Source organism: Pedobacter sp. AC464 (assembly GCF_979253075.1).
On sequence record NZ_CEEDBV010000001.1, the window covers coordinates 806,974 to 864,644 of the forward strand.

The following is a 57,671-nucleotide window of genomic DNA, read 5'->3' on the forward strand; positions in this document are numbered from 1 at the left end:
TTGTTACAAAACAAGTCCTGCTTTTTAAAATAATATATGTGATGTTATTTTATTGCTGAGGCAATTTCTTTTGCTTTTGCAGTGTGGCCTTCAATAACGCTCAGGGTTTTTGTTGCCCAGGCTTTTAAGTCAAGGTCTTTATTTTGTTTGCCCTGCTCAAAAAGTTTTACCGTTTTTTCATGGTCATCTACCATCATTGCAATGTAGTGTTTGTCAAAACTATCGCCTGTCATCTTTTTCATTTCATCCAGATGTATTTGCTCATCTGCAGGTAACGCATCAGGAGTAATTATTTTTGCTTTAGAAGCAAGCGCTTTCAGCTCCTGGTTTGCCTTACTGTGGTCTGTAATCATTTGCTGGGCGAAATTCTTAACCTCACCATTTTTTGCATTTTTGAGTGCTATTTTGGCTGCTTCGACTTCCATTATCCCACCTACAGCTGCTTTTTTTAGAAATGTCGCTCCATCATCATCCAATGTAGTTTCGGTACTTTCTGAGCCAGAAACATGCACGCCATTAACCATTGTAGTATCGCCACCTACGCTGTCTTTTGTAGTCGATGACTTTTTATCAGCAGTTTGGCAAGATTGTAAAATTACTAATGTAGAAAGGGCTAAACCTAAAAATATCTTTTTCATTGCTTTTTCTTTTGTTTGCTTAAAAAACAAGAAAGCGTTGAAAAGGTTTTTAATTAACGAAGCGTTTACTGCGGGTCGTAAACATTGTTAACTACGATTGCCATCTGACGCTCGGGATTTTTTATCTCCGAGAATCCAAATTGCCGGTATAACTCGTGTGCATCTAATGTGGTAAGTTGATAACGTCGCAAACCTTGTAAATCAGGATGGAAAATCATGAAAGACATTAATTTCTTAGAAAGGCCAAGTCCACGGTATTCAGGCTCAATGTAAACGTCGCACAGGTATGCAAAAGTTGCCTTATCCGTTACCCATCTCGAAAAACCTATTTGTAAATCACCCTTATAAATACCAAAACAAAGCGAATTTTCTAATGATTTTTTGACAGTAGCCTTAGGTATGTTTTTGGCCCAGTAAGATTCCTCGCTCAAATAACGGTGAATGGCATCGAGTTGTAAGAGGTCTTTATTATCAGAAAAGACAAAACCATGTTCACTAATTTCCATATGGGATGCTGCTTGTTTTTTATTTATACATGGACAGATTAGGGCGAAATAGTTCGCTAAAATTCGAACCCTTAGTTGCGCATATTAATATACTGTAGGGGCTGGCCAAAATCCTCGTTACGGCAAAGGTTAATTACCGCTTGCAAATCGTCGATTTTTTTTGCGGTAACCCTAACCTGGTCATCCATTATTGACGGTTGTACTTTCAGGCCGCTCGCTTTAATTTTAGCCACAACCTTCTTCGCAGCTTCTTTATCCAAACCCTCTTTAATGCTTATTTCTTTACGAATCATATTTCCTGATGCCTGTTGTTCATCTCCGAAGTCCAGACTTTTTGGATCGAGATTTTGTTTCATCATCCTGGAAATTATCGACCCTTCAATAGCTTTTAAACGCATATCATCTTCCGTAACAATGGTTACGATGTTGGTTTTCTTATCAAGGTCTATCGTACTCTTCGAGCCATTGAAATCGAAACGGTTCAAAATTTCTTTTTTAGCATTGTTGATTGCGTTGTCCAGTGTTTGCGCATCAACTTTACTTACAATATCAAAAGAAGGCATGGTTTTAGCTTTAAAGTAAAAAAATAAGTAGATTTAGTACATCATTACTGATGCTACAAAAAAACGAAAAATATTATGAAAACCACCAAAGCGAAGACGCTAAAAAAAACAACAAAAAAAGATGCGAAGAAACAATTGGAGCAATCTTTAACGGCTCAGTTTTTGGAAGTCGTTAAAAGTTTAGGTCACGACGCGTCGGAGATTAGTGCGGAGGTTGCAAAAGCAAGCAAAAGAGTGGCAAAGAAGCTTACAAAAAAGTTTACGGTTATAAAGGCGGATGTGGGACATAAAATAGATGACATACTCCATTCAGCAAAAGCGGTTAAAAAAGATATTAAAAAACCAGTAGAGAAAGCGGCAACTAAAGCTGAAAAGGTGGTTAAAAAAGCGGTTTCGAAAGCGAAACCAGTTGTGCAAAGTGTAAAAGTTGCTGCAATAGCGACAGAAGAAAAGGCTGAAACGGCGATTTCAAAGCCAATTGCTAAGGCTGTTTCGAGTGCTAAGGCGGTAGTTTCGGCAGGAGAAAAATCTGCCGGGAACGCAACGGAGGTAGTAAAAACTGCTGCAGATAAATCTGCCTCAAAAGGAGCTATCGACGCAAAACAGGCCGCTAAGAAAGTTGCGTCGAAAGCAATTGAAACTGTGCCGGCAACGACAGCTAAAAAGATTGCTTCTGAAGCAAAGCCAGTGGCAAAAAAGGTTGCTAAAACAACAACGACTAAATAGTTTGTTAACATTAATATGGTTACGAATTAACATCCACTTAACAAATTAATTTGCAGTTTTGAACGTCCCTGTTTTGGCAGGGATTTTTATTTTTTTAAATGAGCAAGAAGAAGATACCTTTTTTTAATCGCGAAATAAGTTGGTTGTATTTTAATGAACGCGTACTGCAAGAGGCGGCAGATGAAACAGTTCCATTGATTGAGCGCATCAAGTTTTTGTCAATCTTCTCTTCAAATCTCGAAGAATTTTATAGAGTTAGGGTTGCTACGATGACCCGTTTAACAAACTTAAACGAGAAAGCAAAAGCGCTGTTGGGTTTCAATCCCAAAAAAATTCTAAACGAAATTAAAAATATTGTTGTTAGGCAAGAGCGTAAATTCGACCAGCTTTTTCAGGCTACGCTTATAAATGAACTGGCCCAAAACAGAATCTTTATTTTAAACGATACGCAACTTAACGTTAGTCGCGGAGAGTTTGTGAAAAACCACTTCAGGGACAAAATCCTGTCTAATCTGGTGCCAATAATGCTGGATATGGATAAGCCTTTTCCGGAGTTAAAGGACAGGTTCTTATATTTCTTTGTAAAACTATCGAGGCAAGACACAAAACTGAGGGAAAAGTATGCACTGATTGAAATACCTCCAAATCTGCCTCGTTTTTTGGTGTTACCAGAAACTAATGATCTTAAATTTATTATCCTCGCGGAAGACATTATTCGTTATTGCCTCGATGATATTTTTTATGTTTTTACATACGATAATTTAGAAGCTTATTCGATTCAACTTACCAGAGATGCCGAACTGGATATAGATAAAAACATAAACGATAAGTTTATTGAAGATTTGAAGAGTAGTCTCGAAAAGCGTAAAAAAGGTAAACCAATGCGTTTGCTTTACGATTCTGCAATGCCATTGAACATGCTTACGGTTTTGGTAAATAAATTAAAACTGGAAGCAGAGAGCTTAATTCCCGGAAACAGGTACCATAAATTTGGTGATTTTATTGCCTTCCCGAATGTGGGGGGAAAAGATTTGGAATATCCGCCGAATGTGCCATTAAAAGTACACGGACTACATCGAACCGAAAGCGTTTTCGCGAAGATTGCCCAGAGAGATTACCTGGTAAATTTGCCTTATCAATCTTATGATTACATCATTCTATTTTTAAGGGAAGCAGCGATTGACCCAAAGGTTACAGATATACAAATCACCTTATACCGGTTGGCAGAGAATTCAAAGGTTATAAATGCTTTGATTAACGCGGCTAAAAATGGCAAGAATGTCTCTGTATTACTCGAGTTAAAGGCCAGGTTTGATGAACAGGCAAATATTTTCTGGACCAGCAGATTAATGGAGGAAGGCGTAAAAGTTAATTATGGCTTAACCGATTATAAGGTACATTCCAAAATATGCCTGGTTAAACGCATGGAAAAAGATAAAGCGGTTTACTATGCAAACCTTGCTACCGGAAATTTTAACGAAAAAACCGCCGGCCTTTACTGTGACCATAGCATTTTCACCGCGAAAAAGGAAATTACAAACGATTTGGTAAAACTTTTCGATGCGTTAACCAAACGTACAGTAACCAAAGGTTTCAAACATTTAATTGTATCACCTTTAGAAAGCCGCTCGAAACTTACAAACTTTATTAACCGGGAGATTAGAAATGCCAAGGCAGGAAAATTAGCCTATATTTTACTAAAGGTTAATAGTTTAGCCGATGAGGGCATTATTACCAAACTTTACGAAGCAAGCAATGCCGGCGTTAAAATCCAGTTGATAGTAAGGGGAATTTGCTGCCTCGTGCCAGGCGTTGTCGGTTTTAGCGAAAACATTTCGGCCATTAGCATTATAGATAAATTTCTGGAGCATGCCAGGGTTTATATTTTCAGCAATAACGGAAAAAACGATATGTACCTTTCTTCTGCAGATTTGATGAGCAGAAATTTCGAGCATAGGGTAGAAGTTGGCTTTCCTGTATTAGATGCTGATGTTAAGCAGGAAATTCAGGACATGATTGATTTGCAATTGCAGGACAATACCAAATCACGCCAGATAAATGCTCAAAACAACAACAAATACCACAAAAACAGGTTAAGTAAAAAAACAAGGGCGCAAGTGGATATTTATAACTATTTGAAAACCAAGCATCAATAATATGTTAAGATACGCAGCCATTGATATTGGCTCAAATGCAGTTCGTTTGCTCATCGCAGATATCAGTAAACAGGATGGCCTGTACAAATACAAAAAAAATACGCTAATTCGTGTGCCCTTAAGATTGGGAGACGACGCTTTTTTAGACCAGAATATATCTCCGAAAAAAGCGGGTGATTTGGTGAAAACGATGGCAGCCTTTAAAAATCTGATGGACGTTTATCACGTTACGGAGTATCTGGCATGCGCAACTTCTGCAATGCGTGAGGCTGCAAACGGACAGGAAATTGTGAAGCTTATTAAGGAAGAAACATCGCTTACACTCGAGATAATTGAAGGACAGCGGGAAGCAAACATTATTTATGCAAACCACATCGAAAAGGATTTAGACCAGAACAAAACTTATCTATACATTGATGTTGGAGGAGGCAGTACCGAATTGTCTGTTTTTGTTAACGGGGTTCCTGAGGCTTCAAAATCTTTTAACATTGGCACCATTAGAATGCTTGATAATCAGGATAAAGAAGAAACCTGGGAAGAAATGAAGACCTGGGTTAAGGATAATACCAAAGCTTATAAACACCTGGCCGGAATTGGCACCGGAGGAAATATTAACAAGATTTTTCGCATGGCTGAAGAAAAAGATGGGGCGCCAATGTCACTACAAAAACTAAATTCCTTGTATAACCGGTTAACCAGTTATTCTTTAAAGGAGCGGATTCATGTTTTAGGATTAAATCCCGATAGGGCCGACGTAATTATTCCTGCCTGCGAAATTTATTTAACGCTGATGAAGTGGACGGGAATAAAGCAAATTTATGTGCCTAAAGTTGGTATGGCCGACGGAATAATTAACCTGTTAATTGAAGAAAAACTTTATTAAGCCCGCTCCAAACCCAAAACTGCCATCTTCATATAAGCTTTAACCTCTTCGTTTAGATCATCTTTATGATAAATGCGAAGGTGATGATTAAACTGCCGGGTTCCCGGAACCTGGGCAATTTTACTAAAGCAAAGGTTATCTGTAAATGGTTGGCTAAAGTGGAAAACAATATGAATGTAGTTTTTTCCTAGATTGGTTATATGGGCATAATTATGATTTCCCTCAATAGCAATCATCGATTTTAGAGGTCTCACATTTACATCGCCCAGTTTGGAAAACTCGGCTATAAAAAAACGGAATAACGCTAAAGTGTATTCCGTTTTTCCGTTCAGGTAAGCCGATAAATTTTCCCCGTCAGACATGATATTAACTAATCTTCGAGCAGTTTAGTTGCGGCTTCATCTACAAACCACGTTAATTTTCCATCAATTGGATTTATCAATTGTGCCGGGTAAGTATCGAAATCTTTCTGTTCATCGCCGATAACATGTTTCAAGGCCTCAGCTTTGTTCTCTCCAAACGCTAAGAACGCCACATTCTCAGCTTTGTTAATTAGTGGAGCAGTAAAACTTATGCGGTAGGTGTTTAGCTTCTCTACAAACACAGATGCCACATTCACCTCTTCGTCCTTCACAAGGCTGGTGTGTGGAAAAATTGACGCAGTGTGCGCATCATCACCCATACCCAGCAAAATCAAGTCGAAAACAATATCACTTCCGCCAAAGTGGTTATCAATTGCCTTTTTGTATTCAATGGCAGCCTTTTCCGGAGCTAACGACGTGTTTACATAAAAAATATGGTCTTCAGCAACATTCAGGTTGTCGAAAAAAGTTTTTTTGGCCATTAAGCCGTTGTAATTTTCATCGTCCGCTGGCACATTACGTTCATCGCCAAAGAAAAAATAAACCTTTTCCCAATCAATACGGTCTTTGCAATCTGTTGATAAAAGTCTGTACAATTCTTTTGGAGAGTTGCCACCTGTTAAAACAAAATTGAAACGGTCGTTCTCCTCGATAGCCATTTCGGCAATTTTGATAACATAGTCCGCTAAATCCTGGTTTAATTCTTCGAGGGTTTTGTAAATAAGTAGGTTCATGATTTATGGGTAAAATAATTTCGGGGCACCAGGCAAACTTGATCGATTGCTCTTTCAGTATAAGATTGCTTAGCGCCCCGTAATCACAAATTAAATTTAGTCTTTATTTTTCAATGGCAAATTAAACCAGTGGAAGCCATCCCTGGCAATAAGCGCTTCAGCTTCTTCCGGCCCCCAGCTGTCTGCAGGGTAGTTAGGGAAATTGATTGATTTCTTACTTTCCCAGGTATTCAAAATCGGCATAACCAACTCCCAGGCAGCTTCAACCTGATCGCCACGCATAAATAAGGTTTGGTCGCCCATCATTGCATCAAGTAACAGCGTTTCGTAAGCCTCTGGCGTATCGCCTTCATAGGTTCCCTTATAATCGAAAACCATATCAACCGGATTTAAAACCATATCTAAACCTGGTCGTTTTGCCTGTACCTGCATACGAATACTCATTTCTGGCTGGATGCTGATCACCAATCGGTTTTGCTGCCAGTTTTCAGTTACATCTGAAGAAAATATCTGGTGTGGAACGTCTCTGAACTGTATCGTTATTAATGATGATGTCTGATTCAAACGTTTTCCGGTTCTTAAATAAAACGGAATGCCTTGCCATCTCCAGTTATCGATGTGGAATTTAACAGCAGCAAAAGTTTCAGTATTTGAGTGCGCATCTACACCTTTTTCCTGGCGATAGCCCGGTACTTCTTTACCTTCTACCCAACCTTTACTGTACTGACCGCGAACAGTGCCAAAGCGGATATCTTCAGAAGAAAATGGGCGCATAGCTTTTAATACTTCAACCTTTCTATTTCTGATTTCGTCGGCATCAAATGTAATAGGAGCTTCCATACCGATTAGGCAAAGTAGCTGAAGCAGGTGATTTTGAATCATATCACGCAAGGCTCCTGCGCCTTCATAGTAGCCACCACGGTCTTGAACGCCAAGCTGTTCGGTTACAGAAATTTGCACATGGTCGATATACGAACGGTTCCAAAGCGGCTCGAACAGCGCATTTGCAAATCGGAAAGCCATCATATTCTGAACGGTTTCCTTACCCAAATAATGATCTATACGATAGATTTGTTTTTCGGTAAAGATTGTACTCAACAACTTATTCAACTCTTTTGCCGATTCTAAATCGTGGCCAAATGGTTTTTCAATTACAATCCGGCTGTTATCTTCGTTCTGTGTAAGCTTGTATTTCTGCAAACATTCTGCAATAACCGGGAAGAAGTTAGGCGCCACAGCGAGGTAAAAAATTACCTGGGTGTTCGCACCGTATTCTTTCTGGTACTTTTCTACAGCGGCTTTTAAGTTTTCAAAAGTTTTTGGCTGAGCAAAATCGGTAGGACAGTAATGAATTGTATTCCCAAAAGTATTCCACTTTTCCTTTTCTACTTTCCCTGAGCGGGAAAACTCATTTACGGCTTCTTCTAAAGCGGCTTTGTAGCTATCGTCTGTAAATTCAGTTCTACCCGTGCCAATTACGGCAAACTTTTCGGGCATGTAACCCTCTATAAACAAGTTATATAAGGCAGGAGCAAGCTTACGCTTATTTAAATCGCCAGTTCCGCCAAATATTACAAATATTGTTGGACTTAACGCTGTATTTGATTTCATTTTGATGTTTTTAAAATCGAAAGTATTATGATAATTTATTCCAATCGGCATGGAAAACGCCTTCCTGATCGATACGCTCAAAAGTATGAGCGCCGAAGAAATCTCTTTGTGCCTGAATTAAATTTGAAGGCATACGTCCGGTTGTTATCGTATCGAAATAGGTTAGGGTAGAAGCAAAAGCAGGAATGCCCAAACCAGAATTTACACAAGATGAAACCGTTTTTCGAATTCCGCCCAGCGTGCCTTTGACTACGTTTTGAACGTTAGCATCGCCAAACAAATGTTCAAGGTTGTTGTCTTTTTCATAAGCCTGGTAAATATCTTCTAAAAATTTAGCCCTTATAATACAGCCGCCACGCCAGATTTTCGCAATTTCCTGAAGCTTTAACCCATACTGGTATTCTTTTGAAGCCTGTACCAGAAGATGCATCCCTTGTGCATATGCACTTATCATCGAGAAATAGAAGGCATTTTCAAGCTCATCAAGCGTTACATCAATCTTCATATCTTTTTTTCCAAAATCATTTTCCAATGATAAGCGTAGTTGTTTAAACTTAGATAAATCGCGGTTTGATACGGCTTCATTAATTGTTGGTATTGGCAACTGCAATTCCATTGAAACCTCCGAAGTCCATTTTCCAGTACCTTTTGAACGGGCTTCGTCTTTAATCTGATCTAATAAATCAACGTCGGTTTCACCATCCTTGAATACAAAAATCTCTGCGGTAATTTCGAGCAAAAATGATTGCAACCGGCCTTCATTCCACTTTTTAAAAACTTTGTAAATATCGTCGTTTGTGTAGCCTAAGCCATTTTTTAAAATGCCGTAAACTTCCGCAATAAGTTCCATGATTGCGTACTCAATACCATTGTGTACCATTTTGACAAAGTGGCCAGAAGCACCCGGACCAATGTAAGTTACACATGGCTCGTTATTTACTTTTGCGGCAATTGCGTCAAATACATCCTTAACTACATTGTAGGCCTGTTTGTCGCCACCTGGCATCATACTCGGGCCGAAACGGGCGCCTTCTTCTCCGCCCGAAATTCCCATTCCAAAAAAATGAAGACCGTCTTTTTCCAATTCATCAACGCGGCGATTGGTATCTGTAAAGTGCGAGTTTCCGCTATCGATAATGATATCGCCTTTGCTTAACAAAGGTTTTAATTCTGCAATAACACTGTCTACAATTGGCCCGGCCGGAACAAGAAGAATTAAAGTTCTCGGCGAAGCCAGGCTGGCAATAAAATTCTCGATATTATCAAAACCTTTAAGGTTGTGGCTTTTGCCTTCGTCTTCAAGCTTTGCAATCATCTTATGATCTTTATCGTAGCCTGTAACCGAAAAGCCTTTATCGGCCATATTTAGCAAAAGGTTGCGGCCCATTGTGCCTAAACCTATCATGCCCAATTTATATTGTGTGGATTCGTTAGTCGCCATTTTTTATATTTTAATATCTGCCCAAAATTAGGGTTTACAAATTAATATTCTCATTAGTGGTTTTAAAACATTCTACACAAACTCACTTATCGGGGGTCAAAGTTGTAATGTTATTTCCATCTGATAACTTCCAAAGCTTCGCGCCACCTTTAATACCATCCCTGTTCGAAACCACTTTGATGTTATCTTCCAGTTTAAAATCTATTTGTTTAGAATTTCCCCCACCTATATATAAGGTATCGTAATTAAAAACTGTTTTATAAATATCGATAACTTTTTTCAAACGCTTGTTCCATCGTTCGGTGCCGATTTTTTCGTAAGCCTTGTTACCAATATAATCGTCATAATCTTCCTCTTTATTAATTGGAAAATGTGCAAGCTCCAGGTGAGGAAGTAAGTTTCCATCAAACAATAAGGCAGTCCCGAAACCGGTTCCTACTGTAAAAACAATCTCAAAGCCTTTTCCTTCAACAACGCCGAGTCCTTGCTGGTCTGCATCATTAACAAGTCTTACTGATTTTTTTAGCGCATTGGCAATTCGCTGACCTAAATCTACATCTTCCCATTTATTTTTGGCAAGATTTGGCGCTGTTTTAACAATGCCGTTTTTTACATAGCCCGGAAAACCAACTGAAACTCTATCAAACGTATTGGGGAAAGGCTTAATTAATTCGATAATCCCTGAAATAATATCTTTCGGCGTGGCGCCATCAGGTGTTTTTAATTTCAGGTATTCGGATAACATGTTGCCATTTTCATCTAATAACACAGTTTTTATACTGGTTCCGCCGATATCTATAGATAAAACATTGGTATTTTCAGCTTGTTTTTTTGTTGCCATAATTATGCGTTTTGTGATATCGAAGTTCTACAAATAAATTAAAACAACAAACATAAATCCATAATGGAAGTAATTTATGTGTAATAAAATAAACTACTAAGTCTATAAGATTAATAGAATATTTTTAAGTTTGTGTCGTTATCACTAAAAAAGCTATGGCAGACATAAATTACCTTGCATTTGCAATTCCAGCATTTTTCTTATTTGTTTTTATTGAATATAAACTTGCCTGGCGAAGAAAGGGTGTCCCAGTGTTTAAATATCAGAGTACAATAGCTAATTTCAGTGTTGGTATTGCAGAGCGGTTGCTTAATTTATTTATTGCTGCAAGTTTCTATCAGCTTTACTACTGGATTTATGTTAACTATTCTTTATTCGATATTTCGGATAAGTGGTATGTCTGGATATTTTTATTGCTTGCAACAGATTTAGTTTGGTACTGGTACCATCGCTTGGGGCATGAAATTAATTTGCTTTGGGCTGCACATATTGTCCATCACCAGAGTGAAGAATTTAACTTATCTGCTGCAGCCAGAATTACCACAATACAAGCTATTTTCAGAAACGTGTTTTGGTGCATTTTGCCGCTCTTGGGTTTTCATCCAGATATGATCATTGTGGTTTTACTTGCTCATGGTGCTTATTCATTTTTTACGCACACCCAGCTAATTGGCAAAATTAGGTGGCTAGAATACGTTTTTATAACGCCATCACTGCACGGTGTTCATCATGCATCCGACGAAAAGTACCTGGATAAAAACTATGGCGATGTCTTCGTTTTTTGGGACAAGATTTTTGGAACATTTCAAACTGAAGAAGAATTGCCAAAATATGGATTGACCCATCCAATAAAAAGTTATAGCTTTTTGTGGCAACATTTTCACTACTACCTTGAAATTTTGGAAGCCTATAAACAAGCAAGTGGTTTCAAAGCTAAATGGATTACACTTTTTGGAAGCCCGGCGCTTATGGATCAGGAAATAAGACCAAAGCTCGAATCAAAATATTTTCAGCGGAAAAATGCTGCAAAAATTCGATTTAAGGGCTATGTAAATTTTCAAATGGTATTAGTGGTGGCGCTTTTAACTTTTACCACCTTATTTTTCGGGCAGATGAAATCTTTAGATGCATTTGCTGCATTAATATTTACCATCCTCACTCTTATAAATATCGGTGCACTTTTAGAGCAACGTAAGTGGATTTATTACCTGGAATGTTTCAGGCTGATTTTCGTTTTTGCGTACGCATTCTACACTTTTGGTATCTTCGGTTTCTTAATATTTCCAGTTGCCGCACTAATCGTACTCGAACGCACAATTGCGCTGCGTTCGCTCTATAATAAATATGTGTTAAAATATCCGGACACCAACTAAGAGCGATTTCTACTTCTTTCGAAATATAGCGATACGTAATTGTTACAATCGAGTTCTTTCGTATTGTTCGTTATGGAAATCATTGCAGTAACAATATTTTTACCCGAATAAAAGTTAGGATCTTGAATTGATATTCTTAAAAAATAGTGCTATAATAGTTTATAATTGCGGTCTATTGGTTTTTATGATGTTTATTATCACACGACTGGCATCAGCAATACAGCTCTTTTTAATTTGTTATTTCCCATTTCAATTATTTGTTTTTAGTTTCGATTTGTTTTATTAATTTTAATTAACGAAACATTAAATAATATAAAGCTAATAAAACGCAATATTTTGGCTATAGCTTTTATAATTTTAACAACTGCTTAATATTAATTTAATGTTGGTGAGGTTATTTTGCCGACGTCCGGATTTAAAATAATTTAATTAACTATTCCTATAATACTAACCGGATATTAACAATTATGAATGAAATTTCTACCCAACAGAAATGCAGATTTCAATGCGTGTGGCCAGTAACTGGAAGCAAGCCCGACAATCTCAAAAAACATCAGGTATTAACAAATTATCGACGCTGGCTTAAGTTGCTGAGCTTTTTGCTCTTCATTACATTCTTTTGCACAAACAGCGTTTTTGCACAGCAGTCGCAGCAAAATATTACAGTGAAAGGAACTGTGCTCGATGAGGATGATAACCAGCCATTAATCGGTGTTACCATTACCGATGGCAATAAGAAAACATTAGGCTCAACAAACAACGATGGTGCTTATTCGGTATCGGTACCAAAGGGCACAACAGTTGTTTTTAATATGTTGGGTTTTACAGCGGTAAGGCGGGTGTTTGAAAAAAACGAGACTAACATTACCATCCGTTTAAAATCGTCATCAAGTCAGTTAAATGATGTTGTTGTAACGGCTTTAGGTATAAAACGCGAAGAAAAATCGTTAGGTTATTCAACAACCAAAGTAGACAGTACGGCATTCACAAATGCCGTTGCCAGTAACTGGACAGATGCACTTTCGGGTAAAGTGGCAGGTTTAAATTTGGTTAGAAATAGTGGTCCGGCTGCCTCTAACAAAATAATTTTACGTGGCGAAAATAACCTTACAGGCGATAATGAAGCCTTGATTGTTATCGATGGTGTTGTGGCCAGCAGCTCTGCCCGTCGTACGGCGGCGTCATCGGGCGGCGTTTACGGAACTTCGGGCGACATTATGCCACCGGATTTTGGCTCGGCTTTAAACGATTTAAATCCGGATGATATTGAAAGCGTTACCGTTTTGAAGGGTCCTGGTGCTTCTGCACTCTATGGGCAGCGTGGCGCAAATGGCGCAATTATTATCACTACAAAATCTGGTGGTAAAAACAGCAAAAAGCTTAACATTACATTTACCTCAAACAGTACCTGGGAGCAGGTGAGTAAAAGTCCGGACATTCAAAATCAGTACGGCCAGGGTCAGTTTGGGGTCTCTTATTTTTCTTATGGAGCAACAGAAGATGGACCGAGTACAAATGGTACAAGCGCAAGCTGGGGCGCACCGTTCGCTAATGGGGGGATGTATTACCAATATGATCCAATTACAAAAACCCGTGGCTTAACCAGAACGCCATGGGTTGCTTATGATAATCCGGTTGATGCCTTTTTCCAAACCGGTTTTGAATCGTCAAACTCAGTAAGTTTAGATGGTACTTACAAAAAAGTGGGCATGCGTTTTTCTGCAAGTCATGGAGATAATGAATGGATAGTTCCAAATACCGGCTTAGAACGCACATCGGCCTCATTCTCTGCAAATGCAGATGTGACCAAAAAACTAAATATTAATTTCAAAGCTGCTTACAACAACAGACATAGCGACAACCTGCCGGCCACCGGATATGGAAACCAATCTTTAATGTATTGGTTTATGTTTGCACAGCCAAATGTGAATACAGATTGGTACCGCGACTACTTTGCGCCCGGAAAGGAAAATGTTCAGTTTGTAAACATTACAACAACTAATCCTGAAAGCCCGTATGCAATCTCTGAACAATACATCAACAAACAACGTAGAAATGGTATTTTGAGTAGCCTGCAGGCGAATTATAAATTTACCAACGAGTTAAGCTTATTAGTTCGTGGATCGATTGATTACAATCATGACATCCGCGAAACACAACGCCCCTGGGACGCTGCAGGAAATAAATTTGCACAAGGTTCTTATCGTTTGCAAGACATTGATTCTTATGAGATCAATGCAGATTTTCTCCTTAAGTATGATAAGAAAATCACGGAGGATTTACGTATGACTGCCAATCTGGGCGGAAGTCAGATGCGTAATCAATACAGTAAATCAGAGCTTCGTGCTGATGGCTTAGTTGTTCCGGGCCTTTACAGCTTAACGAACAATGCAAACCCATTAGTTTCAGTTCCTGATACCGCCCGTTATAGAATTAATAGTTTTTATGCGGCAATTTCTTTTAGCTATAAAAATTACCTTTATCTTGATTTGACAGGCCGTCAGGATTGGAGCAGTACACTAGCCACGCCATTCAGAACAGACAATGTTGGCTTTTTCTATCCATCCGCGAGTGCATCATTCATCCTTTCAGACTTTTGGAAGCTTCCAAGCCAGATTAGTTTCTTTAAACTTCGTGCTTCTATTTCTCAGGTTGGTAGCGGTGGTACAACACCATATCGTACTGCTTACAATTATAATCTTGCTTCAAACGGTATTTATCCGGATAGTGCGATGACTAATCCATCTATTTTGCCAAATCCGAACCTTAAGCCACTCAAAACCACAACTATAGAAGTAGGTACTGAATTACGCCTTTTTAAAAATCGCTTAAACTTTGATTTCGCAGCCTATCTGGGAAATACGAAAAACCAGATTTTAAGTCGCATTGTGGATAGAGCAACTGGTTACAATGTGGCAGTTTTCAATGTTGGAAAAGTAGAGAACAAGGGTATCGAAATAGCGGTAAATGGTACGCCGATACAAGCCGGTAAATTTAAGTGGGAACTGACCGGAACCTTTACAGCAAACCGCAATAAGATTGTAGAACTTGCAGATAGTTCGGTTGTATTAAGAACTGGCGCCCTGGGCGGTGGTCAGATTGTTGCAAACGTTGGCGGCAGCATGGGCGATTTATATGGAAATGGCTATTTGCGTTCGCCAGACGGACAGATTATTTATGACGCAAATACCGGTAATGCAAAAACATCAACTGGCTTAGTTTTTCTTGGCAATACGATGCCAAAATTCAGGTTCAGTTTTGGTACAACACTAACTTATGGACGTTTCAGCGTAAACGGTTTATTCGATGCTCAACTTGGTGCTGTCGCACACTCCCTTACATTTTCAAGAATGGCTGCTTTGGGTAAACTGAATTTAACGTTACCAGGTAGATATAATGGCGTTATTGGCAACGGAGTGGTGCAGAATGCGAACGGAACTTTCCGGCCAAATGATGTTGTTGCAACAAACCTGGAGAGCTTTTACACTTCACTTTACGGTTCAGACCAGGCAGAAGGAAGTGTTTTTCGCACAGATTATTTGAAGTTCAGGGAAGCGAATATCACATTTGCTTTTGGACAGGTTTTTCTGAAGAAAATCGGTTTCACTAAGCTAACCATCGGCGCTTATGGAAGAAACCTGTTTATCTGGTCGCCTTGGCCAGCCTTCGATCCTGAGTTTGGTACCTTGTCGGGAACCGATATTGTTCAAGGTTTTGAAACCGGACAGCTACCGGCAACCAGAACTTATGGTGTACGTTTAGTTGTGGGCTTATAAAGAAAATAGTATGAAAACGATAAATAGAATAACTAAATATATATTACTTGCAGCAGTCAGCGTAACTGCGCTTTCCTGCAAAAAAGATTTTAACGAAGTAAATACCGACCCGATTGGCAAATCATCAGTAACTGCCAGTCAGCTTTTGGCACCGGCGCTGGTAAATGTTTTATCGGCCAATATGGTGCGTAACCGAAACTTTAACAATGAGTTGATGCAGGTTACAGTAGACATTAGCGATTCAGAGGGAAAAGTTTTTAGGTACGATGTTAGGCGCACCTGGGCAGATTATACCTGGAATTCCTGGTATCTTGAATTGACAAACCTTCGTGATATTTACACCATCGCCAACAGGCCGGAATCCTTAAATGCATCTTACAAAGGGATTTCCCTAATAACACAAGCATGGGTATTTCAGTTGTTAACAGATGTTTATGGCGATGTACCTTACACGCAGGCAAATCAAGGAAAGGATGGAGTTTTTGAGCCGGTTTTCGATAAACAAAAAGATATTTACTTAGACCTGTTTAGCAAACTGGAGGAGGCGAATAAATTATTGTCTGAAGGGAAGGGAATTGCCGCAAGTAGTGATCCGGTTTACCAGGGCGATATAAGTAAGTGGCGCAGATTCGGAAACGCTCTTTACTTAAGGCTGTTACTTCGTATTTCCGGCAAAGCCGAGGTTAGCGCTCAGGCGATTGCGAAAATTAAAGAAATAGCTGAAACCAATAAATCAGCTTATCCAATAATGGAAAACAATACCCACACCGCGAAAATATTATGGAATGGAACCAATAGCAGTACATCTGTCTATTCGTCGCCTTTTATGATAAATGTACGGGCGGTGGATTTTAGAACACCAGCGATAACCAGCTTTTTTATTGGTAACCTCGCCAATTGGGCAGATCCACGTGTAAATACAACTTTCGGGGTAAATGGTGTAAGCAGATTTGGCATTTCGCCGGGGCCGGCTGGTTTAATTGGCGTACCGAGTGGTTATGACGCAGGTACATCTATACTAAAACAATCTTACTTCTATTCTGACGCACAAAATGCAGGTGTTACCTTACAAACCGATCCGTATACCGGCATCATCATGAATTGCGCTGAAGTCGATTTTATTCTGGCCGAGGCGGCAGCTAAAGGATGGATTACCGGAACCGGTGAAAGTTATTATTTAAAAGGCATTGCCGATGCAATTAATTATTGGTTGCCCACCCGCTTTACTACGGTTTCTGACCCAGCCTTTAGCAACTACGTTATTGCTGCAGATATAAACTGGAATAACAGTTTGCCTTTGGAAAATACGTCAGCTAACTCATCAAGTAAAATGCAACTGATTCATTTGCAAAAATATTACGCAATGTTTTTAGTCGATTTTCAGCAATGGATTGAGTACCGCAGAACCGGCCATCCGTTTCTTCAAAAAGGCACAGGACTTGCAAATGGTGGTAGAATGCCTGCCCGGTTAAATTATCCTTTAGTTACACAATCAACCAATCCAACAAGTTATAGAAATGCCGTGGCATCGCAGGGTGCTGATGACATTAATACACTTGTTTGGTGGCAAAAACCTTAATCATATCAAAAATTAATATGAAAAAGACAATATTTTATATCAGTGCGCTAATTTTATTTTGTGCCACTTGGATGGGCTGCAAGCGTGAAACCGATTACATTGGCGTTTCCGTTAGTCCTTATATTTCTAATTTTGATTTGCGGAAGCTTTTTAAAAATTCAGATATTACGTTAAACAATGAAAATCTTGGCGGCGCCGATTTTATAAAAGGTGTGGTAATCTCAAATCAAACGGGAAGCAATGCGCCAAGTGGCTTGCTGGTTTTACAAAATAGCCGCATTGCCGGCAGTGGCATTGATTCGTTACGCGGTATCGCAATCAATATTGGTGCCGACGCAGCAAAATACATTCCCGGCGACTCTGTGCATGTGCGCATAACAGGTGCTACACTTAAAAGGGTTAGCGGAATGTTGCAGTTGGCAGGCGTGCTGGCCTCGAACATCGAGAAAAAAGCATCGGGGAGAGCCATTATTACAAGAGCTGTAAATACTGCAGCGCTGGCAAGCAGACCTGGGTTTTACGAGAGTACATTAATTACGATAAGCAAAGGAAATGTAGACCCGGTACCAACTTCGACTACGAAAGTGGTGGGTGATAAGACCATCAATGATGGTTACGGAACGGCAGTTGTTCATACAGAAGCTACTTCTGCATTCGCCAATGAAACCATAACACCGTTTGCAGATTTTACGGGTATTGTTTTTAATACTGCTACAGGTCCGCAAGTTTGGCCACGTACTTTCGATGATATTTTCCCGCTTGCGGTAATTAAGCCGTCAGCCCTGGTAATTACGGGTTATTTAACAGATCCAAGTGGTTCTGACGCTAATTACGAGTACATACAATTTAAAGCAACCAGAGATATCGATTTCAGCGCAACACCATATTCAGTTGTGGTGTGCAATAATGCAGGCATTTTAGCTGCTCCGGCTACTGGATGGGCATTGGGTGATATCAGAACCTATAAAATAAACCTGAACACAGGCTCAGTTAAAAAAGGACAGTTTTGTTATGTAGGAGGTAATAAAAATATTTGGGGAGCCGGCACAACCAACATCGCATCTGGTGTTTGGATTAGTAGCACACAATATTCTACTGTGAACAGTGTTGATTTTGGAACTGCCACATCCAATTTGTTGGCGAACAGTGGCAATGTTGCCGGCATCGCGGTTTTCGAAGGGCTTGTGGTAACCGGAAACAGTATCCCGCTGGATGTAATTATGTATGGAGGTAACGGGGCGGTTTATGCCGCAGGGCCGCCAGAGGCTGGTTATCGAATCACAAATACAGATAAGTACAGTACCATTCAAAACAGAAAAGCAGTGGCATTTTATGGAGCCGGGACAAATACAAGTAAATTTGCATTTCCATCTACCGCAGGTTATTTCACAATGCTTGGAGGTGTTTACGATGCCAAAACAGGTTTGTGGAGTACGGGAAGGGCCGCACAGTTCATCCAGCTTACTCCAACTTCACCTTTAACAACAATTGAAACCCAGGCCGGCTTTACCACCATCGTTAACTAGCCAGCATAACAGTTATAATATTCTATTGGGCTTGTCGAAACAAAAGAAATGTTTTGGCAAGCCCGATAAAAATCATCTTATCCTAAAAAATGAATAGAAGATCCTTTATTCAAAAATCGGCAATATTAGGCACCACATTGTTTGTTAGCCTTAAATCATTTTCGTTTACAAGTTTATTAGAGCGTAAAATCTCGGGTAAAGTAATTAGCAAAGGCAAGGGTATAGCAAACGTGGTCGTGTCCGATGGATTTAACGTAGTACAAACTGATAAGTCGGGCAATTACACTATAGAGGTAAATCCTTTGGCGAAATTTATCTGGATAAGTACACCGTCCGGATACGAATTTAAAAGCGAAAGCCATATTGCTAAACACTACGAAAGCGCTCTGGGCACAACCAGCTTAAACTTCGAGCTTATCAAACTAAAGCAGGATGATAACCGCCACAATTTTATAATCTGGGCCGATCCTCAGGTAAAAAATAAGAAAGACGTTCAGCAAATGATGGAAACCTCTGTTCCGGATACCATCAAAACCATCAAAGCAATGGACCCAAAAATCCCTGTTCATGGGATTACCGTTGGCGACATTGTGTGGGATAACCATGAGCTATTCGCTGATTACAATAAAGCGGTAGCTGCGATGGGCATTCCGTTTTTTCAGGCGCTGGGTAATCATGATATGGACTACCGGATGGGTGGCGATGAAACCTCCGATAAGACTTTTCAGGAACATTACGGGCCAACTTATTATTCCTTTAACAGGGGCAAGGCACATTATGTAGTTCTTGATGATGTTAGATACCTGGGCGTAGAGCGAACTTATGATGGCTTTATTACGCAGGCACAGCTGGACTGGCTGGCTAAAGACCTCAAATTTGTATCGAAAGATGCGCTGATCATCATAAATCTTCATATTCCTGTGCATAATGCGGTTAAAAACAATGCCGATTTTTACGCAGTTTTAGCTGGCTTTAATAACGTTCACATAATGTCGGGGCACACGCATTACAACCGTAACGTTATAACCAACGGCATTTTTGAACACAACCATGGTGCGGTTTGTGGCGCATGGTGGACCGGCCCGATTTGCGAAGACGGAACACCTCGTGGTTATGGCGTTTACGAGGTTGACGGAACGGATTTAAAATGGTACTATCAGCCAACCGGTTCTACACAAAAGGAACAGGTTCATATTTATGTTGATGAACTTACCAACCAAAAGCGGCTTATCGCAAACGTATGGAATTGGGACCCAAAATGGAAAGTTGAATACTTTTTGGATGGAAAGGCGATGGGCGCTCTCGAGCAGCAGAAAGGTTACGATCCCTTATCGGTAAGTTTATATAAAGGTGCTACTTTGCCGGCAGGAAGAACTTTTCCCGAGCCGAGTAAAACTGATCATTTATTTGTAGCCCATTTCGAACCCTCCGTTAAACAGGTTAAGGTTGTGGCGACAGATAGATTTGGTGTAAAATATCAGGCTGATTTTACTGCTTAAAAAACTTAAATATGAAACTTTTGAAATTTCTATCGGTAATCCTTATAACTGGTATTTCGGTTAACGCAAGTGCCCAGATTGCACAATTTCCGGCTTTTAGTGCAGAGGCACACCGTGGTGGCCGGGGCTTGTGGCCAGAAAATACCATCATCGCCATGCAGAATGTGATGAAAATTGATGGCATTACTACGCTCGAAATGGATACACACATTACAAAGGACGGGAAAGTTGTGGTAACGCATGATGATTATCTTAGTCCTGGTTTTATGCTTACTGCAAGCGGAGAAGATATTCCGGCAACAGATGCTAAGAAATATCCAATTTTCCAGATGGATTATAAAGATTTAAAAGCGTTTGATTTGGGTACAAAACCTTTGGCTGGTTTCCCTCGTCAGCAAAAAATTAAAACCTACATTCCTTTGCTCGAAGAATTAATTGATGCCGTACAAAAAGACATCAAAGCGAGTAAAAGAAAACAGGTGTTTTATAATATTGAAACCAAATGTGATGTTGCCGGAGATGGCATTGCAAATCCTGAACCTGCCGTTTTCGTGAAAAAACTAATGGATGTAATCGAGAAGAAAAAGATAACGCCGTATGTTGTAATTCAGTCTTTCGATAAGCGAACCATTCAAATCCTTCACGAGAAATATCCAAATGTTAAAACTTCGTTTTTGGTTGCAAACAAAAAAACTTACGAAGAAAACATTACCGACTTAGGCTATAAACCTTTTATTTTAAGCCCGGTTTGGCAAATGGTAACCGACGAAATGATTAAAAAGGCACATGCCGACGGCGTAAAAGTAATCCCATGGACAGTAAACAAAGTTGAAGACATGAATGCACTGCGGGCTTTAGGCGTTGATGGAATTATTTCTGACTATCCGGATTTACTGGTTCAATCTAAATAATTATCTTTAAATAAAAATGATTTATGAAACTGCTTCCAAACAAATTATTTTTCGCTACCTGCTTTTTTCTTAGCGTTGGGTTAGGCGGTTTAAAGGCTCAAATTGTTAAATGGGACAGTACATATCGGCCGGGCAAATACGCAGAATTAGTACAGAAGTTTAAGGCAGAACCGAAAACGAAAAAGGAATTTATTTTTTTAGGAAACAGCATTACCGCAGGCACGGATTGGGCAACGCTCTTAAATTTACCGCAGGCTAAAAACAGGGGCATTTCTGGCGATATTACTTTCGGTATTTTAGAAAGACTTCAGGAGGTTATCGACAGAAAACCAGCTAAGCTATTCATCCTGATCGGGATAAACGACATTTCGAGAAATATACCGGATAGTGTTATTTTGCGAAACTATAAAACAATGATAAGTAGAGTTGAAAGCCAGTCGAAACGCACGCACATTTATTTTAATACACTTTTGCCTGTTAATGCATCATTCGAAAAGTTCAAGAATCATTATGGAAAGGATAACCACATTCTTTGGCTGAATGACGAGATAAGAAAATTTGCTTCGAAAAAAGTTACCGTTGTTGATTTATACCCGGTTTTTGTAACTGATGATAAAAAACTAAAACCGGAGCTTACCAAAGATGGTTTGCACCTGCTTCCGGAAGGGTATAAAGTTTGGGCCGACTACCTCAACGCAAACGATTATCTGAAATAGTTTCCATTTCAGCTTAGTACAAAACAGAAAAAGCGCTCGATATTCGGGCGCTTTTTCTGTTTAAAATTTATTTTTAGCCTTGAGCCGGCGGACTTGAAACAACTGGTGCTTTATCTCTTCCTCGTCCCATTCCTCTTCTCATTTTCCCGGCTTTTTCTTTAGCCTCTGCCCTGAAGGCATCCAATTTTGATTTTTGGTCGTTGGTTAAAATCTGATCTAAATCGGCTTTGCTTTTTTCTAAATCGGCTCTGCGTTCTTTCATTTTTCCTTTTATTGCTGCCTTATCTTCAGTTCTGAAAGCCTCCATTTTCTTTGCCCTGTCCAATTCAATCGCATATACTTTCTGCTTTTGATCGGTGGTCAGACTTAATCTTTTTTCCATCATGCTTGTGCTTTTTTCGGCACGTTGCTCGACAGTTAATTTAGCCATTGGTCTTTTTGCCCGTTTGGCAGAATCTTGTGCAAAAGTTGCCGTAAATCCCATTACCGCAATTGCCATTGTTAAAATTAGTTTTTTCATCTCTATGTGTTTTAAACTAATAGATATAAAAAACGCACAACGGTTTAATCTCAACCTGTTAAAAGATGTTAATTCTTGTTTAACTGAGAAATAGATTTTTGCATTTGAGACATCATCTGCGTTAATGTTTCGATGGTTGGATCCGGTGCTGGCTCGGGTAAAGAAGTTGATATGTATGCTTTAGCCCGCCAGATTTCTAAAATATCATCTGCCGCTATTGTGTAAGCATCGTATACTTTATTGTCAGAAATTAATTTCAGATCTTTATTTTCCCTAAAACGATTACCGGCTCTTTTATAAACAACACCTTCGTTTTTACTAATAATTATGTAAGTTTCGCCAGTTTTAACTTCATTCCAGTTATCCAAATACTCACCAATAATAACGCTCCCTGGTTGTACCGGTAACATACTATCGCCCATTATTTCAAAAGCACGAAAAGTTCCCTGGCGTAAAGCAGCAATCGGCAGCTGAAACTTTGGAAGGTCGCTTATATATTGAGGATCAGAAAAACCATTTAAATAACCTGCACTTGCTTTTACAGGCACAAGTTCGATATTTTCATTATCGTTCGCATCAACCGAAATACTGAGTACCCGCAAGTTAGAACCCGAACTTTTTGGTCTGGGTTTCCAGCTGTCTGATATCTTTTCGTTGATGAATTCATCTATCGTTAAATCAAAATATTCAGCTATTTTTTTTAGTAAATCATATTTTGGTTCAGCCCTGTCTTCTTCATACGCACCAATAAGCGATCGCTTTATCTCCATAATATCAGCGAATCCTTGCTGTGTATGGCCTTTTTTCTTCCTTAGGTACTTTAAGTTGTTTGAAATATTCGACATAAAAATAAATTTTAAAATAAATTTGGAAATACTAAAATAGTTAGTAATTTTATGCTCATAAAGTTAGTAATATTATTTTGATTTGCAAGAAGGTATACTAAATAGTTTAGTTTTAATTTTAAACACGTTATTATGAAAAAGTTTGTTTACATCGTTACCGACAGAAATCGTACAAGTATGCACGTAGGCATGAGTTCTGATTTGATCAAGACACTGGATTTCTACAAACAGATGCCAAACCTGTTTTTTGATAATGGAAAGCAACTAACCCGTTTAGTATATTTTGAAGAGTTTAAAACGGAAGCGCAAGCTTTAAGCCGCTTTAAATTGGTTAGCAGATTTACCCGTATGCAAAAGGAGCGGTTGGTAAGAGCTTGTAACCCGGATTGGATAGACCTTACGCTTGGCTTAGATTTTGAAAATATCCTGCTGCACAGAAACGTTACCAATCAGGTAAAATTGTCATTCAGCAGTATGTCATAGTATAAAACAAAAAAAAGGCTTTGTAAATATCAAAGCCTTTTTTTATCTACTCAAGGTTACCAACCGGGTGCAAAGGTTAAGCCAAATACACCGGTTTTAACATCTTTCCTTTGAAATGGAATGGCATAATAAGGTTCAAGTACAAAGTAACCGAACACGTTTACTCGTAGTGAGATACCAACGCTCATAACCGGAACCCGCTCATTTGAGCTCTGATTTGCACCAACGATTTGCCCGTTTTCGTCAAAAATTGGGGTGGTAGTGTAAGCGGGCTCTTTTTTAAATACAACTTTGGTATCATTTGTCCAGGCAACGCCGGCATCAAAAAATAAGTTCAGATCGGTAAATAAGAACTTAGAAGGTATTGCGGTAAGTTTTTTCGGCCCGGTGAAAGGTAAGCGAACTTCGAAATTAAACACAGCGAGTTTACTTCCGCTTAGCTGATTTATGTCGTAGTTGTTGCCAATGGTTGAGGTGTTGTTTTTATAAATTGAATTGGCCTCGTAACCACGAATTAGATAAGGATAACCAACATACATTGGGTAAAGCCTGTCGGCATCACCACCAATTCTTAAAGTGTTATAAGAGCGAACGGCAAGGGTAACTGGTTTGATTCTCCAGTATTTGCGTAAGTCTGCTGTGATGCCTGAAAAACGATAAGTGCCGAAATAGAGTTCGCCACTTACGCGGTATCTGAAACCATCGAGTGGGGCAGTGAGGCCAAAAATAGAGTTGTCTCCAATAAATCCTGCGTTTAACTGGTAAAGTGTGAAAGAATTAAAAGGTACTCCGTAATCTTTAGATGCCTCTTCATTCGAAACTTTGCCTCTATCTGAACGTAAATAATAGCCATCTGTGCTGTAGTAATTGCTATATCTATCAATTCGATAACTGTAATGTGAAAAAGCACCTCCTAATTCGAACCTGTGAATTTTGCTAAAAGGGTACGAACCAAACAACTGAACCTGGTCTTCGAAAGTTCGGATAATATCGGTTCGGTAATTAATTGCATCGGTAGTGGTGCTGCCGGTTGGCAATTGCTCAAATCCGTAAGAACTAAAACCTGAAACGTATGGAATGTGAGACACGGCAGCACCCCAGTTTATTCTGCTTTTCTGATTTATATAGCCAACAAGTCCTCCAAAATCATAAATTTCGCCATTTACAGATAAGTTTGCAATGATTTGGTTTGTCCCAAGTATATCGCTAAACATACCAATTATTCCACCCTGAACACCTGTTCCAAATCTGCTGGTTGACACGCCGACACCGCTGTTTGCAAGATAATCTAACTTGAATTTAGGTTTGTATGGAACCGTTTTCATCGAATCGGCTACAATTTTTTCAAACCTATCGAAGTTATTCAGATTTGAATTGATGATGTTTACGCCGATATTTTCCATTGGAGGAAGTATTGCGGCGTCAAAGTTTTCTTCCTGGTTGTTTATCCTTTTAGGCTTAAATTTATCGAGGTTGGCATTATATAAGGTATACCGTTGGTAGCGGTAGTAGCTATAAACAATGTCATTAGTTTTCGAAATGGAGATTGCCGGAGAAAATTCTGTAATGCCACTTATACCTGTAAAGTAATCAGTTAGCTGGTCTACAGCGTTATCGGCGAAGCTATATTTGTAGAGGTTCCTGAAGCCATCCCTGTTCGATAAGAAGTAAACAAATTTGCTGTCCGGAGAAAATTGTGCATTTAAATTATTTGCCCCGGCAAAAACATTCAGGTTGCTTACCGTTTTGGATTCAATATCGAAAACGGCAAGATTTATTGGGTTAACAGCGGCAATATTATTATTCTGAATCGCTGCTCTATCCGAAGAAAAAACAAGTTTTCTGCCATCGGGCGAATAACTCGGGGCGTAGTCTGAATATAAATCATTGGTAATCTGCGTAACCTGTTTGCTATCTAAATTGTAAGAAAAAATATCGCTTTGTCCTTCAACCATGCCCGAAAAAGCAATATCTTTTCCATTTGGCGACCAAGTTAGGTTGCCAAACTGTGCTACAGCGCCCATTGCAGTCTGAGAAACCGTCGAGCCATTATCAACGTTGATAATCATCATTTCATTTTTGCCGTGACTAAAAATGCTGAATGCGAACTGTTTACTATCCGGCGACCACGCACCGGCAGATTCAATAAAATTGAAATCGTCTATGTGGCCATTCGAAATCTGGCTTGTTAATTTCCTTATTATCCTGCCGGTTTTTGCGTCGGCCAGGAATAGGTCTATCCCAAACAAGTCTTTTTCAGACATGAAAGCGAGGTATTTTCCATCGGGACTAATCGCAGGAGCAACGTTCATATTTCCAGCGTTTTTATTATCAATAATTTTAGTCCCGGTGATTTTTATCTGCGAACTATCTGCCTTTAACATCGGTTTGTAGTGCGCATCAATTGCATTTTTCCACAAGCCAGATAGTGTTTTATCATCATAGCCGAAAGTGTATCGAATTGCATTTTCATATCCGTACTTCGCCGTATTTTTAAACAATGGAACAATTGTGGTATCACCGTATTGTGAACCAATGTAAGTCCAAAATGCTTGTCCGTAGCGATATGGAAAGTATTTATTCGAATTTGTTAAATCCTTTAGCGAAGGAATATCACGGTTTAACATTGCGTCGCGCATCCACATCGATGTAAATGCATCACGCTTTCCGATAGATAGATACTCAGCCATTCCTTCAACCATCCACAAAGGAGTTTGCCCAACATTTTCCAGACTTATTGAATCTTTTTCGAGTAATAAATGATATTGGAAAGCATGAACAAGTTCATGGCCCAAAACATGCCTTGTTTGACTGTTTAGTTCCATTACCGGCATAATTACCCGGTTTTTTAAGGCTTCCGTAACGCCACCTGTTCCTACACCAATTTCGCCATTAAGCGCTGTAGTTTGTTGAAAATCTGGGTGGTTGTTATAGAGAATTACAGGATTCTTTTTCAAAAAAGTATCTCTAAACACCTCCTGATGCATTTTGTACCAGGTCTCGGCATCCTGAGAAAACTTTTTTAGCAGACTTTCATTCTTCAGGTAATAATAAATTTCAAAGTGTGGGGTCTGTAAAACCTTAAAATCAAGGTTTTTGTACCTCACCTTGTTCTGACCAAAATATTGTGCCTGAACCGATAAAGACAAAGTGGTCAGGAGCAACGCCAGTATAAATTGCTTTAAAATAGTAGCGCTTATTTTCATACGTTTTGGTTTAATGTGTGCAGTATATTTAAGGACTAAGTTTTCGAATTTTACCCGAAAATAAAAATAGCGATTCTTAGAATCACTATTTTGATTTCAAAACTTTTTAGAATGGGATAAAACTTAATTATTTCCGTTTTTCTTTTTTTCACGTTCTTCCTGTCGTTGTTTCCTTTTTAATTCACGCTCTTCTTTTTTTGTTAAGGGTACAACAGCCGCAGGTTGAATGGGAGCAGGGTCTGGCTTTTTCTCTTCTTTTTTAATTTCTGTTTCTGTAGTTGGCGTTGGCGCAGCCGGTTCCTGGTTTTCAGGTACCGCAAAATCGGTCGAATCAACTACAACACTATCTGTAGAGGTTGTATCTTCTACAATGCGTGGACTTGGACAGTTAATTGTCCGCGTAATATCTACAGTTGCTTTAGGAAAGGGGCCGTAAGTATATCCTGAAGTAGGGTCGTGGTAAACCTTTTCCATAAACTTGGCAAAAATAGGCAAAGCGGTTCGCGAACCTTCTCCTTGCTCGCCATTCTTAAAATGAGCAGTGCGCTCATCGCAACCCACCCAAACGCCGGTTACCAAATCCTTCGTAATGCCCATATACCAGGCATCTACATAATCGGAAGAGGTGCCGGTTTTACCACCTATTTGATTGTTCTTTTTCCATAAATCCCACTCCCAGAGCGCTTGAGACGTTCCTCCAGGTTCTTCCATGCCCCCGCGGAACATATACAACATTAACCACGCAATCTCTTCCGTTAAAACCCTTTTTGTTTTCGGTTTAAAGTCATCAATTACATTGTTATCCTGATCGGTTATTTTTTCGACTAAAATCGGGTCGGTTTTAACGCCTTTATTCAAAAATGTGCTGTAGGCTTTTACCATTTCGTAAACAGAAACATCGTTGGAGCCGAGGCTCACCGACGGTACAGATTCCAGGTGGCTATCGATGCCGCACTCATGCGCCCATTTTACCACATTATCCCAGCCAACTTTCTCGGTAACTTGTGCGGTAATGGTATTCACCGATTTTGCCATAGCCCACCGTAAACTCATCTCCCGGTAGGTAACGCTGTAATCGGCATTTTTAGGTTCCCAGTATTTTGTTTCACCTTTATCCTGATAAGCAATTTTAACAGGCTTGTCGGTAAATTTATCGCAGGGATTCATGCCTTGCTCCAGCGCAGTTAAATATGCAAAGGGTTTAAACGTAGAGCCGGCTTGTCGCTTAGCCTGGTTAACGTGGTCATATTTGAAGAATTTATGGTCGATTCCGCCAACCCAAACCTTTATTTTTCCGCTGGCTGGCTCCATGGTCATCATACCAGTATTCATTATTTTTCCATAATACCGAATTGAATCGAGCGTTGAAAATAATGTATCTCTATCGCCCTTATAAGTAAAGATTTGCATCTTTTTCTTTTTATTAAAATAGGCGGTAACAGAATCTGGATTGTTTGGAAATTTCTTTTGAAGCAAAGCATACACAGGCAAGTTCTTCATTGCCCTATCGGGATAATCAACCTTTTGTTTTTCAGAATCATACCACGGGTCTTCGTTACCCCAAACGCTATAAAACCTGCGTTGCAGTGTTTTCATTTGTTCGTGAACTGCTTCTTCTGCATATTTCTGGAGTTTTGAATCGATGGTTGTATAAATTTTCAATCCGTCTTCGTACAAATCATAGCCGTTATCCTTGCACCATTTTTCGAGGTATTTTGCAACGGCAGCACGTAAATAAGAGTCGCCATCGCTGCCATCTTCCATTTTACCCTCTTTCAATTTAATCGGTAATTTTGAAAATTCTGCCAGGCTATCCTTACTTAAATATTTGTACTTGTTCATTTGGCTTAACACCGTATTACGCCTTACTAAAGCCCGTTCAGGATTTTTTGTCGGGTTGTAAAAAGATGTTCCTTTCAACATTCCAACAAGTAAGGCAGATTCATTAGTCGATAATTCTTTAGCTTCCTTATCAAAATAAATACGACTCGCAGTTTTTATTCCGTAGGTATTATTGCCGAATGATACCGTATTCAGGTACATCGTAATGATGTCATTTTTCGAGTAGTTGGATTCCAGTTTTACAGCGGTCATCCATTCCTTCAGTTTAAATACAATGGTTCTAACCAAAGGAATCTTTGATAAAAAGCCTTGCGACTTGTTGTAACGCGTACGGTATAAATTCTTCGCTAATTGTTGTGTAATGGTACTTGCACCACCATCTTTACCAAAACCGATTACAGCTCGCCCAACTGCCTGAACGTCGATACCCCAATGTTTATAAAAACGCACATCTTCTGTAGCAACCAGAGCATTTAACACACTTGGCGCAATTTCATTGTAATTTACAGGCGTTCTGTTTTCTTTAAAATACCTTCCGATAAGTTTGCCGTCTGCTGTGTAAAGTTCTGAACCCACACGCAGCGTCGGGATTTTGATGTCATGATAACTTGGCGAGTAACCAAATAGCCATAAAAAATTTAGTTGAAGTGCAGAGAAAAATATTATTATAAAAAAAACACAAATTGCCGAATAACGTAAGTACTTGTTTTTTATCTCTTTAAACATATTGGTTAAGATGATGTATTTGGTAAAAGCTTTGGCGTTAAATATAAAAAACTCTAAATGCAAATTAACGTATTTAATTTACTTATTTTTTAGTCTATATTTAAATAAATGATTGACATTTTTTGATTTTTACCATACATATATGAAGAACGAATTTAAAAACCTAACCGTAACCGGAGAGAAAAAATTCTCTATAAAAAGTGCCGAAACCGATTATACGGGAGGTTATAATAAAGAAAAAGCTAAAGATGCTTTGGTAAAATCCAAGATTGAAGTAAATGAGCTTCAGGAAAAACTTTACGCTGCAGGTACCCGTTCGCTGCTTATAATATTTCAGGCAATGGATGCCGCAGGGAAAGACAGCGCTATTGAGCATGTAATGAGTGGGTTAAATCCTCAGGGTTGTCAGGTGTTTAGCTTCAAAGTGCCAACAACAGAAGAATATGAGCACGATTTTTTGTGGCGACATTACAAAGCCTTGCCCGAGCGGGGCCGTATCGGAATACACAACCGATCGCACTACGAGAATGTTTTGGTGTGCAAGGTGCATCCTGAATACATTTTGAGTGAGCATATTCCGGGTTATCAAGATGTTAAAAAAGTAAATAAAGATTTTTGGAAGCAACGCTATCAAAGTATACGAAATTTTGAAGAACATTTAATTGCCAACGGAACGGTAATACTAAAATTTTTTTTAAATGTTAGTAAAGATGAACAAAAACAGCGCTTTTTAGATAGGATAGAAGACCCTACAAAAAACTGGAAGTTTTCATCAGGAGATATTAAAGAACGAGCTCTGTGGGACCAGTACATGAAAGCTTACGAAGACGCGATTAACGAAACATCCACTTCAGACGCACCGTGGTACGTAATTCCTGCTGATAAAAAATGGTTTGCCCGTTTGGCGATAAGTGAAATCATCGAAGACAAATTGAAAAGTTTAGACCTTAAATTCCCCGTTTTAGCGGAAGAAGAGCAAAACAAATTAGCCGAAACTAAAATGACTTTGCTGGCAGAATAGCTGTGCTTCGAGTTTTAATAAATTGAAACCAACGAGTCGTGAATTGCAATCGTACGATTTAATGGCAACGCTTTAAGTTTTTAAGCGACGTTTCAGCGAATTATTTTAACTGGGGAAGACCCTTTTTCTGGATATTTTTTTGTTTTTTATCACTGATAAAGTGACTAATAATATTTTTAAATTATCTTATAATTACAGAAATTCGCTTTCGAAATTATTACAGCGTATATTGAGGAATTCTAACCACTTTGTTTGGACAAATTTTACCCTATGAAATTTCTTGCACCAATTTTTTTTGCATTTATTATTTTAAATCCATTGCATAAAGTTATGGCACAGACAGAGAAAAAGCAGCCTGCCGCCGTTTTAAACCATATTGCTGTTTACGTTAAAGATTTGAAAACGGCAACAGATTTTTATGGAAATGTTTTCGACTTACCTCAAATACCCGAACCTTTTCACGATGGGCGGCATACCTGGTTTAGTCTTGGTGGTGCTGGTCAGTTACATTTAATACAAGGCGCTAAAAGCTCAGAAAATCACGATAAAAATGAACATTTATGTTTTAGTGTTTTATCTATCGACGATTTCATAAAAAAATTGCAGTCGAGAAATATAGCCTTCGAAAGCTGGGCTGGTGCAAAGGGCGAGTTTACGACAAGAGTAGACGGTGTTAAACAAATCTATTTTAAAGACCCCGACGGACATTGGCTTGAAGTAAATAACGATAAGTAATCACTAACTAATCATAAAAAAAAATAATCAATGCCTGAGTTAAATTCAGAACTTTTTTGCCATTTGGGCGATGCATCAAGAGATGTGTTTTTTATTTTCGAGGTAGAAACAAATTGCTTCTCATACCTTAATAAAGCCTTTGAAACCATTTTCGAAACCGCTGCAGATGATGTAAAGAACAATCCAATGTTATTGCTGGAATTGGTGCATCCTGAAGATAAAAAACATGTTATAGATTGTTTTGAAGAATGTTTGGAAAAAAATGTGTCTCGGAAATATGAGTTCAGGGTTCTTATTGGAGAACAGGAAAAGTTTATAAGGGTGAGTCCGTATTCCGTTTTTTTACATGGCAAATTAACGCAAATTTCAGGCTTGGCAGAGGATGTTACCGTTTCTAAGCGCAATAATTTTCATATCGAAAAAATTAATGCCCGCAAAAATACAGCATTGGAAATTGTTTCTCACGATTTGAAAGAACCGCTTGCAATGATTAGTCTCGCCGTTTCTGATTTATTGCATAATAAGCTTTTTGAAGGCCAGGAAAGGGTTTTGAAATCGCTTACGTTCATCAAAGATATGTGCGAACGGAATATTCTTTTAATCAGAAATTTGATAAATCATGAATTCTTAACCTCGTCGGAAGTTGAAATTAGAAAGGAACGGGTTGATTTGGTGCACGAAATTAAAGCCGTTATTGGCTTTTATCAGCAGGCTGAGGTAAATCTCTTCAGAAACTTCCAATTTGTAAGCAGGCAGACCAAACTGTATGCACGTGCCGACAGCATGAAATTTATGCAGGTAATCAATAACCTGATATCTAATTCCATTAAGTTTACCGAAATAAATGGTTCCATTAAAGTTGAGATTGAAGACAGGGGAGACTTTGTTCTGGTGTGTGTAACCGATAATGGAATTGGGATTCCGCAACATTTACAGCCTTATTTGTTCGAACGTTTTAGCATTGCGATGAGAAATGGTTTACATGGAGAAGAGTCGTGGGGATTAGGCATGGCGATAATTAAAACTATCGTTGAGATGCACAACGGAAAAATTTGGTTTAAAAGCGAAGAGAATGTTGGAAGCAGTTTTTACATCGAAATTCCAAAGTAGAGTATAAATCGCAATGTTCTTTTTGTTATTCAGTGATTGAGTTTTCTGCCAGAATATCAAAGATTAAAAAGAGCGTATCAATAATGGTCTAAGAATCCGTTTTCTTGCTTTCAAAGTAACATTTGCTACAGCAGCATCTGTTAAATCGACATTGTTGCTATTCATTCACATAGAATTTATATTAAATTCAAAAGCCCTATTTTATTCACTTTATTCAAACCCGGAAATAATTTAACAAAATTTCTACTTTGGAGTTAAATCATTACAAAGCTTATCAGGATTGGAAGCAATGATTAATTTAGAGGATTGCAGGTTGCTACGTAACCTGCAATTTTTTCTTTAAATTATTCGTTGGCCGGTTTTGAGATTTGTATTAACTCAATTACCATGATACAACTTAATCAACATACACCTGTTCGCGATTTGGAAAGTATTCGTGAAGGTGACAGGATTGTACTGCGTAACGGAAAATCGGACGAAGTTGTTAAAATACAAGTGGTATGTAACAAAGGGCAGAAACAATACTTTTATAAATTACGCCATGATGGAACAGTATTTATCGCGAAGTAATCATACCTTTTTTTTACAAAAAGCCCCGCATTTGCGGGGCTTTTTGTTTGGTTCAATGTTTTGTTGTTATGGTGTGCCTGCCCTTCGCGGATACCCCGCTCACAGGACTTATTTTCGGTTGTTTTCTTTTACAATAACAAGTTATGCATTGAAAGGTTTGCAACCTAAAATAATTATAAACACCTGTTGAAAACTGTTAATAACTTTGATGCCTGATTGCTTTGCTACGCTGGAATGTTTATTGATTGGGTGGAGCGACATAACCTTCAGGGAATACCTCATTTAATAAACCCGCCAGTCTGACCGACGATTGCTGAATTCGTTTTTTAACCATGCCGATGTGTTCCTGATAATATTCATCGCCAATATTTCTCGTTTTCATTTCATCAACTTCCTTATAAAGCTTCGAACTAATCTGATAACTTTCCCAAGCCCATTCAATTATTGGTTCTCTCTGCCATCTCCTTATCTTTCTTTTCGGAATATGGCTTAATTCAAGGGCCAGACTATCATATTTCAAGCCGCCACGCTCCAGCAGTTTAGTATCAATCAAGCCATGAAGGTTGGTTCCTTTGCCATCAAAATTGAGCTGGATCGTATTTCCTCCCTTGTCTTCGGCCCGGGAAATATGCATCGGCTGGTGAATATCACCGACAAAATGAAGCAAAAATTTTAAAGCATCAGTTTTTTGTTTTCTCGAAAGTTCAGGTTTTTGCAAATTTTCTTTGGCATTAATCAATGCACTGTAAACATTAGCCTGCTTCAATGTATCCAGCGTTTGTTTAAATTCCCTGAAGCTTAAGCCAAGTGGTAAGTTTAAAAAATGCCAATTAGCCGTTTCTTTCAGTTCAGGGTATTTTCTTGCTTCATCTGCCCAGGTGCAGGCATCGGCAATACTTTCATCTCCCAATAAATCCTGTACCGCTTTTTTTGCCGTAGGTGTTAAATAATTTTCAGTTAATTTGCCAATTGTTCTGTGACCAGTGTAGCCCCAGGAAATTAAAAATAGGCTCAGCGTTAAAATAATGAGCGAAAACGAATGACGAGATTTCATGTTAATTGAATTTCGGCAAAGGTAATCGGCTTTTTTCAATTTAAAATATTGTCATTAACCCTTTACAATTGAAAATTTAACGAATCAACTCTCCAAATATAGGGTCGTTATAATCGCTCACAATCTTTAGAACATTTGGGTATTGCTCAAAATCTTTTGCGCTATGGGCAGTGCTTAAAACAACACATTCCATTCCCGCATTAAGCGCCGCCTCAACACCCTTAGGTGCATCTTCTAAAACCAAGCAATCCTTTGGCGCAATCCCCAGGTTCTTGGCGCCTTTTAAAAAGGTTTCAGGGTCTGGCTTACTTTTCTCAACATCATCTGCACTAACGATTGTTTTAAAGTAGTGGCGGATATTTAAGCCATCTAAAACGAAATTAATGTTGAATGGAATTGCGGCAGAGCCTATCGCCATCAAAATTCCAAGCGAATTTGCACGTTTTAGAACGTCGTCTAAACCGGCAATCAAATGCAAATGCGGCTGATAGTCTTGTTGGTAAATCTTTTCTTTTTTGATGGAAATTTCATCCATCTGCTGCTGAGTAAAACAATCGTCGCCAAAAACCCGTTTCAGCAATTCATCATTTTTCCCGTACATCTGCTTCTTAACTTCAGCATAGCTTATATCCCCACCTAAATGGTCGTTCAAGATTGTAAACCAGGCCTTATTGTGAAATTCCATGTCATCGATCATGGTTCCATTGAGGTCGAATAGAAGGGCTTTGGGCTTAAATTGCATGTTTCTTTTGATGTGAAGCAAAGGTAAAAAACTACCGGAATTTTCAAAATTAGCTGTAGTCAAATTCAGCTTTTAAACTACACTTGAAGATCAGAATTAGTTTGGGAGCCTAAATGCGAAAATCCCCGAAAGACTAACTTTCGGGGATTGACCTAATGGTTGTATCGTAACATAGGGAATGGATCTACAGACAAGATTTGTTGCGCTTGCAACCTGAAGGCTACAGATTTAGAAGATCGTTAATCTTCTCGTTGATCCTTTGCATAAGTTTTTAAGAATTTTTTAAGCATTTCTCTGGCAACAAATATCCGGGTTTTTACCGTTCCTAATGGAATTTGAAGCATTTCTGCTATTTCATGATACTTATAGCCTTCAAAGTAGCGAACGAATGGCGTGTGATACGCTTCGGGCAGACTTTCGAGCGCCTTGTTAATATCACCCACAATAAATTTTCCTTCAGCATTATTTCTTGTTGCACTATGCGCCAAATTAGCAGAAGAAATTTCATCAGTTTGTGTGATTACCGATCTCGTTTTTGCAATACGCCTGTAATTATTGATAAAAGTATTCCTCATAATTACAAATAGCCAACCTTTTAAATTCGTGCCTTCCTGAAAATTCTCGTAAAATCTAATGGCCTTAACTAAGGTATCCTGAACAAGATCATTTGCGTCTTCAACATCGCTTGTAAATTTCAATGCGTGAGATTTAAGAGATACTGAGTGCGCATTTACCAAATGGTTAAATTCGAATGTAGTCATGATTAATAGGGTTAGATGTACTTCGAATTCATCAAAATATATACCATTAAGCTACCGACTTTAACTTAACCAAATTCAATAATAGTCTATAAATGCATGTAACGCTCCCCATTGCGCCATTAATTTTCGGGCTTGATTAATTATGCTGAAAAGATTGCGTACAAATACCCAAACTTTCCGTATTAAATGGTTTTAGTATAGCCTGCGTTGTGTATTAATAAGTAATCAACATCAGAATGAAGTGGTAACAACACAGAAAAAAAAATGCATTGCATTAAATAATTTACCGACGAAATTACGCCTTTTTAAAATTTTTAATATTCTTTGCAAATCATCTCTAAATTTTTTACTTGCTGTGAATCCTCAGAAAAATTATGCCGAAAACAAGTGGGCTGCCTACAACGGTTTTTCTCCCTTAGTTAATGTTTTCAAACATTTTCATCCGCTAAATCCAGAAATCGAACACATTATTAATGAAGCTACGTTCCCGGTAGTATTTAAAAAAGGTAAGTTTATATCATCGCCGCTCCATCGAAATAAATATATTTTTTTATTACTTAAAGGCGTAGTGAGAGGGTTTATGCGGCATGGAAATAAGGAAATTACAACCTGGATAGCCATTGAGAACGAACTTGTGGGTACGATAAGAAATTTATGGGAAGATGAGGAAACCGAAGAATACATTCAGGCGCTGGAACCTATTGAGGCGATTGCAATTCCTCATCATATGTCTAAAGAACTGTACGAAAACTTTCCAATCGCTAATTATGTTGGCCGTAAAATGACTGAAATGTATTATGCCCAGGCTTATGAAAGAGGGTTTTTATGCCGTTTACAATCTGCAGAGCGAAAATATTCGCGGTTTTTGCAATCATACCCAAATTTAATAGATAGAATTTCTTTAAAATATGTTGCTTCGTTTTTGGGGATGAGGATGGAAACCCTGTCAAGAATTCGGGGAAAAGTGATAACCTGATTTATAAATACCGTGAATATGGTATTGCAAGCCCGCTTTTTAGCGCATAGCTTTATGGTATCATGCGTTTCAGGAAGCCCTACATACCACTTTTTAAGGAGGAGAAGCAGGTTTGCCAAAGTAAGTTTTTGGTGCTGCTACTAAACGGTAAGCTAATTGTTTGTCCGTTTTTTTTGCAAGTAGAAGTAACAAAGGGGAAATAGGCAAATTAGCCCTAATAGAGCGCCTCCCAAGGTGTCGGTAAACCAATGGGCGCCGAGGTAAATTCTGGAGGGTGCAATGGCAAAAATCAGGAAAGCGGATATGGTTATTATTGCTTTTCTCCAGAGTTCAGCAATGGTTTTTAACTGAGTCATCAGGAAAATTAAAAAGCCAAAGAATAAAACGTACGACAAAACATGTCCGCTTGGATAACTCTGGAATCGGTTCACTTCTACCAAACGAACATAAAAACTTGTTGGTCGCGGCCTGTTAATGGTGTTTTTTATCCCCAAAATTATCAATCCGGAGAATAGCACCAACGTTATAAAGTAGCTTTCTCGTTTAAATTTATTGAAGTAAAAAATAGCCGCAACCACCAGCACCGAAAGGAGCGACCAAGGCAATTCTCCAAAAAAGCTTACGGCAAGCATAGTGTAATCAAGCCATTTAGCCTGATATTTTTGAATCGCGAGCGAGAAATCAATGTCAAACGGAAGAATTGGATTTTGAGCGATGAAAATGCTCAACGCCAGGAAACAGATTATTAAGATGCTTAATATTAAAATGAGGAGCTTTCGATTTTTCGGCATGATAACTTTTGACGTTAAAAAAAACCAAAGCTATCAAAAATAATCTTTTTACAATTCTGCTTTGGCTACAAATCTACTTTATCAGCACCTTCTTTCCTGTTTTTGCTGAAAGTTTTGCGGCCTCTAAAATCTTTACGACCACTAAATTATTTTGCAACGAAGATAGGTCGTTAAGCGGTTGGATTTCATTCTTTAACACTGCAGAAAGATAGGCCAAACTACTTGAATATTTCGGTGCAAGTGGTTGTGCTTTATAAATTTTGTACTCTGATTTGCCATTTTCCTTTACCCTTAAACTATTATCATTTACTGCCTGGATATAGCCCGTTTTACCGAATACTTCCATATCCTTAATGCTGAAAGGCCAATTCCATGAAGCTTCGATAATGCCGGTTGCATCTGGATATTCCAATAAAATGGTCGCGTCGTCATCAACCTTTGGATAAATTTCGGGTTTAATCTGGTGTGTAATTGCGGAAACCGAAATTGGTGCTTTACCATTCATAAGCCAGGTCATTAGGTTGGCACCATAACATCCAAAATCTACTAAAGCGCCGGCACCATTCATTTCTGGATCGGTTAACCAGGTTAAAAATTCTTTGCTTACTCCAATTTCTTTCGGTCCCTGATGCCCATCGTGAACAATCATTTTCCGGATATCGCCAATCCGATTTTGTTCTTTAATGTTCAAAAATGCTTCCTGATTACTCGGATACCAGGTAGTTTCATAATTAGTTAACAAGTGAATTTTATATCTGGTAGCTAGTTCAACCATTCTTTCTGCCTGCTTAACGCTTACCGCAAGTGGTTTCTCAACCATAACGGATATGCCAAGTGGGGCGGCAGCTTCAACTACAGCTAAATGGTCGCTAATTGCATTATAAGCTAACACAGCATCCGGTTTTCGTTTCGCAAGCAGCGTTTTGATATCTGGAAAGAAAAGACTGTCGCTAAGTTTGTAGCGATTTTTGAAACGTTCAATCAGTTCCGCATTTGGTTCGGCGATTCCAATAATGTTTACTTCGCCTTTCTGGTAGCTATTCATGATCAAGAAAATATGATCGTGATTTAAGCCTGCAATGGCTACATTCAATTTTGATTGTGCATCACTTTTTTTTGAAACTGCAAGCAGGGAAACAAGTAATGTAAGGAATAAAAGCCTGAAAGATAATGATCGTGTGCTAAAGTAAGTTTTATGGCTCATGGGAATAATGATTTGGGTACTGGCCAGACAAGATAAAACTTAAATTTCAACCTGTTTAAAACGCATAGAAATATTACAGTTTTCTTAGTTGTTGGGGCTGAATAATCACAAACTTAACCAAGGGAAACTCCTTCTTCACATGTTCTCGTAGTCGTTCAATTGCAGTTGTAATATCTTTTGTATTTAGCTCGTCTTCAAATTCAATGATAAGCATTAAAACAACTTCTTTCGGAGACTGATAAGTTGATAGCTGACTGATCAGGCTTATAACATCAGGGTCTTTTTCAATATATTCTTTAATTTTAACTTGCGTTTCTTTTGAAAAGCCTTCGCCCATAAGCAAACTCCTGCTTTCCCGGGCGAGAATAAATGATACAAAAACTAATAACAAGCCGACCAGAACAGACGCTAGTCCATCAAGAAATGGTAAGTTAAATTTATGGCTAAAAACCATCAGCACAAATACAATGAGCAACCCAAGCACGGCCGCACCATCTTCAAATAGTACCAAAAAACCTGAAGGATCTTTACTTTTGATGATGGCTTTCCACCATGTAACACCGTTTCTGGTTTTATTAAATTCTTTTATCGCGATAAACAGAGAAGCGCCTTCGAAAATCAGCGATAAAACCAACACGAGGTAATTCCAACCGGGGTTCTCCAGCTTTTCCGGATGGCGAATATGTTCAATCCCTTGCGAGATGGAAAGAACGCCTCCCAATCCAAAAATCATTATTGAAACAATGAACGACCAGAAGTATAGTTCCTTGCCATAGCCAAAAGGCCTAAGTTCATCGGGCGCTTTGGTACTTCGTTTCAAGCCATAAAGCAATAGCAACTGGTTACTGGTATCAACAGTAGAATGTATACCTTCAGCTATCATTGATGAACTATTTGTAAATGCACCTGCAATGAATTTTGTAACCGCAATTAAAAGATTTGCCGCCAAGGCACTAAATATTGATTTGTTGGCTCTAGCCATTTAGATATGTGATTTTTCCATAAACAAATAATATCTTAAAAGGTTGAAGCAATTATTAAATCAGCCAGAAAACTCATAACGGATTTTTAGCTGTCTATCACGGATTTTTGGCTTTCTGTATAACTAATTAGCATTTATAAACACCAATTAGCATCTTCGAAACAGATTATAGGAAATCTACGCTTAAACAGTCGGCAAGGCTACCTCTTTGCCGGCTGCCAAAGCCCCAATGTCGAATTAATTTTCAAAAAGACCCATACATCTATCTAGCTCATCATTTAGCCCTTCCCGTTAAAAGGAAGGGTACAAATGGTTTTTTCGCTTTTTATTATTTAGCTTTAAAATAAAATTATCCCGAAAAAGATACATTATGAATGATGTTCAGCTATTGATAAACGAAAACCAGGAAGGCAAATTTTTTATTATGGATGGCGATGAGCAAGTTGGAGAAATGATTTTCAGCTTGTCGCCAGGCAATTTAACTGTTTACCATACCGAGGTCGTTCAGAAACCCGAAACGAAAGGCTTTGCGGGTAAATTGCTGGATGCAATGGCAAGCTATGCCAGAGAGCATAAGTTGAAAGTTGTACCCTTATGCCCATATGTGCATTTACAATTTAAAAGGCATCCAGAAAAATTTAACGATTTATGGAATCCAATTGAAGAATAGGTTTGTTATCAGTTTAGGGCCTGCAAACAGCGTATCGTTTGTATGAACAAAAAGAACAGACTATTGAAACGCTTAATCTTTATTATTGTAATTAAATATGTAAAACACTTAAAATCTGGATTTTGTAATTCGCTCCAATAAGTTTGTTAAAAAACCATAAAGTTAAATGTTATGATAAAAGGAAAATTAGAGATGAACGGTTCTATAACCGAAAAAGTTATCGAATTGCATGACAAGGGTTACGATTGCGACTTCCTTTTGCTAGATAATAAAATACTGGTTTGCATGCAAACGAACAGGAGTTTCCCCGTACAAGATGTGCAGGTAAATGCAGTTAAGCGGGCCTACGATAATTTTTCACATTCGTACAAGCACATTCATACCATCGAAACGACAAGTGGCGAAAGAGGTGTTTTGTTAACAGACAGCTTGTTAAACTGAAATTATTTAACAACAATTTGTTTCGGTTCGGTTACTACAATTTGATATTTTCCTTTAAACTCAGAAATTGTTCCGGTGATGCATATTTTATTACCCAAATAAACACTGGAAGGGTCGGAGGGGAACTTTTGAAAATCTTCTTTATTGATTACAATAGTTAGGAGTTCTTTTGGGTAAACGCCGCCAATATTAATCAGGCTTAACTTCTCTAAAGCTTTCGTACCATACACAGAATCGCAAACGGTTACGGTTTTTCCTACATACTGTGCGGCATCTTTCGCTAATATCAAAGTCTGACTTTTGGCAGAGAAAGCTAGTAAAACAAAACAGATTAAAATATAAAACTTCTTCATTTTTAGGATAATTTACAAACGATACAATACGAACACACCGCTTTGTATATTACAAAGATAAGTGCTGCACGTTAACTTTCTCAATAATTAAAATTAAAACTTAATAGATGGCTCAAAAACTTTTATGCTGTGACTGCTACCAATTTTTGAAACATTCATCTATATTTAGTGAAAATAATCATCTTACCAAAAAATGAAAATCACCTCTGCAATCCTGCTTTCGGGCATCGGCCTTACAGTTTTCTTATCTGCAAAACAGGTTAATAAGTTTAGCTTTTCCAGCCATCTGGAGAAATCACAAATTAAAGAACTAAAAATTGACACGCCCGACCAGGATAGATTTGTAAAAGTAAATCTTGTTCAGGGACAGTTTACCGAGCCAACCGAGATGTCCGTGTTGCCAAATCTCGATATTTTAGTTGCACAGCGCAGGGGAGAACTTTTGATGTACAAAAATTCAACTAAAAAGCTTATTCAATCTGCAAAACTCGATGTATATTTTAAAACAAGCGTTGCAGATGTTAATGCAGAAGAAGGTTTGCTCGGCTTAACAATCGACCCAAAATATGCTGCAAACCAGTATATATATTTATTCTACAGCCCGGCCGGAAAGTCGGTGAACCGCTTATCAAGATTTAAAATGGTAAACGATATGCTCAGCATGTCTTCGGAAAAAGTAGTTTTGGAATTTTACGCTCAACGGGAGATTTGCTGCCACACAGGTGGTTCTTTGGCTTTTGGGCCTGATGGGCTTTTGTACATATCTACCGGTGATAATTCGACGCCCTTCGACGTTCCGAAGCAAAGCTTTGTAAACAAAGGCTATGCACCGTTGGATAACAGGCAGGGTTTGCAACAATACGATGCCAGAAGATCTGCCGGAAATACGAATGATTTGAGAGGTAAAATTCTTCGCATAAAAGTTGAAGCAGATGGGACTTATACCATTCCGAAAGGTAATTTATTTCCCGTTGGGACCGATAAAACGCGTCCGGAAATTTTTGTAATGGGAAATAGAAATCCTTATCGAATATCGGTTGATCAGAAAACAGGCTTTTTATATTGGGGAGAAGTTGGTCCGGATGCATCGAATGATGATCCTTTACGTGGCCCGAGAGGCTATGACGAAGTAAACCAGGCAAGAAAAGCCGGAAATTTTGGCTGGCCATATCTGATTGGAAATAATTATGCCTACAGAAGTTACGATTTTACCAATGGAAAAAGCGGCCCAGCCTTCGACCCGCAAAATCCGGTAAACAATTCGCCAAACAATACAGGGTTAGAAAATATTCCTGCTGCCAATCCGTCATTCATCTGGTATCCTTACGGCGAATCGAAAGATTTTCCACAAGTGGGCTCTGGCGGCAGAACGGCCATGGCAGGCCCTACTTTATACAGTGGAGCGGGCAGCTCAGCTTATCCGGATTATTACAACGGAAAACTAATTATTTATGAATGGGTAAGAGGCTGGGTTAAAGCGGTAACAATGGCTCCTAATGGCGATTATCTTAGCATGGAACCAATAATGTCCAATTTATCGTTTTCTGCACCAATTGATATGGAACTTGGTCCCGATGGTAAAATCTATGTTCTGGAATACGGCAAAGGTTGGTTTTCAAAAAATCCTGATGCTGGTATCGCCAGGGTTGATTATCTTAAAGGAAACAGACCGCCGATGGTAACAAACCTTGTAATTGATAAGCCAAGCGGCTTACTTCCTTACAGGCTGGATGCGAAGGTTATGGCTAAAGATCCAGATGGTGATAAATTAACTTATGTATGGAATTTGGGCAACGGGGTGTTAAAAACGACAACGGTACCTGAATTGCATTACACCTTCACTAACGCCGGTGAATATCCGGTAAGCGTTAGGGTAACAGACAATGCGAAGGCTTCTGCTAAAAGCGCAACCGTACCCGTATTCGCAGGTAATGAGCATCCAAAAGTTGATATTGTGGTATCGGGAAACAAAAGCTTCTATTTTCCTGGGAAACCGGTTAGCTACCAGGTATTGGTTTCAGATAAAGGAGCTACTGTTAACAAAGATCGTGTTTTTGTATCAAACTCTTACACGGAAGGAACCGATATGGCTGGTGCGCAATTAGGGCATCAGCAAGCTGCGCAAACGCTTATTGGTAAATCTTTAATGATGAAATCGGATTGCAGCACTTGCCACAAAGTTTCTGAAGCATCTATAGGGCCAGCTTTTTCTAAAGTTTCAACTAAATACCAAACGGAACCCAAAGCGGTTGAATACCTTGCATCGAAAGTAATTAAAGGTAGTAGCGGTGTTTGGGGTGAGGTGCCAATGCCTGCCCACCCAGCGATGAAAGAAACAGAGGTTAAGCAAATTGTTGAATGGATTTTAAGCTTGTCTGCCAAGGCGAACACAATTGCCTCACTTCCAATTTCGGGCAAAATCGTGCCACCAGAAACCGTAAGCAAAAATAAATCAGTTTTAACACTTAAGGCTAGCTATTCTGATCTTGGATCGAAGGGTTTAAGACCTTTAACAACTACAAATACCCTAAATCTTAGAAACAATGTAATTAATAGCACTGATATAAAAAGTTTTTCCGGTTTCAGCAAGGCCGATAACGGAGCGCTTAATTTGACTAAAAAAACAGGCTGGTTAAAATTATCCGCTATTGATTTGACAAATATCGGTTCATTCGAAATTGTTTCTGGCAGGGCACAAAATGATGTGAATTATGAAATTGAATTGAGGCTGGATAGTGAAAATGGTAAGATTATTGGCAAGAACATACCCGGTAAGTCATCGCTTCCAATAGATTTTATTTCAGATGGAAAATTTCACAATATATTCTTGATGTTTAAATCAAATCAGGATGGAAACAACGGCAATTTGACAATAAGACAGATAGTGGTTGAATCAAAGTAACATAAAACAAAAGGCTTCTAAAAATGAAGCCTTTTGTTTTAATTATCATTCAGCAACTTTGATTCAAAGATATTTTGCTTTACGTACTCAACAAATGATTCCTTAAATTTATTGGCCAGCGGAATTGAAACACCTCCAGCCAAAACAATCTGATCGCCTAAAAAGCTTTTTATGTGTAGTTTGGAGATTATTGCATTCGAATTTACTTGAATAAAAGCAGGGTGGTTTCGCAATAAGCCAAGAAGCTTATCAAAGTTTAATTTGAAACTCATGTAGTTGCGGGTGAGCGTTCTGAAATAAATCATCTCATTAATTTGCTCCAAAGCAACTAAATCATCAAACTCAATCTTAATTAGATCTTCTGGTCCATCTTTAAGGGGAATGAGAAAGAAATCGTCTTCAACTACACCTGTAACTGATTTCTCGTTAGGGTATAGGTTATTAATCGTTTCGGCAAAGTGCAACATTGTATATGGTTTCAGCAAGTAAGCATCTGCCGCAACATTAAAGGCATCCAAAGCATATCTTGGATGAGCAGTAGTAAATATTAAGTGTTTGGTTTTTTGTCTTAATAAGGATGCAAGTTCTATGCCCGAAAGGGTTGGCATTTCGATATCCATAAATATAATGTCGACTTTATCCTCTACGGAAATATCAGTAAGTGCCTTTATTGGGTCAGTAAAACTTTTTACCATTTGCAAATCTGGCAAATTCTTTAAATAAGAATTCAGGTTCTCGAGAGAATTGAAATCGTCATCTATTGCAATACAATTAATCGGCATGGTTATTATCGGATTTGAGATTTTAATTTAAATTTTTTTCAAAATAAAGGATCAATTTATCAACATCGGGCGCTATCTAAACAGACTTTAGTCAATTTGTGTATGCAGACAATAAGTTAAGGCTAATTTAAGGATTTTCTTTCTAAACTTTTCCAATATTTATGGTTATTTTTACATTAAAGTGTTCATTATCATTAAAATAGTGTTCCATTGTATAATCTTCTCCGTAGGTGTAAGCCAATCTCTTTCTAATATTTTCAAGTCCGGTTCCGGGGCGCTTATCTTTAAAACCTTTATTTTTTGTAGCATTTATCGTCTCGATTACCAGATGGTTTCCGTCTTTGTAGATCGTAATATTTGCATGTCTGGTCATATCGCCCAACGCTCCATGTTTAAATATGTTTTCCACAAGCGTTATCAAAATCATGGGAATTATTTTCGCAGCATTTATTTCATTTTCATAAGACAGCTGGATTTGCAAATTATGATTGCTTCGCAGTTGGTGCAGATTAATCAGATTTTCTACCTGCTCAATTTCATCTCCAAGCGTTATAAAATCTTCGCGATGGCTACTATCGGCTGCATACCGCATCATCCCGGAAAGCGCAACAATCGTTTCAGCTGCTAATGGCGAATTTTCTTTGGCATTTTGATAAATAAAATCGAGGGTATTAAAAAGTAAATGTGGCTGTATCTGCGCTCGTAAAAAGGCATTTTCAGATTTCTCCAGCTGAATAAGATTTTTGAGTCGCTGTTGCTCCAGTACCTCTGTCTTTTTGCGCTCGCTAATAAAAGTGATTAAAAAATAATATCCTGTGCCGAATATGATGAAGTAGACGGCTCTGAAAATTCCACCTAAAAAGAACGCCTTATCAAACTTTGGTTGTAACGCCCTGATAATGTGGAAGTTTTTATTTAAAACTGCATAGGCAAGGTACAACACGAGCAAATAGGTAGCAATTTCAAGAAGCATAAAGAGTGGCATCTTCCAGAAAACGTGTTTTGGAGAAGCAAGTCCACGTTTTAACACCAGCAATGCATGTACATAAAATATCGTAATGTTTATCAGGTAATGGAATACGTAAGTACCGATAGAGGCAAATGTTCCGGTGTAAAGGCCTACAATTATAATTTCGTAAAATAAAAACACCGCCCAACCTAAAATATGGTACTTGTATAGCTTTAGCCAGTTGAGAAATTGATAGGTTGGGGGAGAGTTAAGGCGTTGTTCGGATATCATAGATGAGAGAAAAAGCAGTTAAGAGCGTCCGGTTTTAATTGTCTTTCCCTTGATGAAAGCTAAAACCACATCACGATAATTACTGCCTAAGTTTACTGTTAGCTGGTTCTGCATTTTTACAGTGTTGCCATCAACTTTTTCTATGTGATTTTTCGAAATCAGGAAAGAACGATGAGCCTGGATAAAATTTGGAAAGTCTTTGAGAATTTCCTTAATTTCTGAGAGGCCAATGTACGATACGATAACTTCGTTCATTGTGTAAATCCTAACATAGTTTTGCAAACTTTCTACCGCCAGAATTGCTTCATAACGAACCTTTATCAGGTTATTATTGTCGTTTTTGTTTCTAATGAAGAAAAAATCTTCCTCACGTTTTACGGCAGAATGAATCTGGCTGGGCAGTTGAGGAAAAAGGCGGTTAATTGTTTCGGCAAACCTTGCGAAGGTATATGGTTTTAACAAATAAGCATTTGCATGCATTTCAAATGCTTCGTAAGCGTATTTGCTGTGCGATGTGGTGAAAACAAGCTTCGCTGTTTTATGGCGAACTGCTTTGGATAATTCAATACCGGAAATCATCGGCATGTCTACATCCATAAAAATGATGTCGACATCTGGTCCGGAAACGATTTCCGTTAGTGCCTGCAACGGATCGGTAAATACGTTTACCAAATGGAGATTTTTAAGCGTACCGATATATGATTTGATGCCATTAAGTGCATGGATTTCATCATCAATAACTATACACTTCAATATCATATTTGGTAGCGGCTAAAACGGGTGCAAATTAGGTTAACAGTTCTAATTTATAAAAAAAAATCTCTTTGTAACGTGTTAGTTGTCTTTCGTAACGGAAACAGTAGCTTTTAGATAGAATTTATTCTCTTTTGTTACCGCAAAGTTATTTTACTACAAATATTGGCCTGCATTAATCTAAAAACTGATTCCTGGCTTGTTTAAAAACTTAATCGACTTTGTTTTGTTTAAGTTTTAATTGATATATTTAAACAAAAATGCTTTATTCTATAGCAGACCTCGAGCAGCTTTCAGGAATTCAATCTCACACAATCCGGATTTGGGAACGCAGGTATAATGCATTAAAACCAATGCGGACGTTGGGAAATACCCGCCTTTACGATGATTTCCAGTTGAGGAAGTTACTTAATATTGCGAGTTTGAACCAGAGCGGACTAAAAATTTCAAAAATTTGCAGTCTTGCAAATAATGATATGGAACGCTTGCTGAATGAGCAGCTGAGCCTCGCTCCAGAACAGGCCAGGTTTGAATACTACGTTAGCCAATTGTTAAAGCTGGGTTTAGCTTACAATGAAATTGGATTCGACAAACTGCTCACAAACTGTATATCAAAGTTTGGAATTTTAGATGCCTATCGTGAAATCATTTACCCAATTTTAGTAAGGTTAGGGCTGATGTGGCGAAAAGACGATATTTGCCCGGCGCAGGAACATTTTCTAACCAACATCATTAAGAAAAAAATTTATGCTGCAATTGACAGGCTGCCTTTAAGTGAATCTGCAACAGAAACGTGGCTACTGTTTTTACCAGAAGATGAGGACCACGAAATTGGTTTGCTGTTTGCAAATTATTTGTTGAAAGCAGCGGGAAAAGGTGTTTTTTATTTAGGATCTAAAGTCCCGTTAAAGTCGGTTAAGATAGTTTTACAGGAAAATAGCATTAATAAGATTTTACTTTTCGTAACCAGGAGCAAGCCTAAGGCGCAGGCTCAAAAATATTTAGATAACCTGAAAGAAACTTGTTCACCAGCTGAAATTTATTTAGCCGGCAACGATCATTTAATCAGGCAGCTCACGCTTGGAGATACCGTTACCCAAGTTAATTCGCTTGATGCGTTTGAAAAATTAATAGAAAATCAACCTGTTGTATGAAAGATATATTCGACAAATTGTCTGCAGAATGCAGCAAAATAACAACGAAAAGGTATAGTACAAGCTTCTCGTTTGGAATATACTTTCTTAGTAAAAAACTGAGGCAGCCAATTTACTCCATTTACGGCTTTGTGCGTCTGGCCGATGAAATTGTAGATAGTTTTCATGATTTTGACAAAGAATATTTGCTCAGAAAATTCAAAGAAGATACCTACGAAGCAATTCAACTTGGTATTAGTTTAAATCCGGTACTAAATTCCTTTCAACGGGTAGTTAATGAGTTTCAGATTGATCATCGGCTCATCGAACTGTTTTTGAACAGTATGGAGATGGATTTGGTTGAAAAAGCGTATACTCCCGAGTTGTATGATACCTACATCCTTGGCTCGGCAGAGGTTGTGGGCTTAATGTGTTTAAAGGTGTTTACAAATGGCGATGAGGCAGAGTATGAAAGATTAAAACCATTTGCAATGAAGTTAGGTTCAGCTTTTCAGAAGGTAAATTTTTTGCGGGATTTGAAAGCCGACAGTCAATCGCTTAACAGAACCTATTTTCCTAACGTAAATTTGGCAGCATTTTGCGACAGGCAAAAAAAGGAAATAGAAGCAGACATTGAACAGGAATTTGAGCAAGCGCTTTTGGGCATTAAAATGTTGCCGTATTCATCTCGAAATGGCGTTTACTTATCCTATATCTATTACAGAAAGCTATTTACGAAAATTAAGGGTTTAACAGCTGAAAGGATTATGACGGAAAGGATAAGAATATCAAACCATAGAAAAATTGGCTTAATGTTCGATTCGATGATAAGGCATAAACTTAACGCCATATAATTATTTTACCTTTGCATTTATTCATCCTTAAAGATTTTTCGTAAACAATGATTGAACAAGTTATTCTTGTGGATAGGAGCGATACGGCCATAGGGCAGATGGAGAAAATGGAAGCTCATGAGAAAGGCTTGCTCCATCGGGCGTTTTCGGTTTTTATATTTAACTCAAAAGGAGAACTGCTTTTACAGCAACGGGCAGCCCACAAATACCACTCTGCCGGGTTGTGGACGAATACTTGTTGCAGTCACCCGCGTCCTGGAGAATTAAACGACGCTGCAGCAATGCGACGCCTCAGCGAAGAGATGGGCATGGAATGTGCTTTAAGTTATGGATTTAACTTTATTTATAAAGCGACATTCAACGATGGTTTAATCGAACACGAATTCGATCATGTTTTCTTTGGGATTTCAGATGACAGTCCGGTTATCAATACCGAGGAAGTGGAATCTTACAAATATGTAGACCTCGATTTCCTTTTGGAAGATGTGCAGTTTAACCCAGATAAGTACACTCCATGGCTTAAGATATGTTTAGAACGCGTTATTGAGGTCGTGAAAGTGGATTAAAAAAAAACGGGCATACAACTTTCGTCGTATACCCGCATCTAAATTAACGCTCTCAACAGCAAATATAGATCTACTTATTCAAAAACCAAATTTTTTAAAAATTTCTTTACTTTTTACTGATTAACGTTCCAATCAATATCGTTTCTGACAACCATCGCAATAATGGGTTTGCCTTTGAGATTTACCCATTAGTGATTTTTTTATCGGATGACCCAGCGGGCATTCTTCTTTTGAATACACGAGCCAATGTTTCTTTAAAGTTCCCGCTTTCTTTTGTTCTAAAAACTCGTAGCCATAAACACTTACTTGTTTTAGCAGTACTTTTAGCTTTGCCAGCGGTATATTTTTAATTTCACTTAGAGGATGAAGTTTTGAACGATATAGCACCTCGTTCTTGATAATATTGCCGACTCCGGAAAATATTGTTTGGTTTAGTAATTCATCGCAAATAAGCTCGTCAGGAAGTTCTTTGAGTTTTTTTATTGCCTTTGCGGGTTTCCATTCACTGGCCATAATATCTGCCGAGAAATCATATATCTTGTTAATGTCGCCGGCAATTAGCCTGATGTCGCAGGTATAAAAATTAACCTGATGATTTTTAAAAGTTAAACCCAGTTTTAGAGGAGTAGATTTTTCGTCGTCAAAAAGGTAGGTGCCAAACATCAGCAGATGGATTCGGATTGTAAATTTGTCGAAAATAATTAGGAAATGTTTTCCCCAGGATTTAAAGTCTTTAACCTTTTTGTGGAGAAGCAAATCTTTGTCTATGGTTTTTACATTACCGGAAACTTCCAAAATTTCCTGACCTTTCAAATGAAGTGTTTCGATGTGTTCCCTTAAAATTACTATTGATGGACCTTCTGGCATGTTAAATTTCTTCTATTTTTTCGAATCGATACTTCTCTTTAATGTTATAGTTAAAATACCTTCCTTTCGAACCAGCTGCCTTGAGCATTTCAAACACCTTTTTTGGAACTTTTTTGTAGCTGTAAACCATTCCTGTAACGAAAATTATTGTTAATGATTTCGATTTCTCATCATAGCTAAAGTTTTTTATAACTGTAGATGGCATAACAAAATCAATTATTTTTTAACTCTGATTCCTCTTTTTGTGCCCTGATTTTTTCTTTCTTTAAATCAATTCTGATTAGATTATACAGGCTCATGTAAATGTTTGCAATCCAAACTATCGAAAAGCCAGCAATGATATATCCTCGCCAATCAGGATAAACCAATGTGTATTTTGTTGCAATTAAAAGAAGAATTGTTACGTAATGACTAAAACAATATTCGCAGGTAAACACGTAGAAAAACTTTCGCTTAATCAGCTTATCGCAATTTTTCGATCGGCCAATACAAAATTCCCGTGCTTCACGAAAAATCTCCTCTTTGGTAACAGTCCAGGCAATGCATGCCACAGGTAGTGCCAGGATAAATAAATAATATATAGGTGTGTTCATTAAATTTATTGATGGATATATTTAAAACCGATAAATCGGCTAAAGGTTTTTTGAGGTTGTTGCTGAAGCATTAAATTGGGAGCCGTTAGCGTTTCGAAACTTTTTTCTTCAGTGCTTGTTTAATAAAAAATCAAAATATAATGGAACGAGCAGAAATTAAATCTTTACTTGAGGTTATCGAACAACAAGTTAGTTCTTCAATTCTTGGTGGAATGGACGAACAATACGAAGAACTTGAAAATTTAGGTTACATTAAAATAGACCGGGAGGCCGTTCAATGGTCTTCATCAATTACGCCTGCAGGCATGAATTTTTTGCATAACTACGAATCTTTTTAAATCTCCTGTTAACCTGGCGATTTATTTTTGATGTTGTTTGAACTCGAAATATGTCGCCTTGTTATTTTCGACCAACTCGCTGATATTCCGTTTTTTATTGGGTTTATCACCACGTGTTGACACTCCAGAACATTCCTCATTTGTTCGCAGTAAATTATATGCTGTAATTCTCTTAAGTTTGCACTTATAATTTATGAACAATATTCAGCTTAGAACAGTTAACGTAACCCGCTACGTTACGCCCTTAAGAGAAGGTGGCTCAATGCCTGCCATTGCCGAAGCCGACGACGGATTTCTGTATGTATTGAAGTTTCGCGGGGCGGGGCAGGGTGCCCGTGCGTTGATCGCTGAATTAATTGGAGGCGAAGTTGCCCGGATTTTGGGCTTAAAAGTGCCTGAACTAGTTTTTGCAGATTTGGATGAAGCATTTGGAAGAACTGAGCCAGATGAAGAAATACAGGATTTGTTAAAGGCAAGTGTGGGCCTAAATTTGGCGCTGCATTATCTGTCTGGTGCCATAACTTTCGATGCGACAGTTACAAAAATCGATTCAAAATTAGCATCTCAGATTGTTTGGTTAGATTGTTTTCTAACCAATATGGATAGAACATGCCGCAATACCAATATGTTAGTGTGGCACAAAGAGTTATGGCTTATAGATCATGGTGCGTCATTATATTTCCATCATTCATGGCAAAATTGGGAAGAGCAAGCCATGCGACCATTTGCCTTAATTAAAGATCACGTATTATTACCCTGGGCGGGCGATTTAGAAGAAGTTGATCGAGAGTTCAGGTCGCTGCTAAAGCCCGAACACATTCAATCGATAGTGTCGCTAATACCTGATGTTTGGCTGGAAGGAGAAAATGTTTTTGCAACAAAAGAAGAACATCGGCAGGCATATACAAAGTTTTTGGAAATTAGATTGGCGCATTCAGACATATTCTTAAAAGAGGCACAGCATGCAAGAGAAACACTTATTTGAGTATGCTGTAATTCGTGTTATGCCCAGGGTAGAACGCGAAGAATTTCTTAATGTTGGAATTGTATTGTATTGTGCTAAACAGAAATTTCTTAAAAGTATTTTCTTTCTCGATGTAGACAGAATTTCTGCGTTTTCGCCGGGTTTGGATATCGCCGAGATTGAAGAAAATTTACTGGCTTTTGAGCGGATTAGTTTAGGAGCAAGCGGTTCAGGCACCATTGGTAGCTATGACAACGCTTCCCGTTTTCGTTGGTTAACTGCAACCCGAAGTACCATTGTACAATGTTCTAAGGTTCACCCCGGACTTTGTGTTGATGCTGAAGAAACCCTTCTAAAACTCCACCAACAATTGGTGTTGTAACTATTTTTAATATTTAAGTCCTCATCATTGCCTACAGATTACTTTAAATCAATTCAGGAACTCCTCGAGATAGAGCGAAAGGCTGACCATCAGTTATATCTTAAATCAACCGAGAATACAGCTGCGGCGGAAAGGCGAACTTTGGGTTTAACCTGGTATCCGGTAGCCATCCGCAATACCGAAATGGGTTTGGGCGATTACCTTACCATCGAAGTAGAGCGGACAACCCATCAGGATTTATCACAGCAATTTCGATTCGGCTCTGCCGTTGAACTCTTTTCCAATCATGATGCCAAATCAGCTAGAGTAGGTGGAACAATAACCCACCTCAACCGGGATAAGATGAAAATCAATTTACGGCTTGATGAGCTTCCGGATTGGACGCGGGATGGTAAACTTGGCGTAGATTTGCTTTTTGATAACAACAGTTACGATGAGATGCAAAATGCCCTCAAACAAGCAACTTTACTGGCAGATGATAACGCTAAAACCCGGTTGATAAGCGTCTTAACAACTAATGAAAAGCCGCTATTTGATGAGGATCGGCAACGTTACAAGGCTGCTAGTTTAAACTTATCACAAGAGGCAGCTGTAAACAAAATACTATCCGCAAGAGATTTAGCCATTGTACACGGCCCTCCGGGCACCGGGAAAACAACAACCTTGGTACAGGCTATTAAAGCCTTAACCAAACAGGAAAATGAGAAAATACTGGTTGTTGCGCCAAGTAACACTGCTGTGGATTTACTTACGGAAAAGTTATCAGAACAAGGGCTAAATGTAATCCGCGTGGGCAATCCCGCACGTGTATCTGAAGACTTAATTCATGCAACGCTTGATTATAAGATGGCCGAACATCCGGAAATGAAAGCCATTAAAGCATTAAAGAAGCAGGCGAATGAGTACAAAAATATGGCTCATAAATACAAACGAAGTTTTGGAAAAGCCGAAAGAGACCAGCGAAAGGCATTGTTTAATGAAGCGCATAAAATTGGGCGTGAAATAGAAAATTCAGAGAAATACATTATAGATAACCTGTTCAACAATGCCAAAATTATCACAGCTACGCTTGTTGGTTCTAATCATTATACCGTCAAAAATTTAAAATACAAAACTGTAATTATAGATGAAGGTGGTCAAGCGCTTGAACCGGCGTGTTGGATTCCAATATTGAAGGCTGAAAAAGTAATTTTTGCCGGCGATCACTTTCAATTGTCTCCAACCATTAAATCAAATGAAGCCGCCAAAGGAGGTCTTAACAAAACCTTGCTTGAAAAGTTGATTTCATTGCATCCGGAAAGCGTGGTTTTGTTAAATGAGCAGTATAGAATGAATAGCAAAATTATGGGTTATTCATCTGAAATATTTTATCAGAACAAACTAACCGCTAATCCGTTGGTTGCTAACAGAATTTTGTTCGATAATGATGAGCCACTAATGTTTATCGACACCTCGGGTTGTGGTTTCGATGAGAAAGCCGACGGCAGCAGCACTACAAATCCTGATGAAGCGGCCTTTCTGCTACGGCATCTAGCGGGCTTAACCGAACAAATTAAGGGGCTGCAGCCAGTTGATTTTCCTTCAGTCGCTGTCATTTCGCCATACAAACAACAGGTACATCTGCTCAAAGAAATGATTTTGTCGAATCCGGTTTTGATGGCGCATTCGAATAAAATTTCCATTAATACGATCGACAGCTTCCAGGGCCAGGAGCGTGATGTGGTTTATATCAGTTTAACCAGAAGTAACACAGAAGGTATAATCGGGTTTCTGTCGGATGTAAGGAGAATGAATGTGGCGATGACCAGGGCCAGAAAAAAACTTGTGGTAATTGGTGATGGCTCAACGCTTTCTAGGTCAGTGTTTTATAATGATTTTATGAAGTACTGTGAAAACCTAAACGCCTACCATAGCGCATGGGAATTTTTAGAAATTTGACGCACCACAAGCAAAAACCTAAACCTTTAGTGAATTAAAATTGTTACATTTGGACTGTCATCTCTAAATTTCATTCATTATAAATTTTGCCAAGTCCGGGTTCGGTAGGCTATAGTGATTTTTGCAAATTGCGATGGCTGCATACATTGAACAACGCGACGCAATCACTTAATGAAAAAGAACCTTAAAATTTTAATTGCTGACGATAGCGAATTGATGCAATTAGTAATGCGGGGATTTTTCACAAAACATCTTGCCAACGCTTCTTTAAAACAGACTTCTAACTTAAATGATACTTATTTTGAGTTGAGTCAGCAGCATTTTGATTTACTGTTACTCGATATAAATATGCCAAATGGCGATAGCACTCCACAAACGGTCATCGACATCAAATCAAAATATCCCGATTTAAAAGTGGTCATGTTCAGCGGAAACGACAGAGCAACTCTGGAGGAATCCTATCTGGATGCAGGCGCAATCGGCTTTATCCAAAAAGATGAGCGCATGAGTGTTTGTGCCAAAGAAATAATCGACAAGCATTTTAGTTAACCTTTTCCGGCTTTCTTTCTTCCAGTTTTGACGATATTGAAGCACCTGCAATAAGTAGTTCATTCGTTATAGTTTTCGTATACTCCGTAATTTCAGCTTTGAAATCTTTAACAGATGCCCCGGTTCTAATCTCTTCCAAACGTTTTTCCCACTGCCCGGTGAGTTCAGCCTGAGCAATTTGTTTGTCTTTAACCACTTCATAAACGGCCAGGCCTTTATTGGTCGGAACAAGGTTTCGTTTCTCTCTGGTTATATATTCTCTGGTAATTAATGTTTCAATTATCGATGCACGGGTTGCAGGCGTTCCCAAGCCGCTATCTTTCATCGCGTAACGCAATTCCTCATCTTCAATCTCTTTACCCGACGTTTCCAGTGCTTTTAGCAAGGAAGCTTCGTTATACATCGCCTTCGGCTTAGTTTGTTTTTCGAGCAAAGCTTTTTCGATAATGGGCAGCTGCTCGCCAACTGAAACCTTTGGCAAGGCGGCATTATCCTCATCTTTCTTATCGTCTTCGGTTTCATTAAAAACAGAACGCCAGCCGGCAGAGCGGATTACCGTACCATTTGCAACAAATGAGGTAGCAGACAAAATGGTAATTTTAGTTAATTCTTTTAAACAGTCCTGATGAAAAGCCTCAATCATTCTTCCTACCACCATGTCGTAAACTGCTTGTTTATCGGCGCTAAGGCCATAGGCTTGTTCACCGGTGGGCAGCACCGCGTGGTGGTCGGTGACTTTTTTTGCATTTACGCTGCGCTTATTTAGGCTTACAGTTTGCAAAAATTGAGCTTGCTTTCCAAAATCCGGATGATTTGTAAACTTCTCAATCAAAGCCGGAACTCCCGCAAATACATCATCACCGATGTAGCGGCTGCCCGTACGCGGGTAAGAAACTAATTTACTTTCGTAAAGATTCTGGAGAATATTCAATGTTTGGTCGGCAGTAAAGCCTTTCTTTTTATTTGCCTCCTGTTGTAAAGAACTTAAATCATGCAATAGTGGCGGCGGTTCTTTTCGGGGTTTAGCTTCAACGGCCGTTATATTCCCTCCGTTTGCAAAACCAGATGGCACATCTTCTACAAGTCTGAAAATTGCCTCAACTTCTTCTTTATTTTTGAAATTAGCTACAGAGATGGCCTTAAAAGTCTGTTCATCTTTGCTAAGTAGAATACTGATTTGAAAATACGTTTGTGGCACGAAATTTTTAATTTCGAGGAAACGGGCACAAATCATCGCCAATGTTGGTGTTTGCACCCTGCCAAGCGACAGCACCGTACGGTTTCCTGCAGAAATGCTTAGCGCCTGGGTTGCGTTCATGCCCACAAGCCAGTCAGACTCAGAGCGGCAGTGTGCCGAATTAAACAGTGAGTCATAATCCGTTCCTGGTTTTAAATTTCTAAAACCGTCCTTTATGGCCTCATCAGTTTGCGATGAAATCCAAAGTCTTTTAAAAGGTTTTTTACACTTCAGATAATAGTAAATATATCTGAAAATTAGCTCGCCCTCACGTCCGGCATCCGTTGCAACGATAATTTCCGTTGCTTCGTCAAAAAGCCTTTTTATGGTATCGAGTTGTTTCCTAACCGCCGGGTCTTCTGCAAAGCCATCTTTTGTTTTTATTTTTCTAACGGCTAGCTTAAACTTTGCTGGCAGCATTGGCAAATGTTGCTTACGCCAGCCAATAAAGCCATAATCCTGGGGCGGGGCTAATTGAAGAAGATGGCCAAATGCCCAGGTAAATGAATAGCCTTTGCCTTCAATGTATCCGTCTTTTCTAGTTGTTGCGCCGAAAACCTTTGCAAGCTCCCGACCAACAGATGGCTTCTCTGCAATTACAATCTTCATCAATTGGTTAAGTTATTCCAACCCCAAAGATGCTTAAAATTATGTTGGCTCGGGACAGAATTTTATTCACAATCGTTTCCAAACGGGCAGGATTCCACATTTTAAACTAAACCCTTGATTCTCCGAAACCTGCAAACTCAACTTATTCTACAGGCAATTTTATGATGCGATTTTGTAAACAAATGCTAACAATTTGGTAATTTATCTGTCTAAGCTATAACAAGGTTAGGGATGGATAAAATTTACGAATTCGAAAAATGTAGGATTAGAGTTTGCCTTAGTAAAGGGCTCATTCGTATTTACAGCGATAAGGGATTGTGGCGTTACCTTGATGGCGAGCCTGCACCCAAAACGATGGAGCTGGTTAAAACAATTAAAGCTGACTATAAAAATGAGTTTCGAAACAGCATAAAAATTTCTAATAGTTCTTTAATGGTAGAAATCTGGGCACATGTTTACAGCGATTACATTGGTCTTCTCCTGCAAAGGCGATTGAAATTCCCCTGGATAAAAAAATTACTGCAGAAAGGGATTGAGCGTGCTGAGATAATCGATTGCGGGGAAAAAGAATTAGACACAAATCGCTGGGTATGGGATTTCCTCTCGCATTTTAATTCCATCATTTCGATATTTTTACCGAGGAATATTGGTAAATCAAACCTGAAAGGCTAATCCATATTGGCAGCTAAAACTTCAGTTTCATTGAGCGCCACGCTTGCAGCCAGGCTTTCATTCAAATAATTTGACGTGTAAGGCTGAGCAGAGTTATTTATAAATAAAACTGTTTTGTCTGCGATGGTATTAATAACTCGATTGGCAAGTTTAGCAGGCACGGCAGGGCACCCCTGGCTTCTGCCTAATCTTCCAAGTTTGTCGATGCTTTCCTGGCAAACGTAATCGGCGCCGTGAACAACGATTGACCGCTCGCGGGCATTGTTATTGAAACCATAGTCCATGCCATCCAATTTAAGCGAACGACCATGTTTACCAAAATAAATTTCTCCTGTTAAGTAAAAACCGAGACTGCTCGAATTCGAATTTACCGCATTTGAAAAATAATCCGGTTTATCCCCACCGCTGTTCTGGCCATG

At 38.7% G+C, this 57,671-nt stretch carries 55 protein-coding genes (1 of these 55 running past the window's edge); 28 read left to right on the plus strand and 27 right to left on the minus strand.

Going from position 1 to position 57,671, the window contains the following annotated elements:
- Positions 1 to 44: 44 nt before the first annotated feature.
- The 3 genes from AC0IWT_RS03405 to AC0IWT_RS03415 form a co-directional block, all read right to left on the minus strand.
- Positions 45 to 638: a DUF4142 domain-containing protein gene (locus tag AC0IWT_RS03405; RefSeq protein WP_471795990.1), complete on the minus strand. Its 594-nt coding sequence runs from the start codon at positions 636 to 638 to the stop codon at positions 45 to 47.
- Positions 639 to 703: 65 nt separating this feature from the next.
- On the minus strand, positions 704 to 1,144 hold the full coding sequence (locus tag AC0IWT_RS03410) for a GNAT family N-acetyltransferase (protein ID WP_471795991.1): 441 nt from the start codon (positions 1,142 to 1,144) through the stop codon (positions 704 to 706).
- Between the two features lie 71 nt (positions 1,145 to 1,215).
- Positions 1,216 to 1,707, minus strand: coding sequence for a YajQ family cyclic di-GMP-binding protein (locus AC0IWT_RS03415; protein WP_056872237.1), 492 nt, complete (start codon positions 1,705 to 1,707; stop codon positions 1,216 to 1,218).
- 75 nt (positions 1,708 to 1,782) lie between these two features.
- On the opposite strand from AC0IWT_RS03415, the gene AC0IWT_RS03420 reads away from it, so the two are divergent.
- From AC0IWT_RS03420 to AC0IWT_RS03430, 3 genes are all read left to right on the plus strand, one after another.
- Positions 1,783 to 2,433, plus strand: a complete 651-nt coding sequence (locus AC0IWT_RS03420; RefSeq protein WP_471795992.1) for a hypothetical protein — start codon at positions 1,783 to 1,785, stop codon at positions 2,431 to 2,433.
- Between the two features lie 98 nt (positions 2,434 to 2,531).
- Positions 2,532 to 4,589: a polyphosphate kinase 1 gene (ppk1, locus tag AC0IWT_RS03425; RefSeq protein WP_471795993.1), complete on the plus strand. Its 2,058-nt coding sequence runs from the start codon at positions 2,532 to 2,534 to the stop codon at positions 4,587 to 4,589.
- Position 4,590: 1 nt separating this feature from the next.
- The gene (locus AC0IWT_RS03430) at positions 4,591 to 5,472 is read left to right on the plus strand and encodes a Ppx/GppA phosphatase family protein (RefSeq protein WP_056872240.1); all 882 of its coding nucleotides are present in this window, start codon (positions 4,591 to 4,593) and stop codon (positions 5,470 to 5,472) included.
- On the opposite strand, the gene AC0IWT_RS03435 is transcribed toward AC0IWT_RS03430, so the two are convergent.
- From AC0IWT_RS03435 to AC0IWT_RS03455, 5 genes are all read right to left on the minus strand, one after another.
- Positions 5,469 to 5,834: a DUF5655 domain-containing protein gene (locus AC0IWT_RS03435; RefSeq protein WP_471795994.1), complete on the minus strand. Its 366-nt coding sequence runs from the start codon at positions 5,832 to 5,834 to the stop codon at positions 5,469 to 5,471. The two genes, AC0IWT_RS03430 and AC0IWT_RS03435, sit on opposite strands and share 4 nt — an antisense overlap.
- Positions 5,835 to 5,842: 8 nt before the next feature.
- Complete coding sequence (pgl, locus tag AC0IWT_RS03440) at positions 5,843 to 6,568, minus strand: 6-phosphogluconolactonase (protein WP_471795995.1); 726 nt, start codon at positions 6,566 to 6,568, stop codon at positions 5,843 to 5,845.
- A gap of 96 nt (positions 6,569 to 6,664) precedes the next feature.
- The gene (gene zwf / locus AC0IWT_RS03445) at positions 6,665 to 8,179 is read right to left on the minus strand and encodes a glucose-6-phosphate dehydrogenase (protein WP_056872280.1); all 1,515 of its coding nucleotides are present in this window, start codon (positions 8,177 to 8,179) and stop codon (positions 6,665 to 6,667) included.
- A gap of 25 nt (positions 8,180 to 8,204) precedes the next feature.
- On the minus strand, positions 8,205 to 9,620 hold the full coding sequence (gene gndA, locus AC0IWT_RS03450; RefSeq protein WP_471795996.1) for an NADP-dependent phosphogluconate dehydrogenase: 1,416 nt from the start codon (positions 9,618 to 9,620) through the stop codon (positions 8,205 to 8,207).
- Between the two features lie 82 nt (positions 9,621 to 9,702).
- Entirely contained in the window at positions 9,703 to 10,461 is a 759-nt protein-coding gene (locus AC0IWT_RS03455; protein WP_471795997.1) for an ROK family protein, read from the minus strand.
- Between the two features lie 155 nt (positions 10,462 to 10,616).
- On the opposite strand from AC0IWT_RS03455, the gene AC0IWT_RS03460 reads away from it, so the two are divergent.
- The 7 genes from AC0IWT_RS03460 (at position 10,617) to AC0IWT_RS03490 (ending at position 21,841) form a co-directional block, all read left to right on the plus strand.
- Entirely contained in the window at positions 10,617 to 11,834 is a 1,218-nt protein-coding gene (locus AC0IWT_RS03460) for a sterol desaturase family protein (protein ID WP_471795998.1), read from the plus strand.
- 467 nt (positions 11,835 to 12,301) lie between these two features.
- A complete protein-coding gene (locus tag AC0IWT_RS03465; RefSeq protein ID WP_471795999.1) occupies positions 12,302 to 15,610 on the plus strand; it encodes a SusC/RagA family TonB-linked outer membrane protein in 3,309 nt (1,102 codons plus the stop codon).
- A gap of 10 nt (positions 15,611 to 15,620) precedes the next feature.
- Entirely contained in the window at positions 15,621 to 17,189 is a 1,569-nt protein-coding gene (locus AC0IWT_RS03470) for a SusD/RagB family nutrient-binding outer membrane lipoprotein (RefSeq protein WP_471796000.1), read from the plus strand.
- A 17-nt stretch (positions 17,190 to 17,206) separates the two neighbouring features.
- The gene (locus AC0IWT_RS03475; RefSeq protein WP_471796001.1) at positions 17,207 to 18,715 is read left to right on the plus strand and encodes a DUF5689 domain-containing protein; all 1,509 of its coding nucleotides are present in this window, start codon (positions 17,207 to 17,209) and stop codon (positions 18,713 to 18,715) included.
- 89 nt (positions 18,716 to 18,804) lie between these two features.
- The gene (locus AC0IWT_RS03480; protein WP_471796002.1) at positions 18,805 to 20,214 is read left to right on the plus strand and encodes a calcineurin-like phosphoesterase C-terminal domain-containing protein; all 1,410 of its coding nucleotides are present in this window, start codon (positions 18,805 to 18,807) and stop codon (positions 20,212 to 20,214) included.
- 11 nt (positions 20,215 to 20,225) lie between these two features.
- The gene (locus tag AC0IWT_RS03485; protein WP_471796003.1) at positions 20,226 to 21,125 is read left to right on the plus strand and encodes a glycerophosphodiester phosphodiesterase family protein; all 900 of its coding nucleotides are present in this window, start codon (positions 20,226 to 20,228) and stop codon (positions 21,123 to 21,125) included.
- Between the two features lie 23 nt (positions 21,126 to 21,148).
- Positions 21,149 to 21,841, plus strand: coding sequence for a GDSL-type esterase/lipase family protein (locus AC0IWT_RS03490; RefSeq protein ID WP_471796004.1), 693 nt, complete (start codon positions 21,149 to 21,151; stop codon positions 21,839 to 21,841).
- A gap of 73 nt (positions 21,842 to 21,914) precedes the next feature.
- Here AC0IWT_RS03490 and AC0IWT_RS03495 read toward each other — a convergent pair whose 3' ends face one another.
- Together AC0IWT_RS03495 and AC0IWT_RS03500 are read right to left on the minus strand one after the other, a co-directional pair.
- A complete protein-coding gene (locus AC0IWT_RS03495) occupies positions 21,915 to 22,361 on the minus strand; it encodes a hypothetical protein (RefSeq protein WP_471796005.1) in 447 nt (148 codons plus the stop codon).
- 68 nt (positions 22,362 to 22,429) lie between these two features.
- On the minus strand, positions 22,430 to 23,206 hold the full coding sequence (locus AC0IWT_RS03500) for an XRE family transcriptional regulator (RefSeq protein ID WP_471796006.1): 777 nt from the start codon (positions 23,204 to 23,206) through the stop codon (positions 22,430 to 22,432).
- Positions 23,207 to 23,338: 132 nt separating this feature from the next.
- Between AC0IWT_RS03500 and AC0IWT_RS03505 the strand changes: the two genes are divergently transcribed.
- Positions 23,339 to 23,689 (plus strand): GIY-YIG nuclease family protein, encoded by a 351-nt coding sequence (locus tag AC0IWT_RS03505; protein ID WP_056872253.1) that lies wholly within the window; start codon positions 23,339 to 23,341, stop codon positions 23,687 to 23,689.
- 56 nt (positions 23,690 to 23,745) lie between these two features.
- Here the strand turns inward: AC0IWT_RS03505 and AC0IWT_RS03510 are convergent, their stop codons facing one another.
- Together AC0IWT_RS03510 and AC0IWT_RS03515 are read right to left on the minus strand one after the other, a co-directional pair.
- Positions 23,746 to 26,895 (minus strand): peptidase MA family metallohydrolase, encoded by a 3,150-nt coding sequence (locus AC0IWT_RS03510; RefSeq protein ID WP_471796007.1) that lies wholly within the window; start codon positions 26,893 to 26,895, stop codon positions 23,746 to 23,748.
- Positions 26,896 to 27,018: 123 nt separating this feature from the next.
- Entirely contained in the window at positions 27,019 to 29,463 is a 2,445-nt protein-coding gene (locus AC0IWT_RS03515; RefSeq protein ID WP_471797202.1) for a transglycosylase domain-containing protein, read from the minus strand.
- Positions 29,464 to 29,605: 142 nt separating this feature from the next.
- Between AC0IWT_RS03515 and AC0IWT_RS03520 the strand changes: the two genes are divergently transcribed.
- The 4 genes from AC0IWT_RS03520 to AC0IWT_RS03535 all read left to right on the plus strand — a co-directional run bounded on the left by AC0IWT_RS03520 (position 29,606) and on the right by AC0IWT_RS03535 (position 32,899).
- On the plus strand, positions 29,606 to 30,484 hold the full coding sequence (locus tag AC0IWT_RS03520) for a polyphosphate kinase 2 family protein (RefSeq protein ID WP_471796008.1): 879 nt from the start codon (positions 29,606 to 29,608) through the stop codon (positions 30,482 to 30,484).
- A 270-nt stretch (positions 30,485 to 30,754) separates the two neighbouring features.
- A complete protein-coding gene (locus tag AC0IWT_RS03525; RefSeq protein WP_471796009.1) occupies positions 30,755 to 31,219 on the plus strand; it encodes a VOC family protein in 465 nt (154 codons plus the stop codon).
- Positions 31,220 to 31,249: 30 nt separating this feature from the next.
- Entirely contained in the window at positions 31,250 to 32,329 is a 1,080-nt protein-coding gene (locus AC0IWT_RS03530; RefSeq protein ID WP_471796010.1) for a PAS domain-containing sensor histidine kinase, read from the plus strand.
- Between the two features lie 387 nt (positions 32,330 to 32,716).
- Positions 32,717 to 32,899: a hypothetical protein gene (locus AC0IWT_RS03535; RefSeq protein WP_056872258.1), complete on the plus strand. Its 183-nt coding sequence runs from the start codon at positions 32,717 to 32,719 to the stop codon at positions 32,897 to 32,899.
- Positions 32,900 to 33,137: 238 nt separating this feature from the next.
- Here the strand turns inward: AC0IWT_RS03535 and AC0IWT_RS03540 are convergent, their stop codons facing one another.
- From AC0IWT_RS03540 to AC0IWT_RS03550, 3 genes are all read right to left on the minus strand, one after another.
- A complete protein-coding gene (locus tag AC0IWT_RS03540; RefSeq protein WP_471796011.1) occupies positions 33,138 to 33,953 on the minus strand; it encodes a S1/P1 nuclease in 816 nt (271 codons plus the stop codon).
- Between the two features lie 76 nt (positions 33,954 to 34,029).
- Complete coding sequence (locus tag AC0IWT_RS03545) at positions 34,030 to 34,695, minus strand: HAD family hydrolase (RefSeq protein WP_471796012.1); 666 nt, start codon at positions 34,693 to 34,695, stop codon at positions 34,030 to 34,032.
- A 239-nt stretch (positions 34,696 to 34,934) separates the two neighbouring features.
- Complete coding sequence (locus tag AC0IWT_RS03550; protein WP_471796013.1) at positions 34,935 to 35,456, minus strand: sigma-70 family RNA polymerase sigma factor; 522 nt, start codon at positions 35,454 to 35,456, stop codon at positions 34,935 to 34,937.
- 355 nt (positions 35,457 to 35,811) lie between these two features.
- On the opposite strand from AC0IWT_RS03550, the gene AC0IWT_RS03555 reads away from it, so the two are divergent.
- Positions 35,812 to 36,432, plus strand: coding sequence for a Crp/Fnr family transcriptional regulator (locus AC0IWT_RS03555; protein WP_471796014.1), 621 nt, complete (start codon positions 35,812 to 35,814; stop codon positions 36,430 to 36,432).
- A gap of 152 nt (positions 36,433 to 36,584) precedes the next feature.
- On the opposite strand, the gene AC0IWT_RS03560 is transcribed toward AC0IWT_RS03555, so the two are convergent.
- The 3 genes from AC0IWT_RS03560 to AC0IWT_RS03570 all read right to left on the minus strand — a co-directional run bounded on the left by AC0IWT_RS03560 (position 36,585) and on the right by AC0IWT_RS03570 (position 39,409).
- On the minus strand, positions 36,585 to 37,160 hold the full coding sequence (locus AC0IWT_RS03560) for a phosphatase PAP2 family protein (protein WP_471796015.1): 576 nt from the start codon (positions 37,158 to 37,160) through the stop codon (positions 36,585 to 36,587).
- A gap of 136 nt (positions 37,161 to 37,296) precedes the next feature.
- A complete protein-coding gene (locus AC0IWT_RS03565; RefSeq protein WP_471796016.1) occupies positions 37,297 to 38,427 on the minus strand; it encodes a Gfo/Idh/MocA family protein in 1,131 nt (376 codons plus the stop codon).
- 73 nt (positions 38,428 to 38,500) lie between these two features.
- Positions 38,501 to 39,409 (minus strand): cation diffusion facilitator family transporter, encoded by a 909-nt coding sequence (locus AC0IWT_RS03570; RefSeq protein ID WP_471796017.1) that lies wholly within the window; start codon positions 39,407 to 39,409, stop codon positions 38,501 to 38,503.
- Positions 39,410 to 39,779: 370 nt separating this feature from the next.
- On the opposite strand from AC0IWT_RS03570, the gene AC0IWT_RS03575 reads away from it, so the two are divergent.
- Positions 39,780 to 40,079, plus strand: coding sequence for a GNAT family N-acetyltransferase (locus tag AC0IWT_RS03575; protein WP_471796018.1), 300 nt, complete (start codon positions 39,780 to 39,782; stop codon positions 40,077 to 40,079).
- Between the two features lie 171 nt (positions 40,080 to 40,250).
- On the plus strand, positions 40,251 to 40,520 hold the full coding sequence (locus tag AC0IWT_RS03580) for a hypothetical protein (protein WP_471796019.1): 270 nt from the start codon (positions 40,251 to 40,253) through the stop codon (positions 40,518 to 40,520).
- Positions 40,521 to 40,522: 2 nt separating this feature from the next.
- On the opposite strand, the gene AC0IWT_RS03585 is transcribed toward AC0IWT_RS03580, so the two are convergent.
- A complete protein-coding gene (locus tag AC0IWT_RS03585; protein WP_471796020.1) occupies positions 40,523 to 40,873 on the minus strand; it encodes a hypothetical protein in 351 nt (116 codons plus the stop codon).
- A 193-nt stretch (positions 40,874 to 41,066) separates the two neighbouring features.
- Between AC0IWT_RS03585 and AC0IWT_RS03590 the strand changes: the two genes are divergently transcribed.
- Entirely contained in the window at positions 41,067 to 43,775 is a 2,709-nt protein-coding gene (locus AC0IWT_RS03590; protein WP_471796021.1) for a PQQ-dependent sugar dehydrogenase, read from the plus strand.
- A gap of 38 nt (positions 43,776 to 43,813) precedes the next feature.
- Here the strand turns inward: AC0IWT_RS03590 and AC0IWT_RS03595 are convergent, their stop codons facing one another.
- From AC0IWT_RS03595 to AC0IWT_RS03605, 3 genes are all read right to left on the minus strand, one after another.
- A complete protein-coding gene (locus tag AC0IWT_RS03595; RefSeq protein WP_056872850.1) occupies positions 43,814 to 44,557 on the minus strand; it encodes a LytR/AlgR family response regulator transcription factor in 744 nt (247 codons plus the stop codon).
- Between the two features lie 142 nt (positions 44,558 to 44,699).
- A complete protein-coding gene (locus tag AC0IWT_RS03600; RefSeq protein WP_471796022.1) occupies positions 44,700 to 45,797 on the minus strand; it encodes a sensor histidine kinase in 1,098 nt (365 codons plus the stop codon).
- Between the two features lie 18 nt (positions 45,798 to 45,815).
- Entirely contained in the window at positions 45,816 to 46,556 is a 741-nt protein-coding gene (locus AC0IWT_RS03605) for a LytR/AlgR family response regulator transcription factor (protein WP_056872848.1), read from the minus strand.
- A gap of 254 nt (positions 46,557 to 46,810) precedes the next feature.
- On the opposite strand from AC0IWT_RS03605, the gene AC0IWT_RS03610 reads away from it, so the two are divergent.
- Genes AC0IWT_RS03610 through idi form a run of 3 tightly spaced genes read left to right on the plus strand, consistent with a single transcriptional unit; the run spans position 46,811 to position 49,103 of the window.
- Positions 46,811 to 47,704, plus strand: coding sequence for a MerR family transcriptional regulator (locus tag AC0IWT_RS03610; RefSeq protein ID WP_471796023.1), 894 nt, complete (start codon positions 46,811 to 46,813; stop codon positions 47,702 to 47,704).
- Positions 47,701 to 48,537: a phytoene/squalene synthase family protein gene (locus tag AC0IWT_RS03615; RefSeq protein ID WP_471796024.1), complete on the plus strand. Its 837-nt coding sequence runs from the start codon at positions 47,701 to 47,703 to the stop codon at positions 48,535 to 48,537. The genes AC0IWT_RS03610 and AC0IWT_RS03615 overlap by 4 nt, the downstream gene beginning before the upstream one ends.
- Before the next feature lie 47 nt (positions 48,538 to 48,584).
- Positions 48,585 to 49,103 carry an isopentenyl-diphosphate Delta-isomerase gene (idi, locus tag AC0IWT_RS03620; protein WP_471796025.1) on the plus strand — a complete coding sequence of 173 codons (519 nt, stop codon included), beginning with the start codon at positions 48,585 to 48,587 and terminating at the stop codon, positions 49,101 to 49,103.
- A gap of 132 nt (positions 49,104 to 49,235) precedes the next feature.
- Here the strand turns inward: idi and AC0IWT_RS03625 are convergent, their stop codons facing one another.
- Genes AC0IWT_RS03625 through AC0IWT_RS03635 form a run of 3 tightly spaced genes read right to left on the minus strand, consistent with a single transcriptional unit; the run spans position 49,236 to position 50,563 of the window.
- Positions 49,236 to 49,970, minus strand: a complete 735-nt coding sequence (locus AC0IWT_RS03625; protein ID WP_471796026.1) for a DNA-formamidopyrimidine glycosylase family protein — start codon at positions 49,968 to 49,970, stop codon at positions 49,236 to 49,238.
- A 1-nt stretch (position 49,971) separates the two neighbouring features.
- The gene (locus AC0IWT_RS03630) at positions 49,972 to 50,175 is read right to left on the minus strand and encodes a KTSC domain-containing protein (protein ID WP_471796027.1); all 204 of its coding nucleotides are present in this window, start codon (positions 50,173 to 50,175) and stop codon (positions 49,972 to 49,974) included.
- Between the two features lie 7 nt (positions 50,176 to 50,182).
- On the minus strand, positions 50,183 to 50,563 hold the full coding sequence (locus tag AC0IWT_RS03635) for a hypothetical protein (RefSeq protein ID WP_471796028.1): 381 nt from the start codon (positions 50,561 to 50,563) through the stop codon (positions 50,183 to 50,185).
- 140 nt (positions 50,564 to 50,703) lie between these two features.
- Between AC0IWT_RS03635 and AC0IWT_RS03640 the strand changes: the two genes are divergently transcribed.
- The 5 genes from AC0IWT_RS03640 to AC0IWT_RS03660 all read left to right on the plus strand — a co-directional run bounded on the left by AC0IWT_RS03640 (position 50,704) and on the right by AC0IWT_RS03660 (position 54,734).
- Entirely contained in the window at positions 50,704 to 50,901 is a 198-nt protein-coding gene (locus AC0IWT_RS03640; RefSeq protein WP_056872841.1) for a hypothetical protein, read from the plus strand.
- Between the two features lie 193 nt (positions 50,902 to 51,094).
- Positions 51,095 to 51,886, plus strand: coding sequence for a HipA family kinase (locus AC0IWT_RS03645; RefSeq protein ID WP_471796029.1), 792 nt, complete (start codon positions 51,095 to 51,097; stop codon positions 51,884 to 51,886).
- Entirely contained in the window at positions 51,864 to 52,247 is a 384-nt protein-coding gene (locus tag AC0IWT_RS03650; RefSeq protein WP_471796030.1) for a DUF3037 domain-containing protein, read from the plus strand. The genes AC0IWT_RS03645 and AC0IWT_RS03650 overlap by 23 nt, the downstream gene beginning before the upstream one ends.
- A gap of 27 nt (positions 52,248 to 52,274) precedes the next feature.
- On the plus strand, positions 52,275 to 54,185 hold the full coding sequence (locus AC0IWT_RS03655; RefSeq protein ID WP_471796031.1) for an AAA domain-containing protein: 1,911 nt from the start codon (positions 52,275 to 52,277) through the stop codon (positions 54,183 to 54,185).
- Between the two features lie 171 nt (positions 54,186 to 54,356).
- Complete coding sequence (locus AC0IWT_RS03660; RefSeq protein ID WP_471796032.1) at positions 54,357 to 54,734, plus strand: response regulator; 378 nt, start codon at positions 54,357 to 54,359, stop codon at positions 54,732 to 54,734.
- On the opposite strand, the gene topB is transcribed toward AC0IWT_RS03660, so the two are convergent.
- Positions 54,727 to 56,580 (minus strand): DNA topoisomerase III, encoded by a 1,854-nt coding sequence (topB, locus tag AC0IWT_RS03665; RefSeq protein WP_471796033.1) that lies wholly within the window; start codon positions 56,578 to 56,580, stop codon positions 54,727 to 54,729. The genes AC0IWT_RS03660 and topB overlap by 8 nt on opposite strands.
- Positions 56,581 to 56,811: 231 nt before the next feature.
- Between topB and AC0IWT_RS03670 the strand changes: the two genes are divergently transcribed.
- Entirely contained in the window at positions 56,812 to 57,252 is a 441-nt protein-coding gene (locus tag AC0IWT_RS03670) for a hypothetical protein (protein WP_471796034.1), read from the plus strand.
- Here the strand turns inward: AC0IWT_RS03670 and AC0IWT_RS03675 are convergent.
- Positions 57,249 to 57,671, minus strand: the 3' portion of a protein-coding gene (locus AC0IWT_RS03675) for a murein L,D-transpeptidase catalytic domain family protein (protein WP_471796035.1). 372 nt of this gene lie beyond the right edge of the window; 423 of the gene's 795 nt are visible here — the last part of the coding sequence; the start codon falls outside the window, past its right edge; it ends in the stop codon at positions 57,249 to 57,251. The genes AC0IWT_RS03670 and AC0IWT_RS03675 overlap by 4 nt on opposite strands.

What these genes read in the sequence shown, in the direction of transcription:
- AC0IWT_RS03505 (WP_056872253.1), top strand. Translation starts at nt 23,339, where the DNA reads ATGAAAAAGTTTGTTTACATCGTTACCGACAGAAATCGTACAAGTATG.
- AC0IWT_RS03510 (WP_471796007.1), bottom strand. Translation starts at nt 26,895, where the DNA reads ATGAAAATAAGCGCTACTATTTTAAAGCAATTTATACTGGCGTTGCTC.
- AC0IWT_RS03640 (WP_056872841.1), top strand. Translation starts at nt 50,704, where the DNA reads ATGGAACGAGCAGAAATTAAATCTTTACTTGAGGTTATCGAACAACAA.
- AC0IWT_RS03475 (WP_471796001.1), top strand. Translation starts at nt 17,207, where the DNA reads ATGAAAAAGACAATATTTTATATCAGTGCGCTAATTTTATTTTGTGCC.
- AC0IWT_RS03480 (WP_471796002.1), top strand. Translation starts at nt 18,805, where the DNA reads ATGAATAGAAGATCCTTTATTCAAAAATCGGCAATATTAGGCACCACA.
- AC0IWT_RS03585 (WP_471796020.1), bottom strand. Translation starts at nt 40,873, where the DNA reads ATGAAGAAGTTTTATATTTTAATCTGTTTTGTTTTACTAGCTTTCTCT.
- AC0IWT_RS03610 (WP_471796023.1), top strand. Translation starts at nt 46,811, where the DNA reads ATGCTTTATTCTATAGCAGACCTCGAGCAGCTTTCAGGAATTCAATCT.
- AC0IWT_RS03420 (WP_471795992.1), top strand. Translation starts at nt 1,783, where the DNA reads ATGAAAACCACCAAAGCGAAGACGCTAAAAAAAACAACAAAAAAAGAT.
- AC0IWT_RS03500 (WP_471796006.1), bottom strand. Translation starts at nt 23,206, where the DNA reads ATGTCGAATATTTCAAACAACTTAAAGTACCTAAGGAAGAAAAAAGGC.
- AC0IWT_RS03575 (WP_471796018.1), top strand. Translation starts at nt 39,780, where the DNA reads ATGAATGATGTTCAGCTATTGATAAACGAAAACCAGGAAGGCAAATTT.
- AC0IWT_RS03540 (WP_471796011.1), bottom strand. Translation starts at nt 33,953, where the DNA reads ATGAAATCTCGTCATTCGTTTTCGCTCATTATTTTAACGCTGAGCCTA.
- AC0IWT_RS03635 (WP_471796028.1), bottom strand. Translation starts at nt 50,563, where the DNA reads ATGAACACACCTATATATTATTTATTTATCCTGGCACTACCTGTGGCA.
- gndA (WP_471795996.1), bottom strand. Translation starts at nt 9,620, where the DNA reads ATGGCGACTAACGAATCCACACAATATAAATTGGGCATGATAGGTTTA.
- AC0IWT_RS03495 (WP_471796005.1), bottom strand. Translation starts at nt 22,361, where the DNA reads ATGAAAAAACTAATTTTAACAATGGCAATTGCGGTAATGGGATTTACG.
- AC0IWT_RS03670 (WP_471796034.1), top strand. Translation starts at nt 56,812, where the DNA reads ATGGATAAAATTTACGAATTCGAAAAATGTAGGATTAGAGTTTGCCTT.
- AC0IWT_RS03460 (WP_471795998.1), top strand. Translation starts at nt 10,617, where the DNA reads ATGGCAGACATAAATTACCTTGCATTTGCAATTCCAGCATTTTTCTTA.
- AC0IWT_RS03470 (WP_471796000.1), top strand. Translation starts at nt 15,621, where the DNA reads ATGAAAACGATAAATAGAATAACTAAATATATATTACTTGCAGCAGTC.
- AC0IWT_RS03565 (WP_471796016.1), bottom strand. Translation starts at nt 38,427, where the DNA reads ATGAGCCATAAAACTTACTTTAGCACACGATCATTATCTTTCAGGCTT.
- AC0IWT_RS03600 (WP_471796022.1), bottom strand. Translation starts at nt 45,797, where the DNA reads ATGATATCCGAACAACGCCTTAACTCTCCCCCAACCTATCAATTTCTC.
- AC0IWT_RS03660 (WP_471796032.1), top strand. Translation starts at nt 54,357, where the DNA reads ATGAAAAAGAACCTTAAAATTTTAATTGCTGACGATAGCGAATTGATG.
- AC0IWT_RS03435 (WP_471795994.1), bottom strand. Translation starts at nt 5,834, where the DNA reads ATGTCTGACGGGGAAAATTTATCGGCTTACCTGAACGGAAAAACGGAA.
- AC0IWT_RS03490 (WP_471796004.1), top strand. Translation starts at nt 21,149, where the DNA reads ATGAAACTGCTTCCAAACAAATTATTTTTCGCTACCTGCTTTTTTCTT.
- AC0IWT_RS03430 (WP_056872240.1), top strand. Translation starts at nt 4,591, where the DNA reads ATGTTAAGATACGCAGCCATTGATATTGGCTCAAATGCAGTTCGTTTG.
- AC0IWT_RS03455 (WP_471795997.1), bottom strand. Translation starts at nt 10,461, where the DNA reads ATGGCAACAAAAAAACAAGCTGAAAATACCAATGTTTTATCTATAGAT.
- AC0IWT_RS03465 (WP_471795999.1), top strand. Translation starts at nt 12,302, where the DNA reads ATGAATGAAATTTCTACCCAACAGAAATGCAGATTTCAATGCGTGTGG.
- AC0IWT_RS03530 (WP_471796010.1), top strand. Translation starts at nt 31,250, where the DNA reads ATGCCTGAGTTAAATTCAGAACTTTTTTGCCATTTGGGCGATGCATCA.
- AC0IWT_RS03410 (WP_471795991.1), bottom strand. Translation starts at nt 1,144, where the DNA reads ATGGAAATTAGTGAACATGGTTTTGTCTTTTCTGATAATAAAGACCTC.
- AC0IWT_RS03605 (WP_056872848.1), bottom strand. Translation starts at nt 46,556, where the DNA reads ATGATATTGAAGTGTATAGTTATTGATGATGAAATCCATGCACTTAAT.
- AC0IWT_RS03615 (WP_471796024.1), top strand. Translation starts at nt 47,701, where the DNA reads ATGAAAGATATATTCGACAAATTGTCTGCAGAATGCAGCAAAATAACA.
- AC0IWT_RS03550 (WP_471796013.1), bottom strand. Translation starts at nt 35,456, where the DNA reads ATGACTACATTCGAATTTAACCATTTGGTAAATGCGCACTCAGTATCT.
- AC0IWT_RS03645 (WP_471796029.1), top strand. Translation starts at nt 51,095, where the DNA reads ATGAACAATATTCAGCTTAGAACAGTTAACGTAACCCGCTACGTTACG.
- AC0IWT_RS03580 (WP_471796019.1), top strand. Translation starts at nt 40,251, where the DNA reads ATGATAAAAGGAAAATTAGAGATGAACGGTTCTATAACCGAAAAAGTT.
- AC0IWT_RS03595 (WP_056872850.1), bottom strand. Translation starts at nt 44,557, where the DNA reads ATGCCGATTAATTGTATTGCAATAGATGACGATTTCAATTCTCTCGAG.
- AC0IWT_RS03625 (WP_471796026.1), bottom strand. Translation starts at nt 49,970, where the DNA reads ATGCCAGAAGGTCCATCAATAGTAATTTTAAGGGAACACATCGAAACA.
- zwf (WP_056872280.1), bottom strand. Translation starts at nt 8,179, where the DNA reads ATGAAATCAAATACAGCGTTAAGTCCAACAATATTTGTAATATTTGGC.
- AC0IWT_RS03545 (WP_471796012.1), bottom strand. Translation starts at nt 34,695, where the DNA reads ATGCAATTTAAGCCCAAAGCCCTTCTATTCGACCTCAATGGAACCATG.
- AC0IWT_RS03405 (WP_471795990.1), bottom strand. Translation starts at nt 638, where the DNA reads ATGAAAAAGATATTTTTAGGTTTAGCCCTTTCTACATTAGTAATTTTA.
- topB (WP_471796033.1), bottom strand. Translation starts at nt 56,580, where the DNA reads ATGAAGATTGTAATTGCAGAGAAGCCATCTGTTGGTCGGGAGCTTGCA.
- ppk1 (WP_471795993.1), top strand. Translation starts at nt 2,532, where the DNA reads ATGAGCAAGAAGAAGATACCTTTTTTTAATCGCGAAATAAGTTGGTTG.
- AC0IWT_RS03590 (WP_471796021.1), top strand. Translation starts at nt 41,067, where the DNA reads ATGAAAATCACCTCTGCAATCCTGCTTTCGGGCATCGGCCTTACAGTT.
- AC0IWT_RS03650 (WP_471796030.1), top strand. Translation starts at nt 51,864, where the DNA reads ATGCAAGAGAAACACTTATTTGAGTATGCTGTAATTCGTGTTATGCCC.
- AC0IWT_RS03525 (WP_471796009.1), top strand. Translation starts at nt 30,755, where the DNA reads ATGAAATTTCTTGCACCAATTTTTTTTGCATTTATTATTTTAAATCCA.
- AC0IWT_RS03520 (WP_471796008.1), top strand. Translation starts at nt 29,606, where the DNA reads ATGAAGAACGAATTTAAAAACCTAACCGTAACCGGAGAGAAAAAATTC.
- AC0IWT_RS03485 (WP_471796003.1), top strand. Translation starts at nt 20,226, where the DNA reads ATGAAACTTTTGAAATTTCTATCGGTAATCCTTATAACTGGTATTTCG.
- AC0IWT_RS03535 (WP_056872258.1), top strand. Translation starts at nt 32,717, where the DNA reads ATGATACAACTTAATCAACATACACCTGTTCGCGATTTGGAAAGTATT.
- AC0IWT_RS03515 (WP_471797202.1), bottom strand. Translation starts at nt 29,463, where the DNA reads ATGTTTAAAGAGATAAAAAACAAGTACTTACGTTATTCGGCAATTTGT.
- idi (WP_471796025.1), top strand. Translation starts at nt 48,585, where the DNA reads ATGATTGAACAAGTTATTCTTGTGGATAGGAGCGATACGGCCATAGGG.
- AC0IWT_RS03415 (WP_056872237.1), bottom strand. Translation starts at nt 1,707, where the DNA reads ATGCCTTCTTTTGATATTGTAAGTAAAGTTGATGCGCAAACACTGGAC.
- AC0IWT_RS03570 (WP_471796017.1), bottom strand. Translation starts at nt 39,409, where the DNA reads ATGGCTAGAGCCAACAAATCAATATTTAGTGCCTTGGCGGCAAATCTT.
- AC0IWT_RS03630 (WP_471796027.1), bottom strand. Translation starts at nt 50,175, where the DNA reads ATGCCATCTACAGTTATAAAAAACTTTAGCTATGATGAGAAATCGAAA.
- pgl (WP_471795995.1), bottom strand. Translation starts at nt 6,568, where the DNA reads ATGAACCTACTTATTTACAAAACCCTCGAAGAATTAAACCAGGATTTA.